Origin of the sequence: Pseudonocardia sp. CA-107938 (genome assembly GCF_050936315.1) — a bacterium.
GTDB lineage: Bacteria > Actinomycetota > Actinomycetes > Mycobacteriales > Pseudonocardiaceae > Pseudonocardia.
On the sequence record NZ_JBNJNA010000001.1, the window covers coordinates 2497060 to 2553420 of the forward strand.

Below are 56361 nucleotides of genomic sequence, written 5' to 3' on the forward strand. Positions count from 1 at the left end.
ACGTCCACGACGAGCGCGACGCCGGGCCCCGAGCGGGCGGTCGGTGCCGGCTCAGGGCCGCTGCGGGCGTGCAGGAGCGCGAGATCGGGCAGGCGCAGCGCCACGAGCTGCCCGAACCCGCCCGGCAGCGGCTGCAGGTCGGTGACGGCAGCGCCGCCGCGGGTGACGGTGGCGAACACCTGCGACGCCGTGCCGGGCACCAGGTCGCCGTCGAGGCGAACCTGGTAGTCGCCGGCCTGCCAGACCCGGCTGGGGGTGGCAGCGGCCGGCGCCGCCGGTCCGGGCACGAAGAGCTCGGTGTCGAGCCGCAGCGCCGGACCGCCGGCGGGGGTGAGCTCGGCCGTCGCCCGGTAGAGACCGGGGGCGGCCGGGGCGAGCGGCGCCCGCCAGACGGCGTCGCTGCCGAACCTCGGCTGCAGGTGCTGGTAGCCGGTGCCGTCCGAGCGCACGACGACGACCTGCACCGGCCGGTTCGGTGCGACCGTGTACCCGGGCACGACGCGCCCGTCCGGCCCGATGACGGTGAACGCCAGCTCGCCGGGACCCGCCGTGCGGTCGAGGACCATCCGGTACCCGGTCGCGGGGGTCTCGGGCGCGGGTGCTGCGTCGACCGGCGTGTGGGCGTGGGTGTGCGCCGGCGCCGGTGGGGGAACGGCCTCGGTGCCGAGCGCCCAGGACCCCCCGAAGACCAGCGCGAGCACGGCCCCGAACCCCGTCAGTCGTGCCGCCGTGGACATCGGCCCGTCCGCTCCTCCCGTGCCGCGCACACCCCCGCCATCTACAACGGCGAGGTGCGCGGATGGATAGCGTGCACGGTCGGGTGACGGCCGATCGTGCGCGTGGTGTCACCGCCCGTCCGCGCCCAGCGCGCCTTGCGGGTCCCGGCAGGCCGTGGCCGCGTACGACGGGTTCCGGTCCGCGCGTCCCCAGCCCTTGATCAGCCCTATCGTTGCGGTGTGGGCGGGTTCGTCGGACGGGACGCCGAGCTGGCGACCCTGCGCGCGCTGCTCGCCGACGCCCGCGCCGGTCGGGGTCGGCTGGTGCTGGTCGCCGGTGAGCCGGGGATCGGCAAGACCCGGCTGGCCGCGGAGCTGGGCAGGCTCGCCGAGGCCGTCGGGACGCCGATGGGGCACGGACGGGCGAGCGAGGACGCCGGCAGCCCGCCGTACTGGCTGTTCCGGCAGCTCGCCCGCTCGATCGGGTGGGCGGTGCCGGAGCTGTTCACCGGACGCGCGGCGTCGGCCGCGCCGGCCGAGGCCCGGTTCGAGGCGTTCGAGGCGTTCGCCGAGGACCTGCGGACGGCCGCTGCCCCCGTCGGGCTGCTGGCCGTGCTGGACGACCTCCAGTGGGCCGACGCGGCCTCGCTCGCGCTGCTCGTCCACCTGGCGCGGGGAATCGGTCGCTCGCACCTGCTGGTCGTGGCGACGTACCGGGACACCGAACCGGCCGGTCGTGCGGAGCTGTCGGCGGCACTGGCCGCGCTGGCCCACGAGCAGGACGTGACGCGCATCCGGCTCGGCGGCCTGAGCAGCGCCGAGGTGACCGCCCAGCTCGCCGACCTGACGGGACGGGCCGTGCCGGCCGAGCTCAGCGCCGCGATCGGCAGACGCAGCGGCGGCAACCCGTTCTTCGTCGCGGAGCTGGGTCGTGCGCTCGACGTCGGCGATGGCCTGCCGGACGTCGTCGTGGACGCGGTTCGGGCCCGGCTCGCCCGGCTGAGCGGCTCGTGCCGCGCGCTCGTCGCGACGGCTGCCGCCGTCGGCGTCGAGCTGGACCCGGAGCTGCTCGCGCAGCTCACCGAGCGGTCCGTGCCGGACGTGCTCGCCGACCTCGACGAGGCGACCGACGCCGGCATCGTCGTCGGGCGCGGGTTCGTCCACGACCTGGTCCGGGAGGCCGCGCGCTCGGACGTGCCGACAGCGGATCGGCTGGCCGCCCACGCCCGGGCCGGTCAGTGGCTGGCGGGCCGCGCGGACGCGACCGGGCGATCCGCCCGGATCGCGCACCACCTGCTGGAGTCGCTGCCGGTGGGGGACGCCGGACAGGCGAGCGCATGGGCCGAGCGTGCCGCCGACGACGCCCTCGACCAGTTCGCGTGGGAACGGGCCGCGCACCTCTACCGCCGCGCGTACGGCACCGGCGCCCCGATCACCGCGGCGCGCCGCTCCCGGCTGCTGCGCGGCGAGGGGGTCGCGCTGATCGCTGGGGGCGCGATCGACCCCGGCAAGGCCGCGCTGGCGGCCGCTGCCGGCGCCGCCCGCGCGGCAGGTGACGCCGCCGCGCTCGGTGAGGTCGCGCTCGCGGCCGAGGACATCGCCGACGCGTGGCGCTGGGGCCGCGGACGGCTCGCCGCGGAGGCGCTGGCCCGCCTGCCGACCGTCGACGACCCGCTGCGGGCCCGCCTGCTCGCCCTCAACGTCATCGAGGCCGGGCTCGGCGGCGAGGACGCGGACCGGCGCTCTGCCGAGGCCCTCGCCATGGCCGAACGACTCGGGGACCGGCCGGCCCTGCGGTCCGCGCTGCGAGCCCGCCAGATGTTGCGGTCCCGGCCCGACGGGGTGCACGAGCGGCTCGAGCTCGGCGATCGCATGCTGGCCATCGGGGTGGCCGACAGCGACGACGACACCGCGCTGTGGGGGCGGCTGTGGCGGTTCGACGCGCTGGTGATGCTGGGCCGGCTCGACGAGGCGGAGGCCGAGCTGGTGCCGATGGGCGTGCTCGCCGAGCGCGGTCGGCGCTCGATCGCGCGCTGGCACCACCTGCGCAACGTCGCCGTCGTCGCGATGGCCCGCGGGCGCTTCGACGAGGCGGTCGACGCGTTGCGGCAGGCGATCGAGCTGGTCGAGGGCCGCGCCGAGGGGCACTCCTCGCTCGTCGGCGTGCCCCTCTCCGTGTTGATCGTCATCAGTGGCTTGACCGGGCAGCCGGACCTCGTGCCCGCGCCGGCCGTCGAGGCCTACGACCGCTCCGCGCCTGCGTTCGCACGGACGATCCGTGCCGGCGCGTGCCTGCGGCTGGGCGATCGGGACCGCGCCCGCGCCCTCTACGCCGGCGTTGCCCCACCCGAGGAGTGGCCGTTCACGTCGTTGCTGATCTTCTGCTCGCTCCTGGTTGAGGTCGCCGCCGAGCTCGGACCGCCCGAGCACCTCGCGGCCGCCGCAACGGCCCTGCAGCCCTACGCCGATCTCTTCGTCACCGGTGGGGCGGGCGCACAGCTGTTCGGCGGCTCCGTGCGCACCTCCCTCGGCATCGCCGCCGCGGCCACCGGCAGGCTCGACACCGCGGTGCGCGAGCTCCGCCTGGCCGTCGCCGCGAACGAGCGCGTCGGCGCACCGGCCTGCGCAGCACAGGCTCGGTTCGAGCTGGCCAGGGTGCTCGCCCGGCGGCGCCGTACCACCGATCTCGACGAGGCCGCGGCGCTCACCGCCGGCGTGGTGGACTCCGCGGCGGCACTGCACCTCGCGCCGTTGGGTCGGGACGCCGCAGCGCTGGCCGCGACCCTGGACCGCACCCGGACCGGGCCGCTCACCCGACGCGAGAGCGAGGTCGCCGGCCACGTCGCGCAGGGCCTGACCAACCGGCAGATCGCCGCGCTGCTGCACATCTCGGAGCGCACGGCCGAGAAGCACGTCGAGAACGTGCTCGTCAAGCTGGGGCTGCCGAACCGGACGCACGTCGCGTCCTGGGTACGCACGGAAATGCGTACCGGACCTACGTAGTCGCACCTAACCCGTGACGGCCGCGCGGCCGCACCGTTCCCGGCATGCTGATCGTGGCCGGTGCGTACGGATGTCGACGTCGAAGCGCTCTCGGCGGTCCGTGACGGAGCTGGTGGCCCTCGCCAGGAGTTGAGCAGGCCACCGTCGGCGAGTGCCGAGCACCACCATCGAGCCGACGAGCACGACGGCGATGACCAGGCTCCGCACCGCCGTGGAGGCCGGCGGCCACGGGTGATACCGGTCCCGACAGGTGGCGCGCACGGGCGCGCGTCGGCGATCCTCGTGACGTGACCGACGTCGCCACCCTCGCCGAACGGGACCCGTACCGGGGCCCGTGGCCGGGTCGGGAGATCACGGCCGGCGGGGTGACGCTGCACGTGCGCGAGACCCCCGGCCCGGACGGCGTCCCCGCCGTCTACGTGCACGGGCTCGCCGGCTCGGCGACGAACTGGACCGACCTCGCCACCCTGCTCGCCCCGCGCGCCGCCGGCATCGCGGTCGACCTGCCGGGGTTCGGCCGGTCACGGCCCCTCGCCGTGCCGGACTGGACACCGGGCGGGCACGCCGACGCCCTGCTGTGCTTCCTCGCCGGCCGCGGGCAGCGGGTGCACCTGCTCGGCAACTCGCTCGGCGGGCTCGTGGCGCTGACGGTGGCGGCCCGCCGCCCCGAGCTCGTCGCGACGCTCACGCTGATCTCGCCGGCGATGCCCGACCGCCGGCCCGACCCCCGCCGGATCGTCGACCCGCGGATCTTCCTGGCCGCCGTACCGGGCCGGATCGGCCGCCGATCCCGCGCCGAGCTGGGCGCCATGACCGCGCTCGACCACGCCGCGCACGTCGTCGAGCTGTGCTTCGGCGACCCATCGATCGTGCCTGAGCACCGGCTGCGCGAGGTGGCCGCCGAGATCGAGGAACGCGGCGGCCTGCCGTGGGCGCGCGAGGCGCACAACGAGACCGGCCGGCTGCTGCTCGCCAGCTGGGTGCTGGGGCCGTCGTCGTGGCGGCTCGCCGCGCGCGTCCAGGCACCGACGCTGGTGCTGTGGGGCGACCGCGACCGGCTCGTGTGGCCCGGCCTGGCCCGCCGCACCGCAGCGGTGACGGGCGGCCGGTTGCAGATGCTGCCCGGGGTGGGGCACGTCGGGCAGATCGAGGCGCCCGACGCCGTCGCCGCGGCGGTGACGAGGATGTGGGACGACGTGGCGGAGGGCCGGTGGGAAGAAACCCGCGGACGCCGCACGTTGAGACAGGCGAAGACCGCCGGACAGAAGGAGCCCTGAGGACCATGGCGCTACCGCCGCTCGTGGAGCCGGCCGCCGAGCTCAGCAAGGAGGAGGTCGAGCGCTACAGCCGCCACCTCATCATCCCGGACGTCGGGATGACCGGGCAGAAGCGACTCAAGAACGCCAAGGTGCTGGTCGTCGGTGCCGGCGGGCTGGGCAGCCCCGCGCTGCTCTACCTGGCCGCCGCCGGCGTGGGCACGCTCGGCATCGTCGAGTTCGACGAGGTCGACGCGTCGAACCTGCAGCGCCAGATCATCCACGGCGTCTCCGACGTGGGCCGTTCCAAGGCCGACTCGGCGAAGGACTCGATCGCCGAGATCAACCCGCTGGTCGACGTCGTGCTGCACAAGACGCGCCTCGAGTCGTCGAACGTGCTCGACATCTTCCGCGACTACGACCTGATCCTCGACGGCACCGACAACTTCGCCACCCGCTACCTCGTGAACGACGCCGCCGTGCTGCTGGGCAAGCCGTACGTGTGGGGCTCGATCTTCCGGTTCGAGGGCCAAGCGTCGGTGTTCTGGGAGGACGCGCCCAACGGCAAGGGCCTCAACTACCGCGACCTCTACCCCGAGCCGCCGCCGCCCGGGATGGTGCCGTCGTGCGCCGAGGGCGGCGTGCTCGGCGTGCTGTGCGCGTCGATCGGCTCGATCATGGTCAACGAGGCCATCAAGCTGATCACCGGCATCGGTGAGCCGCTGCTCGGCCGCCTGATGGTGTACGACGCGCTGGAGATGTCCTACCGGACCATCAAGATCCGCAAGGACCCGGAGACCAAGCCGATCACCGAGCTCATCGACTACGACGCGTTCTGCGGCGTCGTGTCCGACGAGGCGCAGGCCGCCGCCGCCGGCCACACCATCACCCCGGTGCAGCTCAAGGAGATGATCGACGCGGGCAAGGACTTCGCCCTCATCGACGTCCGCGAGCAGAACGAGTTCGAGATCGTCCGCATCCCGGGCTCCGTGCTCATCCCGAAGGACCGCATCCTCTCCGGCGAGGCCCTCGCCGAGATCCCGCAGGACAAGCCGGTCGTGCTGCACTGCAAGTCCGGCGCCCGCTCCGCCGACGCGCTCGCCGCGCTGCACCGGGCCGGGTTCCGCGACGCCGTCCACGTCGGCGGCGGGGTGCTGGCCTGGGCCAAGCAGATCGACCCGTCGCTGCCGACCTACTGATACAGCTCGGCGACGATCGGTTCGAGGGCTGCTCGGATCTCGTCCGCCCGAGGACACCAGACGGTCCAGCGACTTCTCGTCGGTAGGCCGACGGGAAGTCGCTGGAGCCAGGTGAATCCGCGGGGGGGAGCAGGGACGCCTGCCTCGACCAGGTACTCGGCGATGTCGTCGTCGACGATGTCGTCGTCCTCCGGCGTCCACGGCTCGAGCCGGAACTTCCGGCCCCGGGGTTTCCTCGATCACCTGCACCGGACCACGCCGCGTACCGGCGATGCGCCGGAGGTTCGCGGACCCGGCGAGCGCGGCGACGAGCATGGCCTGACCCATCTCCGGCACGGTGAAATACGCGTGCCCGTCCACCGTCACGAGATCGTTCTCCTGTTCCGGCAGCGGAATGTCGACTATCCGGGCGTCGTCCCAGTTGATCATCCTGCTCAGGATCTTCCTACGGTCCGGCATACGGTGGGAATGTGCAGCGCCCGTACGCCCCGTTCCCTCCTGTCCGGGAGATGAATTGGCCTTCGACCTTGTTGCAGATCCCCGCGTTCGCGCACCAGGTGTCGTCCCAGTCATCCCCGATCTGGGTGGGCAAACCCACCGGCGCGACGTCGATCGTCTCGTCCGGGAACGGCCCGCAGACCCACGCGGGCTCATGAGCGGCGACCGTGGGCGATCCGGACCGCTTCACCTGCACGGAGCAGCAGCAAGGGCGGGTGGGCTGACCTTTCGGTCCGGTCCGAGCGACGGCCAGGTGCCGGGTGCTGCTGGGCCGGTCGGCCGCGGTGGCACCCGCGCGTCGAACCGGCTGTGGACCGAATGAAGGATGCGCCTGCTCCATTCGGGGAGCGAGAGTCGTTCACGGTAGCGGACGGCAAATACTCGCGGCGTCCGTCCGAACTACCGAACGTGACTCTGACCAGCGGGTAAGGCGCTTTTGGCGCATCGACAACGCCTCGCCCGTCCGGGTAACGTCGCCGTCTCGGTTGATCAGGACGGATCCTGGAGGGACCGCCGCACCGGGATTTCTGCGCAGCGCGGCGCCGTGCCCGAGCCGGTGGCCCGCCGCGCTGCGGGGCGCGCGTTCCGTCTCCCGGCAATGGGGGTCGCAACTGATGAACGACGAGGTCAAGTGCTGCGCGCTGCCCGGCTGCGATGTGGCGATCGTCGACGTGCCCGGCCGCCCGGCCCGCCGCTACTGCTCCGCAGCCCATCGGCACGCCGCACGGTCGGCGCGCCGCGCGGCGATGCGCCCGGAGGTGCAGGCGCGGCTCAGCGAGACGCTGCCGTGGCTGCGGGAACCCGTCCCGCGGCGGTCGGTTCCCGTCGCGCCGGCCGCCAGTTGGGTGCCGCCGCGGTCCGTACCCACCCGGGGGCCGCAGCCTGCCCGTACCCCGGCACCGACCCGGCCGCGGCACAGCCGCCGGCGCGCCGCCGCGGTGCTGGGCGCGGTGGGCATCCTCGCCGGTGGCTACGCGGTGTCGGCGACGATGCCGTTCGCGTCGCCCGTGCAACCGGCGCAGGCAGGGCGGGTACCGACGGACGCGGAGTGGGCCGCCGAGGCCGAGGTGGCGCTCGCGTCCGTGACCCAGCAGCTCGACACGATCGCCCGCACGGAAGCGGAGTACAGCCGGCTGCCCGCGCCCGACCGGTCGACGGTCGCGGCGCTCCCGTACGCCGCGCTGCAGCAGCGCAAGTCGCTGCTGGAGCGGCGCAAGGCCGCGCTGCAGTCGCAGCTGGACAGCTTCCGCGCGCTGGGCAAGGCGCGGGCCGATCTCGCGACGTCGCAGGCGCGGCTCGACGCCGTCGAGGCGGCGATCGCGAAGGCCCCGCCGCGGGCCCCCGGATCGTCGGAGGAGGCGACGGCGGTCGCCGTGCTCGACCAGCAGCGGGAGCTGCGCACCCGGCAGCGCGACGCTCGGAAGGCCGAGCTGGCCAGCCTCGAGGACAGTGTCGCGGCGGCCGCACAGGCACCCCTGCCCGCCGACGCCGCGCAGACCGACGCCGTCAGCAGTGAGGTTCTCGAGGCGATGAAGCGTCGCGACGGGGGTCGCCGGCCGGGTCGGCCGAGCGGGATGCCGACGAAGCCGGAGATCGTGGCGGGTCGTGGGGAGCAGCCGAAGGAGCGCGACGACACCGCGTCGAGCGGCCCGCCCGACCCGCGTGGCCCCGCCGACGACCACCCCCGTTCCCGCGCGTCCGCACAGCCCCGCAGCGACCGCTCCCCGGTGGGGCAGGCCCTCGGCACGGTGCTCGGCGGTGTCGCCCACGGGCTGGACGCGGCGACGGGAGCTGGGCAGAAGCCACAGCAGAAGGCCCAGCAGAAGCCGACGCAGAAGGCGGACCGCAAGCCTGCGGGCCCGTCGAAGCCGGCCAAGGTGGTGGACGGGGCGCAGGAGACCGTGCTCGGCAAGCGGGACGAGAAGCCGGCCAAGGCCGGCCTCGGCAAGGTGGTGGACGGGGCCCAGGAGACGCTGGCCGGCAAGCGGGACGAGAAGCCGGCGGGCCCGTCGAAACCGGCCAAGGCCGGGCTCGGCAAGGCGGTCGACGGAGCGCAGGAGACCGTGCTCGGCAAGCGGGAGGAGAAGTCGGCCGAGCCGCGGCGGGCCGGTCGGAGCGGCGGGTCGAAGCAGGACACCTCGTCGCGCGCGCGTTCGGGAACGAGCAGCTCCGGGCGCGGGAACGCGGCGGGCGGTCTCACGTACTGGGGCGGGGGTTCGGGCACGTCCGAGCGCAGCGCCGACCGGACGACGACGGCTCCTCGGCAGCGGTCAGGCGCGTCCACCTTCTCCCGCACCGACGAGTCCGGCACGAGCACTTTCACCCGCGACCGCGACGGGTTCACCGCGACCCGCACCACGCCCGACGGTCGCCGGCAGTCCGTGCGGGTCGGCAACGACGGTTCGATGACCGCGCGGGAGAGCAGCCGGGACGGCGAGTCGTCCGTGTCGCGGCCGAGCACCAAGAGCCAGCGACAGTCACGCTCCAGCTCCGACGACTCGGGCGGCGATCGCCGGTCGGGCAGCGACCGGGCCGAGAGCAGCAGCAGGACGGTCGAGCGCAGCACGAGCAGCAGCCGCGACAGCAGCAGTGCAGACGACTGATCGCCGGTCGCGGATCGCCCCGCGTGGCTTGCCACGATCGGGCGGCATGCGCAGGTAGCGTGCCGGGCGTGACCGCAGCGCCCGTTCGTGCATCCGCCCCGACCGGCCTGCCGCCGCACGTACGCACGGCGTTCGGGGTGAAGGAGAGCGAGCCGCGGCCCGTCGAGTGGGCGGGGCGGCGCGCGTGGCACTGCGGGGACGTCCTGATCCGGGCGGTCGCCGACAACGCGGTCGCCGCGTGGTCGGCCGGGGTGCTCGACACGATCGAGGTGCCGGGCGTGCGGATCGCGAAGCCGGTGCGATCGTCCGACGGGCGCTGGGTGATCGCGGGCTGGGCGGCCAGCCGGTTCGTGCCGGGCACGATCGAGCCGCGCTACGACGACGTCGTCGCGGTCGCGGAGAAGCTGCACGCCGCCACGGCCGGGCTGCCGCGTCCGCGGCTGCTCGAGGGGCGCGACGACCTGCTGGCCCGGTCGGCGGCCGCGGCGTTCGGGGAGCTGCGGCTCAGCGTGGACCGCGACCACGGCGGGGCCTTGTTCGACCAGCTCGCCGCCTACCGCACTCCCGTGGACGTGACGCCGCAGGTGGTGCACCCGGAGCTGTTCGGCGCGGTCCTGTTCGACGGCGACGCCGCACCGGCGATCGTCGATCTCGTGCCGAGCTGGCGCCCGGCGTCGTGGGCGGCCGCTGTCGTCGTGGTCGACGCGCTGGCCTGGGGCGGGGCCGACGAGGGTCTGGTGCAGCGCTGGGCGCACCTGCCGGAGTGGCCGCAGGTGCTGGTCAGGGCGGTGCTGCACCGCATCGTGCTGCACGCCCAGCACCCGGAGGGCGGACCGCGCAGCCTCGCGGGCCTGGAGCGTGCTGCGGGCCTGGTCTCCGCCTTGGTCTGAGCCCGGAGGCTCACATCCCGGGCGCTCCGCCGTGAGCGCGGGTTTGCGTGCGTGTCACGTGATGAGGACAGGACGGTAACGGCGCCTGCCTACCGTCCCCGTCGACCTGAACCCCGACGGACACCCGGGAGCACCCCGTGACACTGACCGCACCGGACCCGGCTCCGGCCGCACCCGCAGGACGGCTGGGCGGGCGCTGGCTCACCGACTGGCGACCCGACGACCCCGACTTCTGGACCTCCACCGGCCGCAGCGTGGCCCGCCGCAACCTGTGGGCATCGATCGCCGTGGAGCACGTCGGCTTCTCGGTCTGGTCGCTGTTCTCCGTCTTCGTGCTGTTCATGGGCCCGGAGTACGGGGTCGACGCAGCCGGCAAGTTCCTGCTCACCTCCACCGCGACGCTGGTGGGTGCGGTGCTGCGGGTGCCGTACACGTTCGCGGTGGCCCGGTTCGGCGGCCGCAACTGGACGATCCTCTCCGGGGTGCTGCTGCTGATCCCGACGGTGGTGGCCGCGTTCGTGCTGCAGCCGGGCACGCCGTTCGGGGTGATCCTGCTGCTCGCGGCACTGGTCGGCCTGGGTGGCGGCAACTTCGCGTCGTCGATGGCCAACATCAACACCCTCTACCCGGAGGGGAAGAAGGGGCTGGCGCTCGGCCTGAACGCCGGCGGCGGCAACATCGGCGTGGCCGTCGTGCAGCTGGTCGGCCTGCTCATCATCGCGACGGCCGGGGCGACCCAGCCGAAGCTGATGCTGGCGATCTACATCCCGCTGATCGTGATCGTTTCGATCTACGCGGCTGTGGCGATGGACAACATCTCGAGCGTCCGCAACGACACCGGTGCGGCGAAGCTGGCCCTGCGCGACCGCGACAACGCGATCATGTCGTTCCTGTACATCGGCACGTTCGGCTCGTTCATCGGCTACTCGTTCGCGTTCGGGTTGGTGCTGCAGAGCCAGTTCGGCCGCACCCCGCTGCAGGCGGCCGCGGTCACGTTCATCGGCCCGCTGATCGGGTCGCTGATCCGCCCGGTCGGCGGGTGGCTGTCCGACCGGATCGGCGGAGCGGTGGTGACGGCGTGGAACTTCGTCGCGATGGCTCTCTGCACCGTGGTCTGCATCGCGGCGTCCGGCATCGGTTCGCTGCCGCTGTACGTGGCCGGGTTCGTCGGCCTGTTCTTCTTCGCGGGCATCGGCAACGGCTCGACGTACAAGATGATCCCGGCCATCTTCCGGCGGAAGGCCGATCTCGCCATCGCGGCCGGCACTCCCGCCGAGGAGGCGCTGATGAACGCGCGGCGCATCTCCGGCGCCGCGATCGGGCTGATCTCCGCGGTCGGTGCACTGGGCGGGCTGCTGATCAACCTGGCGTTCCGGCAGTCGTTCGCGACCACGAAGTCGGGCACGCCGGCGTTCTGGGCGTTCCTCATCTTCTACGTCGTCTCGGTCGCCGTCACCTACTTCGTGTACGTGCGGGCGAACAAGTCCGACGAGCTCGTCACCGTATGAGCGACCGCACTCCCACCCACTGCCCGTACTGCGCCCTGCAGTGCGGGCAGTGGGTCGACCGGACCGGAACCGTCGACGCCCGCGACTTCCCGACCAGCCGGGGCGGCATGTGCCAGAAGGGCTGGACGTCCGGACGGCTGCTGCGCCACCCCGAGCGGCTCACCACGCCGCTGCTGCACGGCGAGCCCGTCACCTGGGACGACGCCTTGGGGCACGTGGCGCAGCGGCTGCGCGAGATCGCGGCCGAGCACGGCCCGGACGCCGTGGCCGTCTTCGGGGCGGGCGGGCTCACCAACGAGAAGGCCTACCTGCTGGGCAAGTTCGCGCGGGTCGCGCTGGGCACCTCGCAGATCGACTACAACGGCCGGTTCTGCATGTCGTCGGCGGCCGCGGCGGGCAACCGCGCGTTCGGCATCGACCGGGGGATGCCGTTCCCGGTGACCGACCTCGGCGACGCCGAGGTCGTGCTGCTGGCGGGTTCCAACCCTGCGGAGACGATGCCGCCGCTGATGGGGCACCTGGGTTCGGCCGCGCTGGTGGTGGTGGACCCGCGGCTGTCCCCGACGGCCGAACGGGCCGCGGCGTCCGGCGGGCTGCACCTGCAGCCGGTGCCGGGCACCGACCTGGTGCTCGCGCTGGGCATGCTGCACGCCGCCGTCGTCGACGGGCACGCCGACATGGCCTACATCGAGGAACGGACCACGGGCTTCGCCGACGCGTGGCGGATCGCCGCGCAGTGGTGGCCGGAACGGGCCGAGCGGGTGTGCGGGGTGCCGGCAGCGGACATGCGCGCCGCGGTCGCCCTGCTCGCGCACGCGCGCAACCGCTACGTCCTCACCGGCCGCGGCGCCGAGCAGCACGCCCACGGTGTCGACACCGTGACCGCGTGGATCAACCTGGCGCTCGCCCTCGGCCTGCCCGGTCGGCCCGGCTCCGGGTTCGGCACCATCACCGGCCAGGGCAACGGGCAGGGCGGGCGCGAGCACGGCCAGAAGGCCGACCAGCTGCCCGGCTACCGGCACATCACCGACCCCGCCGCCCGTGCGCACGTCGCGTCGGTGTGGGGGGTCGACCCCGAGTCGCTGCCCGGCCCCGGCCGTTCCGCCACCGAGCTGCTCGACGCGCTCGGCCGGCCGGACGGGCCGAAGGCGCTGCTCGTCTTCGGCTCGAACGTGCTGGTCTCCGCCCCCGACACGGCGTCGGTCACGGAGCGGATCGCGGCACTGGACCTGCTCGTCGTCGCGGACGTGGTGCCGGGCGAGACCGTCCAGGCCGCCGACGTGGTGCTGCCCGTCGCCCAGTGGGCGGAGGAGGAGGGCACCATGACCAACCTCGAGGGGCGGGTGCTGCGCCGGCGCCGCGCGCTGCGCCCGCCGCCCGGTGTGCGCACCGATCTCGAGGTGATCGCCGGCCTCGCCGAGCACCTGGGCGTGCCCGGTTTCGCACCCGACCCGGCCGTCGTCTACGACGAGCTGCGCGCCGCGTCGGCGGGCGGGCCTGCCGACTACTCGGGCATCACCTACGAGCGCCTCGACGCCGGGGAGGCGCTGCACTGGCCCTGCCCGACGCCCGAGCACCCGGGTACCCCGCGGCTGTTCCTCGACCGGTTCGCCCACGCCGACGGCCGAGCCCGCTTCGGGCCCGTCGACCACGTGGCGGCCGCCGAGCTGCCCAGCGCCGACTACCCGCTGCGCGCGACCACCGGCCGCGTCCTCACGCACTACCAGTCCGGTGCGCAGACCCGGCGGATCGCCGAGCTCGCCGCCGTCGTGCCCGACGCGTTCGTGGAGGTCCACCCGGACACCGCGGCCCGCGCCGGCCTCGCCGAGGGCGACTGGGCCCGCGTGGCGTCCCGGCGGGGGATCGTCCGGGCGAAGGTGCGGTGCGTGCCGAGCCTGCGCACGGACACCGTCTTCCTGCCGTTCCACTTCGGCGCCGACCAGGCCGCCAACCTCGTGACGAACCCGGTGCTCGACCCGGTCAGCCGGATGCCGGAGTTCAAGGTGAGCGCCGTCCACATCGGACCGGATTAGGAATTCTGGAACAAACTGCACATAACGTTCTTCAGCGTATGCGGTGACTCCCGCCACTTCGTATGTTCCCCCTACCGACCGCCGACGGGGCCGGACGGAGGGGAGGGGCGCGATGACGTCAGTGGAGAGAACGCCGAGTGCGATCCGGAGTCTGATCCCTGCACGGATCGACCGGTTGCCGTGGTCGCCGTTCCACTCGCGACTGGTGGCCGCACTGGGTGTGGCGTGGATCCTCGACGGGCTCGAGATCACGATCGCCAGCTCGATCACGGACATCCTGAAGGAACCGACGACGCTGAACCTGTCGCCGGCCGCGGCGGGCCTGGTCGCCACCGTGTACCTGCTCGGCGAGGTCGTCGGTGCGCTGTACTTCGGGCACCTCTCCGACAAGCTGGGACGCCGCAACCTCTTCATCCTCACGCTGGCGATCTACTTGATCGGCAGCGGGCTCACGGCGCTGACCCTGGGCAACGGTCCCGGCTGGGTGGTCTTCCTCTACCTCACCCGGTTCATCGCCGGCATGGGTATCGGCGGCGAGTACGCCGCGATCAACTCCGCGATCGACGAGCTCATCCCGGCGCGCTACCGCGGCCGGGTCGACATCGCCGTCAACGGCACGTACTGGTTCGGCGCCATCCTCGGCACGCTGGGCAGCTTCATCCTGCTCAACACGTTCGAACTGTCGCTCGCCTGGCGGCTCGGGTTCCTGCTCGGGCCGGTGCTCGGCGTCGTCATCATCTTCGTCCGGCGCAACCTCCCGGAGAGCCCGCGCTGGCAGATCATGAACGGGCGTGAGCAGGCCGCCGAGGAGTCGATCACCTACATCGAGGACGAGGTGCGCCACGGTGGCCGGGAACTGCCGGACGTCGACCCGAGCAAGGCCATCGAACTGGTGCCGGCTTCGGACATCGGCTACGTGACGCTCCTGCGGGTGCTGTTCCGCGAGATGCCGCGGCGCGCGATCCTCGGCGCCACCCTGATGATCACGCAGTCGTTCCTCTACAACGCCATCTTCTTCACCTACACCGGCGTGCTCATCGTGTTCTTCGGCGTCGAGAAGACCGACGCGCCGCTGTACTTCTTCGCCTTCGCCGCGGGCAACTTCATCGGCCCGCTGGTGCTCGGGCCGCTGTTCGACACGATCGGGCGACGCCGCATGATCGGCGGAACGTATCTGCTGTCGGGGGCACTGCTGATCATCACGGCGATCCTGTTCAACGTCGGGGCGCTCAACGCGATCACGCAGGTCATCGCCTGGTCGATCATCTTCTTCTTCGCCTCGGCCGGTGCCAGCTCCGCGTACCTGACGGTCAGTGAGATCTTCCCGCTGGAGGTGCGGGCGAAGGCCATCGCCGTGTTCTTCGCGATCGCCCAGTGCTTCGGCGCGATCGCGCCCGTGGTGTACCAGGTGCTGATCGGCAGCACCGAGCACCCGAACCCGGGCGGGCTGTTCTTCGGCTACATCCTCGGCGCCGTCGTCATGATCATCGGCGGGGTCGTCGCCTGGTACCTCGGCGTCGACGCGGAGGGCAAGGCGTTGGAGGACGTCGTCTCCCCGCTGGCGGCCCGCCGGGCCGGTACCACCCGGGCACCGGGTGGCGGCTCGCCGGCAGGCGGCGCGACCATCAACGTCCGGGAGCCCGAGCAGTAGTCACAGCCGGGGCTGCCGAAGGAGAGCCCGGGTTGTCGGTGATCAAGGGCAGAAGGTTGCCAGTCGATCTTGAATGGCGACCATCTGCCCTTGATCACCGCAGCTAGGCCGCGCTGCGCGGAAGCTGCGCGTGACCCCCGCCACGTCCTTCCGCCCCTCACGTCCGGCCCCACCGCATGTGCAGCCTGTGTTACTTCCCTGTCACCACACGTCGCACGGGGGTAACGACGGCTACCTACCGTCGGGGCCGTGAAGCGGCGGATCGTGGTGGTCGGGCACGGGATGGTCGGTGCCCGTCTGGTGGAGGAGATCCGGCGACGGGATCCGCGCGGCGAGACGCTGGCGCTGACCGTCGTCGGGGCCGAGGCACGGCCGGCCTACAACCGGGTGCTGCTGTCGACGGTGCTGGCCGGCGGGTTGGCCTCGGCCGTCGATCTCCTGCCGGACGGGTGGGCGCACGAGTGGGGGGTGGACGCCCGGTTGGGCGCGACCGCCACCGCGATCGGCGACGGCGTCCTGCACACCACGGACGGTGACCTGCCGTTCGACGTCCTCGTGCTGGCCACGGGCAGCCGGGCATGGCTGCCTCCGATGCCCGGGGTGGAGCAGGGCATCCCGTTCCGCGACCTCGACGACTGCGACCGCATCATCGAGCGGGCCCGTCCCGGCGTGCGGTTCGCGGTGCTCGGCGGCGGCCTGCTGGGTTGCGAGGCCGCGCGTGGGCTTGCCGAGCGGGGTGTGCAGGTCACGCTCGTCCACCCGAAGCCGCACCTGCTGGAGCGCCAGCTCGACCCGTCCGGCGGGACGGTGCTGGGCGCAGCCCTGGAGCGGCTCGGGGTGGAGCTGCGGCTGGGCGTCGGCGCCACGGCGTGGGACCGCGGCCTGCACCTCTCCGACGGCAGCATCGTGGAGGCCGAGGAGCTGGTGGTCGCCACCGGGGTCCGACCCGAGACCGCGCTCGCCCAGGCGGCCGGCATCGCCGTCGATCACGGCATCGTCGTCGACGACCGGCTCACCACGTCCGATCCGCGGGTGCACGCCATCGGCGACTGCGCGCAGCACCCCGGCACCGGCGCCGGGCTCGTCCAGCCGGGCTGGGAGCAGGCTGCGGTCCTCGCCGACCTGCTCACCGGCGCCGACCCGGACGCCCGCTACACCGGCACGCGGCCCGTCACCCGGCTGAAGGCGCGCGGGGTCGACCTGGCGACCGTCGGGGCGCCGGCCACGCTCGGCGGTGCCGACGTGCTGCGCTTCGCCGACCCCGCGGGCGGCCGCTACGCCGCGCTCGCGCTGGACGGCGACCGCGTCGTCGGCGGCGCCATGATCGGCATGCCCGAGGCGGCCGCGACGATGGTCCAGTACTTCGACACCGGCGCGCCCGCGCCGAGCGACCGGCTCGGGCTGCTGCTCGGCCGGATGCCGGCCACCACATCCGATCCGGGGCGGCTGCCGGCAAGCGCCGTCGTCTGCCGGTGCAACACGGTCACGAAGGCGGCGCTTGTCACGGCCTGGCGCGCGGGCGCGACCGACGCCGCAGCACTCGGTCGGGCCACCCGCGCCGGCACGGGCTGCGGGAGCTGCACCGACACCGTCTGCGGGCTCGTGGACTGGCTCGCTGCCGCTGATCCGGCACCGATCGAGGAGGGCGCGGCGTGACAGTGCCGTACGGAGACCCACGACTCACCGCCTTGGGAGGAGACCGATGAAGGACCTCGTCGTCGTCGGCAACGGGATGGTGGGGCACCGGCTCGTCTCCGCGGTGCGCGATCGCGACACCGCGGGCGAGTGGCGCGTCACCGTGATCGGCGAGGAGACCAGGGCCGCGTACGACCGGGTCGCGCTCTCGTCGTACGTCGACGGGGTGTCGGCGGAGGAGCTGACGCTGCCGGAGCTGGGCGTCGATGCACACCTCGGCGACCCGGTGGCCAGCATCGACCGGGCCGCGCGCACCGTGCGCACCGCCGCGGGTCGCGAGTTCCGCTACGACGCGCTGGTACTGGCGACGGGCTCGGTGCCGTTCGTGCCGCCCGTGCCCGGCAAGGACCTGCCCAACTGCTTCGTCTACCGCACCCTGGACGACCTGGACGCGATCACCGCTGCGGCCGCGGCTGCGATGGCGGCCGAGCGCCCCGGCCGCCGCTCGGCGGTCGTGGTCGGCGGCGGGCTGCTCGGCCTGGAGGCGGCCCGCGCCCTGCGCCTGCTGGGGCTGTCGCCGCAGGTCGTGGAGATCGCGCCGCGGCTCATGCCCGTCCAGGTCGACGAGGGCGGCGGGGCGGTGCTGCGCCGGCTCGTGGAGTCGGAGGACCTGCAGGTGCGCTGCGGGGTCTCGGTCACCGGCATCTCCGAGGACCGGGGCCGGCTCGTCGCCACCCTGTCCGACGGCGTCGAGCTGGACGCCGATGTGGTCGTGTTCTCCGCAGGCATCCGCCCGGCCGACGCGCTGGCCCGCGCTGCCGGCCTGCCCGTCGGCGAGCGCGGCGGCGTGCTGGTGGACGAGCGCTGCCGCACTCGTGACGAGGCGATCTGGGCGGTCGGCGAGGTGGCCGCGCTGGAGGGCCGCACGTACGGGCTGGTGGCGCCCGGCTACGCGATGGCCGAGGTCGTCGCCGACCGGCTGCTCGGCGGCCAGGCCACGATGGTGCCGGACGACATCGACATGTCGACGCAGCTGAAGATGCTCGGCGTCGACGTGGCCAGCTTCGGCGACGCGCACGCCACCACGCCGGACGCGCTGGAGGTCGTGGTCAACGACCCGGTCGCCGGCACGTACGCCAAGCTCGTGGTCTCCGACGACGCGAAGACGCTGCTCGGCGGCGTGCTCGTCGGCGACGCGTCGAAGTACGGCACGCTGCGCGCGCTGGTCGGGCAGCCGCTGCCCGCCGACCCGGTGGCGATGATCGCGCCGGGCGGCGTCGAGCTGGGCACGGATGCGCTGCCCGACTCCGCGCAGATCTGCACCTGCAACGCCGTCACGAAGGGCGCGATCTGCTCGGCGATCGACGACGGCGCCCACGATGTGCCGGCGCTGAAGGCCTGCACCCGGGCCGGCACGAGCTGCGGCTCGTGCGTGCCGACGCTGAAGAAGCTGCTGGCCCAGCAGGGTGTCGAGGTCTCGAAGGCCCTGTGCGAGCACTTCGACCAGTCCCGCGCCGAGCTGTTCGAGATCGTCGCCGGCACGGGCATCCGCACGTTCTCCGAGCTGATCGCGCGGCACGGTCGCGGCCGCGGGTGCGACCTGTGCAAGCCCGCGGTGGCGTCGATCCTGGCGTCGCTCGGGAGCGGGCACGTCCACGACGGCGAGCAGGCCACGCTGCAGGACACCAACGACCACTTCCTCGCGAACATGCAGCGCAATGGCACGTACTCGGTGGTGCCGCGCATCCCCGGCGGTGAGATCACGCCGGAGGGGCTGATCGCGATCGGCGAGGTCGCGCGCGACTTCGACCTCTACACCAAGATCACCGGCGGGCAGCGGATCGACCTGTTCGGTGCCCGCGTGGAGCAGCTGCCGGCGATCTGGCGGCGGCTGGTGGACGCCGGTTTCGAGAGCGGGCACGCCTACGGCAAGGCGCTGCGCACGGTGAAGTCCTGCGTCGGCACCACGTGGTGCCGCTACGGCGTGCAGGACTCGGTGGGGTTGGCCGTCGCGCTGGAGCTGCGCTACCGGGGGCTGCGGTCCCCGCACAAGCTGAAGTCGGGGGTCTCGGGCTGCGCGCGGGAGTGCGCGGAGGCCCGCTCCAAGGACTTCGGGATCATCGCCACGGAGAACGGTTGGAACCTCTACGTCGGCGGCAACGGCGGCTTCACCCCGCGGCACGCCGACCTGCTGGCCTCCGACCTCGACACCGAGACGCTGGTCAAGATCATCGACCGGTTCCTCATGTTCTACATCCGCACCGCCGACCGGCTGCAGCGCACTGCGGCCTGGATCGAGGGCATGGAGGGCGGTCTCGACCACCTCCGCGCCGTGATCGTGGACGACTCGCTCGGCATCTGCGCCGACCTGGAGGCCGCCATGGACGCCCACGTGGGCAACTACGCCGACGAATGGCGCGGCGTGCTGGAGGACGAGGAGAAGCTCGCCCGCTTCGTCTCGTTCGTCAACGCGCCCGACACACCGGATCCGCTGGTGCGGACCCGCCGCGAGCGCGGGCAGCCGGTGCCCGTGGGGATGCCCGAGGTGCGGCGATGACCGTCGAGATCCAGGTGACGTGGACGCCGGTGTGCCCGGTCGACCGCCTGCAGCCCGACCGCGGGGTCGCCGCCCTCCTCGGTGATGTGCAGGTGGCGATCGTGCGCACGCAGGACGACCTCTACGCGATCGGCAACATCGACCCGTTCTCGGGTGCGGCGGTGCTCTCCCGGGGCATCGTCGGCGACCGCGGAGGCGTGCCGACGATCGCCTCGCCCGTCTACAAGCAGGCGTTCGACCTGCGCACCGGGCGATGCCTCGACGACGACGGCGTGACCGTGCCCACGTACCCGGTCCGCGTGACCGACGGGTGCGTGGAGATCGGGCTACCGTGACGCTCACGATGACCGACACCCGCGTCGAGGTTCCCCCGCTCGCCGGCTTCACGGTCGGCGTCACCGCAGCGCGCCGGGCCGACGACCTCGCCGCGATGCTGGAGCGTCGCGGCGCCACCGTGCAGCACGGTGCGGCGCTGCGGATCGTGCCCCTCGCCGATGATGCCGAGCTCCTCGCCGCCACGAAGCGCCTGGTCAAGGAGCCGCCGGACATCACGGTCGCCACCACCGGCATCGGGTTCCGCGGCTGGGTGGAGGCAGCCGAGGGGTGGGGGATCGGCGACGAGCTGCTGGCAGCGCTCGGGTCCGGCCGTCTGCTCGCCCGCGGGCCCAAGGTCCGCGGCCAGATCCGCACCTGCGGGCTGGTGGAGGCGTGGTCGCCGCCGTCGGAGTCGTCGGCCGAGGTGCTCGACCACCTGCTCGCCGGCGGCGTCGACGGTGCCCGCATCGCCGTCCAGCTGCACGGCGAGCCGCTGCCCGACGTCGTGGACGCGTTGACGCTGGCCGGTGCCGAGGTGATCGAGGTGCCGGTGTACCGGTGGGAGCCGCCCGTCGACCTCGCCCCGCTCGACCGGCTCACCGACGCGATCCTCGCCTGCGGGGTCGACGTGCTGACCTTCACCAGCGCCCCGGCCGCGGTGAGCATGCTCGCCAGGGCCGCCGAGCGCGGGCTCCGCGAACAGCTGCTCGACGCGCTGCGCGGGCAGGTGCTCGTGCTGTGCGTGGGGCCGGTCACCGCCGCCCCGCTGGAGGCGCTGGACGTGCCCACCGTTCAGCCGCAGCGCTCCCGGCTCGGCGCGATGGTGCGGCACCTGGAGGCCGAGCTGCCCGCGCGGACGCGCCGCCTGCCCGTCGCCGGGCATCGGCTGGAGCTGCGCGGCCAGGCCGTCCTCGTCGACGGGGAGCTGCGGTACGTGCCGCCGGCCGCGATGGGCCTCCTGCGTGCGCTCGCGCGCAGGCCGGGCCGCGTCGTCACCCGCGCGGAACTGCTGCCCGCGCTGCCCGGCAGTTCGGCCGACGAGCACGCCGTCGAGACGGCGATGACCCGGCTGCGGGCCGCGCTCGGCGAACCCCGGCTGATCCAGACCGTGGTGAAGCGCGGCTACCGATTGGCGCTGGACCCCGCTGCCGAGCCTGCCGGGGGGCACTGCGGATGAACCTCCTGCTGGTCGCGCACGGCACGCGCGATCCGGCGGGCGCGCACGTCACCGAGGCCGTCGCGGCCCAGGTGCGGGAGCTGCTGCCGGACGTCGAGGTCGCCGTTGCCTACGCCGACGTGCGCGGACCGACGATCGCCTCGGCGCTCGCCGCGCTGCCCGACGGGCCCTGCGTCGCGGTGCCGATGTTCCTCGCCGCCGGCTATCACGTGCGCGTCGACGTGCCGGAACAGCTGCGCGGCAGCGCCGCGCACCTCGCGGAGACCTTCGGCCCCGACCCGATGCTCGTCGCGGCGGCCGCCGAACGACTGGTCGCCGCCGGGTACCGTTCCGGCGACGCCGTCGTCCTCGCGGTGGCGGGATCGAGCGACCCCGCAGCCGCCGCCGACTCCGCCACCGCGGCGCGGCGGCTCGGCCGGATCCTCGGCGGACCCGTGTCGCTGGCGACGATCGCCGCAGGCGGACCGCGGGTGCCCGACGTCGTCGCGCGGTTGCGGGACGGTGGGGCTGCCCGCGTCGCCGTCGCGTCGTGGTTGCTGGCGCCGGGGTTGTTCCAGGGGCGGCTGGACTCGTGCGGCGCCTCCGTCGTGGCCGCGCCGATCGGGACGCATCCTGCCGTCGCCGCGCTCGTCGCGGCCCGGTATCGGGCCGTGCTGCAGGTGGCTGCCTGATCTCTCGCGAGCGTCTGCTCGCCAGTTGGGAGCGGTGTGGTCACGCTGCTCGGGTCGCCTGTGTCGGTGATGCCGACGGTTGCTTCGGGTTGTTGCCCGTTCTCTTGCGGGTGCTTTCGACTCGGGGTGCGGGTTGCAGCCGCGCCGGCTTCGATCCTCCGCGTGTCTGGGGCCGACGGTGGTGGTCCGGTCGCGGCCTCGGGTGGTTGTCGCTTCCGTTGGCGGTGTCGGGTGGGCTTCGGGTCGCTGCCGGTTCTCTTGCGGGAGATTCCGCGCGGGGTACGGATCGCTGCCGCGCTGCTTCCGCTCCTCGGCCCTGGCGGGCCTGCGGTGCGGGTCAGCTTGCCCACGAACCTCTGGGTCACCCTGCTCGGGTGGTCACCCCACGTGGTGCCGCTGATCCTGTTCTCTTCCTGTTTTCGCTGGTCACGGGCATCATCGTGCGATAGAATCAAACACATGTTCGACGTCGAGGAGTGGGTCGGGGTGCCCGACTCGCTGCTGCTCGACGGCTCCCCGTCCCCCGCGGCGGTGCAGCCGTCGGGATGGCTGGCGCTCGAACTCGACCAGTACTTCTCCTCGCCGGCCGAACTGTCCGACCCGGCCCTGATCGACGCGCTCGTCGGCTACGAACGGGTGGTGGCGTGGGCGCAGGCCCGGCAAGCCCGGCTGATCGCGGAACTGGCCGAGCGGCGGGCCGACCCGGGCGGGGTGACCGACTGGGCCGCTGATGAGGTCGGCACCGCTCTGCACCTGTCCGGTGGCACGGCGGCGTTCCGCACCCGCCAAGCCGAAACGCTCGTGTCGCGGCTGCCGGACACGCTTGCCGCGTGGGAAGCCGGCCTGGTGGATCAGCGTCGGGTCACGGTGATCACCGAAGGCACCGCGAATCTGTCCGATGAGCATGCCGTCCTGGTGGAGGCTCGGGTGTTGCCGCGTGCGCCGCAGCAGACCGCGGCGCAGCTGCGGGCCGCCGTCAAGCGGACGATCATCGCCGTCGACCCCGCCGGCGCCCAGGAACGCCACGACAAGGCGCGCCGGGATCGGCGGGTTGCGGTCAACCCCGAACCCGACGGCATGGCGTCGCTGTGGGCGCTGCTCCCGGCGCCGGACGCGGTCGCCGCATTCGAATGGCTGACCCGGCTGGCCCGCGGCTGCGGCGCCGAGGATCCCCGGTCGATGGACGAGCGGCGTGCTGACCTGTTGGCGGACCTGCTGTCCGGGCGGCTCACCAACCCCGACCTGGCGCTGCCGACCCCGGTGAACCCGGGCAAACCGCTGGTGCAGCTGCTGATGCCGATGACGTCGCTGTTCGGGCTGACCGACGACCCGTGCGAGCTGCTCGGCTACGGACCGATCACCGCCGAGATGGCCCGCGAGATCGCCGCCTCCGCGACCTGGCGGCGGCTGTTGTTCGACCCGGCCACCGGGGCGCTGCTGGATCACGGCCGCAGCACCTACACCCCGCCCACCGCGCTGGCTGATTTTGTGCGGGCGCGGGATGTGTTCTGCCGCTTCCCCGGCTGCCGCCGCAAGGTCGTCAACGGCGAACTCGACCACATCACCGCTTTCGCCGCCGGTGGGGCGACGAGCGCTGTCAACCTGGCCGGGTACTGCGTGCGGCATCACCACCTGAAACATGCCGGCGGTGGTTGGCAGGTCCGAGCCCTGCCCGACGGTGGGCTGGAGTGGATCACCCCGACCGGGCACAGCCACGTCACCCGGCCCTACGACTACCGGAGCGACCCCGACCCGCCGTGACGCCACATGGTGGTGGCCCGGCGGACATGCACCCGTTGACCGGGCCCCGACTGATCCGACCTCACCCCGCGTGCGGGCCGGTTCATGCACAATCGGCCGGGTGCCGCGGCAACGGCGCCCGAAGTGCCGGTGAGCTGGGCTTTCGCGCCCGAGAGCCGCGCTCGACCCGGATTCGGCCGAGCGCCGCGGTGAGCTGCGGCCGCGCCGGCCCGCGGTCACGACCATCGACGACGGTTTTCCGCCCACGGGTTCTCGCAGTGCACCACGGCCGCGGCGGGCCGAGCAGCATGCTCACCCTGTCCTCGATGCTGTGCGGCTTGGCGTGGTCCGACGCTGCGTTGATCGCCGCCCGGGCTCTGCATGAAGATCAAGCGCGTTCCGAACGCATCGGTCACCGCGCCGCCGACCAGCAAGCCCGCCGTGGCACGGACTCCGCCGGTCATCGAGCGGGTCCCGAGCGCCGTGAGGATGGTCGTCACCAGGGCGAGGGCGTGATCGTCCCGGGCCTGCGCCCGGTCCTGATCGGCGGGAACCATTGGGCGTGCGCGAGCGGCTGCGTTCCTGCTCCCGTTGCGGTCCCCACTTGGTCACCCCGGCCGGGTTCCGGCGCGCTTCCGTCCGGGGGGCCGCCGTTCCGGCGGTCACGGTGCTCGCACTGGCCGGATTGCCGGCTCGCCGCCGGCGACTGACGCAGCCGTTCGTGGCGGACCTCGTCCGGTGTCGGGCGTGGCGCTACACCCCGCCGAGGAGCGGCCGTGCCCACGTCGCGAAGCGGGCGACCGCGTCGTCGGCCTCCGGTACGCGGTCGGCCGCCAGCTGGAACGTCGTCGGCGCGGAGCTGAACGTCGCCGTCGCCGCCACGGCGAGATCAACATCGCGGCGTCGGGCAGAGGCAGGCCCCTTCGTCGAGGAGCGCACCACAGGCAGCCGCGGCGTCGTCGAGCTGCGCGGGGAACACAGGGGCGAGCCGGTAGCTCACCAGCCGGCGAGTCGAACTGTGTGCTCGTCATGCAGGTGCGGGCTCAGAGGATCTTCTCCAGCAGATCGAGCCAAACGCCGAAGCCGTCCTGGATGGCCTGGTAGTACGACGGGTCGGTGGCGGGGCCGGTCCACGCGTTCACGAGGACCAGCTCGGTGTGGCCGGGGTCGCCGGGAGTGAAGGTGACGGTGACGGTCTCGTCGCTGATCCGGTCGGCCTCCGTCTGCGCGATGTGGGTGAAGGTGAAGGCGACCGTGTGCGGCGGGTCGAGCGTGAGGTACTCGCCGACGAACCCGTTGACCGTGCCGTCGGACTCGTGGATCTCGACGCGGTAGCGCCCGCCCACGCGCACGTCGGCGGACACGACGGTGCCGAACCAGCGGGCGAGCAGGTCGGGCTCGGTCCAGGCGCGGTAGAGCGCGTCGGGTGTGGCGGCGATGGTGCGGCGGACGGTGACCTCGTGCGGGACGACGGGCTCGGTCATGGCGTCTCCTCCGTGGTGACGAGCGCTTCCAGCGCGTCGAGGCGGGTGTTCCAGAACCGCTCGTAGTGGCGCAGGTGGGCGGTGGCGGCGGCCAGCGGGGCGGGCTGCAGCCGGCACACCTGTCGGCGGCCCTCCTTGCGGCGGGTGAGGATCCCGGCCCGTTCCAGCACTGTGACGTGCTTCGACGCGGCTGCCAGCGAGATCGGGTGGGCGGCGGCGAGCTCGCTCACCGAGCGCTCGCCGGCGGCGAGCTCGGCCACCATCGCGCGCCGCGTGCCGTCGGCGAGGGCGTGGAACACGTCGTCCAGAAGCTCAACCACACGGTTAAGCTTAACCGGGTGGTTGAGCGTCGACAAGGAGCAGCGCGCGGGCGGAACGGATCAACCAGGCCTGGTACCGCTCGTGCGACCAGCCGAGGTCGTCGCGGAACTGCACGTAGACCTCGGGCGAGCCGACCGTCCACAGGCTCTCACTCGCTTCGGTGACGTCGAGGTCGGGGTGCAGCGCGCCGGACCGTGCGACGGCCTCGACGACCCGGGTGAAGTCGGCTAGCCGGCGGCGGCCGGCCTCCGCCATGAGCGCGCGCAGCTCCGGTTCACCCGCTCGGGCGGCGATGAAGAGCGCGCCGATCAGCGGGCCGATGCGCTCCAGGATCCGGCAGGACGCCCTGCAGAACTCCGCGAGGATCTCCGCGCCGCTCTCGGCCTGCAGCATCCCGCCGAAGTCGGCGCGCTCGATGAGCGGGACCGGCGCGTCGTCGCCGACCACGGCCTGGTCGAGGATCTGCCCGACGAGCTCGATCTTGCTGCCGAAGCCCTTGTAGACGGTCTCGACCGACACTCCGGCGGCCCGGGCGATCGCGGCCATCGTGGCGCCGCCGTAGCCCTTCTCGACCAGCACCTCCTGGCCGGCGCGCAGTACGGCGGCGCGGTTGGCGGCGGCACGGGCCGCGCGGCCCGCGTTGTCGTACCGCCTCTTGACGGCCTTGTCCGACATTCCTTACAGTCTCCCTGTCTTCGATACAGGCCAACTGTGTCGAAATTTAGCAGAGGAGCACCCGATGACGACGACCCTCTCGTCCACCGAGGTCGCGGTCGCATCGATCAAGGCCATGGAGAGCCTCGACCCGGAGCGCCACCGGTCCGTGACCCACCCCGAGGCCGTCAACCGGGAGGCCGCGAACGAGCCGCTCGACTGCCGCGTCCCGGGCCCGGACGGCTTCCTCGCCACGGCGAAGTGGCTGCACGGGTTCGCCTCCGACATCAACTGGGAGGTCGAGAACGCGATCGCCGAGGGCGATCTCGTCGCCGTGCAGACCACGATGCGGGGGACGCAGAGCGGCCCGTTCACCGTCCACGGCCCCGACGGCTCGGTCGTGGCCGCGATGCCGAGCCAGGGGCGCGGCTTCGTCACGCGCCAGACGCACTGGTTCCGCGTGCGGGACGGGCTGGTCGTCGAGCACTGGGCGGACCGCGACGACCTCGGCATGGGCACGCAGCTGGGCTGGTTCGGACCGCCGGCCTGAGGCTCAGGGCGCGCCGACCACCAGCGGGACCCCGGGCCGGTAGGCCAGGTGCAGGTGACTCGGCGCGTCGAGGACGGTGAAGTCGGCCCGCTTGCCCGGCGCGAGCACGCCGATGTCGGTGCGCCGCAGGGCCTGCGCACCGCCCGCGGTGGCCGCCCAGAGCGCCTCGGCCACCGTCATGCCCATCTCGCGGACCGCCAACGCGATCATGAACGGCATCGACGACGAGTAGCAGGTGCCCGGGTTGCAGTCCGTGGCGAGCGCGACGGTGACGCCGGCGTCGATCAGCCGCCGCGCGTCGGGGTAGGGCGAGCGGGTGGAGAACTCGACGCCCGGCAGCAGCGTGGCGACGGTGTCGCCGCCGGCCAGCGCGTCGACGTCGGACGGGGCCAGGTACGTGCAGTGGTCCACGCTCGCCGCACCCAGCTCGACGGCCAGCGTGACCCCGGGACCGTGGCCGAGCTGGTTGCCGTGCACCCGCAGCTCCAGACCGGCAGCGCGGCCGGCGGTCAGCACGGTGCGGGCCTCGTCGCCGTCGAAGGCGTGCTTGCTGGCGGGCTCGCAGAACACGTCGATCCAGCGGGCGTGCGGCGCGCACGCGGCCAGCATGTCGCCCGTCACCAGCTCGACGTAGTCGGCGCGATCGATGCCCGGCGGCACCACGTGCGCGCCGAGGAACGTAGTCTCCGGCGTGACCTCGACGGCGATGGCCAGCGCGCGGGCCTCGTCGACGACGGACAGCCCGTAGCCGCTCTTGATCTCGACGGTGGTGGTGCCCTGCGCGCGCATCTCGGCCACCCGGGCCGTCACGAGCGCGCGCAGCTCGGCGTCCGTCGCCGCGCGGGTGGCGGCCATCGTCGACGCGATGCCGCCGCCGTCGTAGGGCCGGCCGGCCATCCGCGCCGCGAACTCGGCGCTGCGGTCGCCGGCGAACACGAGGTGCGCGTGCGAGTCGACGAACCCGGGCACGACCGCGCGCTCGCCGAGGAACACCCGTTCGTCCGCGGCCGGAGCCGCCGATGCCGGCCCCACCCAGAGGATCATGTCCTCGGCCGTCACGAACGCGGCGTCGGTGAGCACGCCCAGCTCAGGATCGTGGGTGACGAGCTCGGCGATGCCGGTGTACAGAACTGTCACGGTGTGGTCTTCCGGGAGTAGACGAGGAACCCGGTCTCGGTGGCGACCTTGTCGTAGAGCGCGCGGGCCGTCGCGTTGGTGTGGTGGGTGTGCCAGTAGAGCCGGGTCGCGCCGGCGGTGTGGGCGGCCTCCGCGACGCCCTCGATGAGCGCGCGCCCGACGCCGCGTCCGCGTTCCTGCTCGGAGGTGAGCAGGTCCTGCAGGTAGCAGATCGGCTCGATCGATGTCGTGCTCGCGTGGAACAGGTAGTGCGCGATGCCCAGGATCTGCGCCTCGCGGTCGGCGACCAGCGCGTGGACGGGTTCGGCGGGATCGAGGAACCGCGCCCACGTCGACTCGCTGATCTCGCGGGGCAGCGCGGTGGGCCCGCTGCGGCCGTAGAAGGCGTTGTAGGCGTCCCAGAGCGGCAGCCACTGGTCGAAGTCGCCTGCCGCGACCGGTCGGATGATCACGCGGTCACCGTAGCGATCGCGTCGGCGAGCAGTTGCCCGACCGAACCCAGCCGATGCCGACCGGCCTCGACCACGACGGACCCGTCGACGACCACGGTGTCGACGTCGGCAGCCGTCGCCGCGAAGACGATCTGCGCGGGGTCGGCGCCGGCCGTGCGCGGGGTGTCGGTGCGGACGGCGACCAGATCGGCCGGGGCCCCCGGTTCGAGCCGACCGGCCTCGGGGCGGCCGAGGGCCGCATGCGCGTGCAGCGCGGCGTGCAGCTGTGGCGGGGTGAAGCGCCCGCGCTCGTTGGTCTGCAGGCGTTCGTGCAGCTCCAGCGCGCGGGCCTCTTCGAGGAGGTCGATGACTGCGTGCTGGTCGCTGCCCAGCGACAGCGGCACCCCGGCGTCGTGGAGGGCGCGGGCCGGGCCGATGCCGTCGGCGAGGTCGCGCTCGGTGGTGGGACAGAAGCAGGCCCCGGTGCCGGAGCTGCCCAGCGCAGCGATGTCTCCGCTGGTCAGGTGGGTCGCATGGACGGCGGTGGTGGAGGGGCCGAGCACGCCCTCCGTGGCCAGCAGCGCGGTCGGCGTCATGCCGTACGCGGCGCGGCAGGCGTCGTTCTCGGCCGGCTGTTCGGAGAGGTGGACGTGCAGCGGCCGGCCCGCGGCGGCCGCGGCCACGGTCTTGAGGGCGTGCCGGGGGACCGCGCGCACCGAGTGCACGGCGACACCGTCGGCCGGGCCGTGCGCGACCCGCGCCGCCCACGCGTCCACGTCGCCGTCCGAGAACCGAAGCTGGGGCTCGCCCAGGGGCTGGTCGATGCCGCCGGCCAGGTAGCAGGTGTCGAGGAGGGTCAGCCGGATGCCGGCGTCGGCCGCGGCCTGCCTGAGCGCGTGGTCCATCGCGTACGGGTCGGCGTAGGGCCGCCCGCCGGGCGCGTGGTGCACGTAGTGGAACTCGCCCACGGCCGTGACCCCGGCCAGCGCCATCTCCGCGTACGTGGCGCGGGCGAGTGCCAGGTAGGAGTCCGGGTCGAGGCGCGCGGCAACGGCGTACATGTGCTCGCGCCACGTCCAGAACGTGCCGCCGTCGCCGTGGGTGCGGCCGCGCAGGGCGCGGTGGAAGGCGTGCGAGTGGGCATTGGCGAATCCGGGGAGGGCGACGCCGGGCAGCACGGTGCCGGAGCGGGGCGCGCCGGGCTCGACGGAGGTGAACACGCCGCTGTCGACGGTGAAGGCGACGTCGGACGCGATCCCGGAGGGCAGCAGCGCGTGGGCGGCCCAGTAGCTCTGGCTCACGACGCCAGCTCCTCGACCACCTTGGCCAGCGCCGTCACGCCGGCCAGGCAGTCCTGCTCCTCCGCCCACTCCGCGGGGGAGTGCGAGACGCCGGTCGGGTTGCGCACGAACAGCATCGCCGTGGGCACGCCGGCCGCGGCGAGGATGCCGGCGTCGTGGCCGGCGCCCGTCGCGAGCACGGGGGCGTCGTCGAGCAGCGTGGCGAGCCGACCCGTCAGCGAACCGTCGAACGGGGTCAGCCCGGTCCACGACTCCTCCGTGACCCGCCCGCCGTGCTCCTGCGCGATCGCCCGCAGATCCTCGACGACGGCGCGGACGCGCTCCTCGTCGGCGCCGCGGGCGTCCAGCCAGCCCGTGACCAGCGACGGGATCGCGTTGACCCCGTTGGGCTCGACGCGCACCTTCCCGCACGTCGCGACGGCGTCGTGCTTCGCGGCAGCCGCACGTGCCGCCAGCACGAGCTGCGCGTAGCCGAGCATCGGGTCGCGCCGGTCCTCCAGCCGGGTCGTCCCGGCGTGGTTGGCCTCGCCGGGCAGGTCGAAGCGCCAGCGCCCGTGCGGCCAGATCCCCGAGCCGACGGCGACGGCCCGGTCGAGATCGGCCAGGCCGCGCCCCTGCTCGACGTGCAGTTCCACGAACGCGCCGACCCGGGCGAGCATCTCGGGGTCGGGTCCGATGTCGACCAACTCGCCCATGGCGATCCCGTCGGCGTCGGTGAGCGCCTTCGCGCGCTCGGCAGGAAGAGCCCCGGTCAGCACCCGCGACCCCGCGCAGGCGACGCCGAACCGGGCGCCCTCCTCGTCCCCGAAGTTCGTGACGGCGACGGGTCGCGCCGGCGTGAACCCGGCGGCCCGCAGCGCGTCGACCGCCGCGAACGACGAGACCACCCCGAGGGGTCCGTCGAACGCGCCGCCGTCGGGCACGGAGTCGAGGTGCGAGCCGATCACGATCCCCGGCTCGTCGCCGGCGCCCCACCACGCCCACTGGTTGCCGGCGCGGTCGGTCACGAGATCCAGCCCGCGCGCCGCCGCTTCGCCGGCGAACCACTCGCGCAGCGTGTGGTCCTCCCGGGTCAGCGCGAACCGCCGGTACCCGCCCGACGGCGCCCGCCCGATCGGCGCGAGGTCCGCCCACATCGACGCGAACGTCATACGGGCACCACCGCCCTGCGGCGGGCCAGCGGGTAGTAGATCGCGGCGGTCACCGCCAGGCCGACCAGCCATGACAGGTCCGCTCCGCCGAGAGCGGCGGCGAACGGCCCGGTGTAGAGCGTCTGCGCCATGAACGGGATCTGCACCGCGATCCCGATCCCGTACGTGACCAGCGCGAGCGCGTTCCAGCGCCCGTAGCGGCCGTCCGGGTCGTACAGCGCGGGCACGTCCACCCGCTCCTTCGAGACCAGGTAGTAGTCGATCAGGTTGATCGCGCTCCACGGCGTGAACACCAGCAGCAACGCGAGCACGAAGTTCTTGAACGACGTGAGGAAGTCGCTCGACGCCAGCAGCGCGATCAGCACCGACACCAGCACGAACCCGCCGATGAACACCGCGCGCGTGGCCCGCGACACCGAGTCGCGCCCCGACGCCGACGTGACCGTCGTCAGCAGCGACATGAACCCGCCGTACGCGTTCAGGCAGTTCACGGTGAGCTTGCCGACCACGATCACCAGGTAGATCGCGAACGCCAGCACCCCGCCCCCGGCGAGCGCGCCGAGGAACCCGACCTGGCTCTTCAGGAACGTCGACGCCGGCACGGCCGCCACCAGCGCGCCCAGCGTCATCGACCACTGCGAGCCGATGACGCTGCCGGCGAGCGTCGCGCCGAACGTGGTGCGTTCGGGGGTGTCGCGCGGCAGGTAGCGCGAGTAGTCGGCGACGTACGGGCCGTACGTGAGCTGCCAGCCTGCGCCCAGCGAGATCGCCAGCACGAACGTCGCGGCGTCGAACGGCTTCTGCAGCAGCAGCGACCCCAGCCCGTACTGCGCCAGCAGCTGGATCAGCAGCCAGGTGAACCCGAGGATCCCGACGACGGTCGCGATGCGGCCCATGGCGTGGATCCACCGGTACCCGACCACCGCGACCACCGCGGTGAGCAGCCCGAACACCACGATCCCGACCACCGGCGCGTCGATGCCGAACGCGGCGTTGATCGCCTGCCCGGCCAGCACCGTGCCCGTCGCGGCGAAGCCCAGGTAGAGCAGCACGACGAGCACGAGCGGCACGATCGCGCCGTACACGCCGAACTGGGCGCGGCTGGAGATCATCTGCGGCAGGCCCAGCCGCGGCCCCTGGGCCGCGTGCAGCGCCATGACAATGCCGCCGGCCAGGTTGCCGATCAGCAGGCCGACGATCGCCCACAGCGCGTCCGCCCCGAAGACGACCGCCAGCGCGCCGTCGACGACGGCCGTGATCTGCATGTTCGCCCCGAACCACAGCGTGAACTGGCTGCGTGGGGAGCCGTGCCGCTCCGCGTCGGGGACGACGTCGATGGAGCGCCGTTCGATTGTGAACCGTTCAGCCATCAGCTCTCCTGCATGGGCACGCGGATGCCCTGCTCGCGTGCAGTGTCGGCGGCGATGTCGTACCCGGCGTCCACGTGCCGGATCACGCCCATGCCGGGGTCGTTGGTGAGCACCCGTTCCAGCTTCTGCGCGGCGAGCTCGGTGCCGTCGGCGAGGCTGACCTGGCCGGCGTGCAGCGAGCGGCCGATGCCGACGCCGCCGCCGTGGTGGATCGACACCCACGTCGCACCGGACGCGGTGTTGACCATGGCGTTGAGCAGCGGCCAGTCGGCGATGGCGTCGGAGCCGTCGGCCATGGCCTCGGTCTCGCGGTACGGGGAGGCGACCGAGCCGGTGTCGAGGTGGTCGCGCCCGATCACGATCGGCGCGGACAGCCGCCCGTCGGCGACCATCTCGTTGAACAGCAGGCCGGCCTTGTCGCGCTCGCCCTGGCCCAGCCAGCAGATCCGGGCCGGCAGGCCCTGGTAGGCGACCTTCTCGCCGGCGGCCTTGATCCACCGGTGCAGCCGCTCGTTGTCCGGGAACAGGTCGAGCACGGCGCGGTCGGTGGCCGCGATGTCGGCCGGGTCGCCGGAGAGTGCCGCCCAGCGGAACGGGCCCTTGCCCTCGCAGAACAGCGGCCGGATGTAGGCCGGGACGAAGCCGGGGAACGCGAACGCGCGCTCGTAGCCGCCCTGGCGGGCCTCGTCGCGCAGCGAGTTGCCGTAGTCGAAGACCTCGGCGCCGCCGTCCTGGAACTGCACCATGGCCTCGACGTGCTTGGCCATCGACGCGCGTGCCCTGTCGGTGAACTCCTCGGGCTTCTTCTCCGCGTAGTCGGACCAGTCGTCGAGGTCGATGCCCTCGGGCAGGTAGGAGAGGGGGTCGTGGGCCGAGGTCTGGTCGGTGACGATGTCGACCTCGACGCCGCGGCGCAGCAGCTCCGGCAGCACGGTGGCGCAGTTGCCGACCAGGCCGACCGACAGCGGCCGGCGCTGCTTCTTGGCCTCCTCGCAGCGGACGATCGCGTCGTCCAGGTCGTCGGCCAGCTCGTCGAGGTAGCGGTGGTCGACGCGGCGCTGCAGCCGCGAGCGGTCCACGTCGATCACGAGGCAGACGCCCTCGTTCAACGTGACGGCGAGCGGCTGCGCGCCGCCCATGCCGCCGCACCCGCCCGTCACGGTCAGGGTGCCGGCGAGCGTTCCGTTGAAGCGCTTGTCGGCGACGGCGGCGAACGTCTCGTAGGTGCCCTGCAGGATGCCCTGGGTGCCGATGTAGATCCACGAACCGGCGGTCATCTGGCCGTACATGGTGAGGCCGAGCTTCTCCAGCCGGCGGAACTCCGGCCAGGTGGCCCAGTCGCCGACCAGGTTCGAGTTCGCGATGAGCACGCGCGGCGCCCACTCGTGCGTGCGCATGACGCCGACCGGACGGCCCGACTGGACGAGCATCGTCTCGTCGTCGCGCAGGGTGGTGAGGGTGCGGACCATGGCGTCGAACGAGCGCCAGTCGCGGGCCGCGCGGCCGGTGCCGCCGTAGACGACGAGGTCGTCGGGGCGCTCGGCGACCTCGGGATCGAGGTTGTTCTGCAGCATCCGCAGCGGGGCCTCGGTCTGCCACGAGCCGGCGGTGAGCGTGGTGCCGCGCGGTGCGCGGACGGGTCGGGCGCCTTCCATTACTGCAGTCCTCCTGTGACGGATTCGGCCGCGGTCAGGACCGCGCCGGAAGCGACGGCGGCGACGGCCGCCTCGATGTCGGGGGCCAGGAACCGGTCGGGTCCCGGCCCGGGAACGGTGGCGCGCAGGGCGTCGCGCACCGCTCCGGTGGCGGCGGCCGGCTGGAGCGGCCGCCGCAGGTCGATGCCGCGTGCGGCGGTGAGCAGCTCGATGGCGAGCACGCGACGCAGCCCGTCGACGGCGCGCCGCAGCTTGCGTGCCGCCGACCAGCCCATCGACACGTGGTCCTCCTGCATCGCGCTCGACGGGATCGAGTCGACGGACGCCGGGCTGGCCAGCCGCTTCAGCTCCGAGACGATCCCGGCCTGCGTGTACTGCGCGATCATGTGGCCGGAGTCGACGCCCGGGTCGTCGGCGAGGAACGCCGGCAGGCCGTGGCTGCGCGACTGGTCGAGGAACCGGTCGGTGCGCCGCTCCGAGATCGACGCCAGGTCGGCGACGGCGATCGCGAGGAAGTCCAGCACGTACCCGACGGGCGCGCCGTGGAAGTTGCCGTTCGACTGCACCCGCCCGTCGATCGTGACGACCGGGTTGTCGACGGCCGCGGCCAGCTCGCGGTCGGCGACGGTCTCGGCGTGCGCGAGCGTGTCGCGCACCGCACCGTGCACCTGCGGGGCGCAGCGCAGCGAGTAGGCGTCCTGCACGCGGGTGCAGTCCGGGGTGCGGTGGCTCGCCATGATCGCCGAGCCGGCCAGCAGTGCGCGCAGGTTGGCCGCGCTCGCCGCCTGGCCGGGGTGCGGGCGCAGGGCCTGCAGGTCGGCCGCGAACACCGCGTCGGTGCCCAGCAGCGCTTCGACGCTCATCGCTGCCGCGACGTCGGCCACCCGGACAAGTCGCTGCAGGTCGGCGCAGGCCAGCACCAGCATGCCGAGCATGCCGTCGGTGCCGTTGATCAGCGCCAGACCCTCCTTCTCGGCCAGCGTCACCGGCGCGATCCCGGCCTCCGACAGCACGTCCGCCGCCGGGCGGATCGCACCCTCCGCGTCACGCACGTCGCCTTCGCCCATCGCGGCCAGCGCCACGTGCGCCAGCGGCGCGAGGTCACCCGAGCAGCCCAGCGAGCCGTACTCGCCGACGATCGGGGTGATCCCCGCCGACAGCATCGCCGCGTACGTCCGCGCGGTCTCCGGGCGGACGCCCGTGCGCCCCGTTGCCAGGGTGGACAAGCGCAGCAGCATCAACGCCCGCACCACCTCGCGCTCCACCTCGGGCCCGGACCCGGCCGCGTGCGAGCGCACCAGGCTGCGCTGCAGCTGCGCCCGCCGCTCGACCGGGATGTGCCGCGTGGCCAGCGCGCCGAACCCCGTCGACACGCCGTAGTGCGGCTCGACGTCGTCGGCGAGCTCCTCGACGACCTTGCGGGTCGCCGCGATCTCCGCCAGCGCGTCGGGCGACAGGATCACCGTCGCACCGTCCCGCGCCACCGCCACGACGTCCGAAGGGGATACCGGACCCAGGCCGACCTCCACAGGATGCATCCGTACAGCCAACTCCCGCGCGCCCCCGGATTCCATGGGTGCCGCAGGATCGGTGTCCGGTATCCCGGACAGTCTCGTCCGCCCGGAGGGGAATCCGCTTCTCCCGAGCAGGAGGTGGAGCCATGATCGCGGCATGCCCACCGTGCTCATCCACGGCGCGCTCGTGACCGCGTTCCGCATCCCCGCCGAGGACAAGCACGTCCGCCTCGTGGTGCACGAACCGCACCGGTTCGCGTGCTCGCCGAAGCGGACGCAGCCCGAGGACTGGGGGATCCGCGGCGGCCAGGCCGCCTCCGACGTCGACCTCGGGTTCGACGTGCGCGTCTGACCGGTCAGTCGGTCGCGGCGCGGGCCACCGACACCAGATCGGTGAGGCCGCGGGCCTCCGCCTGCTCGGCGAGCCGCTCCACCAGCTCCGGACGGGCGGCGGCGATGCGGGCGACGGCGGCGGCGAGCCCGGCGCGGGCGGCGGGCGGGATGGTGGCGGCCAGGTCGATGAGGGGTGGCCACAGCTGCGCGCGTTCCACCTCGTCGGTGAACCGTTCCTGCAGCTCTGCCGGCATCGCGACGGTGACCGCCATGAGCCAGGCACGCTGCTCGGCGTCGAGCCGGGCGGCGATCGCGAGCAGGCGCGGGACGAGGTTCGCCGCCTCGGCTGCCCGGAACAGCCGCACGAGCTTCTCCCCTCCGATCGCGTTCGCGGCGGCGACGACGTCGTCGACGTCGATCGTCGCGATCATCGGCAGGAGCGTGCGGGCGAGGTCGTGCCGCTCGGCGTCCTCGAAGATCCGGGTGAGTACCTCGGGATCGGCGAGCGCGTCGAGGCTCAGGAGCCGCGCCTGCTTGTCCGGGCTCATCCGGATGACGACGGGCAGGATCCCCGGCCACAGGTCCTGGTCCTGGCTGCGGTGCAGCAGCCGGGTCAGCTGCTCGTCGTCCTGGTCGGCGACCATGTCGCCGAGGGTGCGCTGGGTCTGCGCGTCCACCTGCGCCATGAGCGCGACGACGGTCGCCCACAGGTCCTTCGCCTCGTCCTGCGCGAGCTCGACGATGCGGCGCTGCCGCTGCGTGGAGAGCATGCGCACCAAGGTCGGGATCCGCTCCCTGGCCTCGATGAACAGGCCGATGCGCAGGAGGTCCTCCTCGTCGGTGAGGGCCGCGAGCACCTCGCGGATCGCGCGGTCGGAGAGGTAGCCGACGAACAGGCCCATCGCGATGTGCTCGCCCCGGCGCACCAGCTCCAGCGCGACCGCCCTGACCACCGCCACCGGCATGCCGTGCAGGATCGGTCCGACGGCTCGCGGATCGAGCTCCAGCGTGACGTCGGCGAGCAGGCCCGTGTTCATCCGCTGCGCGATCTCGATGGCCCGGTCGGTGGGCATCTCGCCGGCGATGCGGGCCAGGAAGACCGGCGCGAACGCCTTCTCGGCCACCGCGGTCACGACCCGGGTGGGTAGCAGCTTCGTCGCGGCGGCGATCCGGCGGAACCGCGCGCGCTCACCGTTGAACAGGTGCTCGTGCGCGGCCTCGCGCAGCCGGCGGATGTCGGCTGCCGGGACCTCGGTGAGGAACAGCAGGTGCTCGGGGTTGCGGTCGAGCACGCGGGCCAGCTTGAGGATCTCCGCACGGACCTCCAGCGAGGTCATCGCAGGCCGACCGCCGCTTTGACGGTGCTGCGCAGTACGGGTGGCAGGTGCTGCAGCGACTCGTCCACGGCGCGCTGCAGCGCCTCGCGCTGGCGCGCTGCCGTCGCCTCCACCGCGACGACGAGCATGTCGAGCTGCGCAGGGGCGAGGACCGCGAACGCCGCGAACTCCTCGGCCGGTCGGCCCAACATCTCGGCGAGGCGGCGCTGCGGGACGTCTGCGGCCATGCCGGGATCATGCCATGCAGAGCGGTTCTGCAGGCGGAGTCGACAACTCTGCCGGCAGTCGCCCAACCGCCGGATCCGCCCTGGTCGAACGGCTATGCTCAGGCCGTCGTATCAGGCGGGGCCGATGCGACTCTTCCTGTCGGACGCGCGGCACTCATGGTGGAGGGGTGGGTGCCGCGCCGTCCGCGTAGGTTCGGCGCCGTGAAGGCACCCGCTGCGCACGAGGTGCTCGCGATCCTCGCGCACCTGGCCCGGCAGGCCGGCCCCGTCCCCGCCGCGGCGATCGCCCGTGACCTGCAGCTTCCCCGCTCCACCACCTACGAGCTGCTCGCCGCGCTGGAGACGGCAGGGTTCGTCGTCCACCTCGTCGACGAGCGCCGCTACTGCCTCGGCGTCGCCGCGCACGAGCTCGGCACCGGCTACGCCCGGCAGGCGCCGCTGCAGCGGATCGCACGGGTGCCCGTCGCGCGGCTGGCCGACCGCACCGGCGCCACCGCGCACATGGCCGTGCTGCACGGTCGCGAGGTCATCTACGTGATCGAGGAGCGGGCGCCGGGGCGCCCTCCGCTGGTGACCGACGTGGGGGTGCGGCTGCCCGCCCAGCTCACCGCGAGCGGCCGCGCGATGCTCGCCGCGATGCCGCCCGCGCAGGTCGCGGCCCTCTTCCCGGATGCGTCGACGTTCGTGCAGCGCCACGAGGCCGGGCCGCGCTCACTGTCCGCGCTGCGCAGGCTGCTCGTGGAGACGCGGCGGGCCGGCCGGGCCGTCGAGGAGAACGAGGTGACGCCCGGCTACGCGTCCGTCGCCGCGGCGGTGCTCGACCACGCCAAGCACCCGGTGGCGAGCGTCGCCGTCACCTTCCCCGTCGAGGAGATGCCCGAGTGCCCGGCCCGGGCCGAGGAGGTCGAGCGGACGGCGCGGGCGCTGGCGGCGCGGCTGGGCGGGCCGCGCTGAACGTCAGCCGGCGTACGGCGGATCGCCCGCGCGGCGGTACTCCGAGAGCACGATCCGCCCGTCGAGCACCGAGTGCCCGACCAGTTCCAGGCCGGAATCGCCGACGCCGGCGAAGACGGGCTCCACGCCGGTCTCGCCGACGATCAGCGGGAACACCATGAGCCGCAGCCGGTCGACGTGCCCGGCGTCGAGCAGCTGCCGCACCAGCGACAGGCTGCCGATCGTGCGCAGGTCGGCGTCGCTGTCCGCCTTGAGCTTCGGGATCGCGTCGCGGGCGTCGTCGGCGACCAGCGTCGCGCCCGGCCACGTGACGGCGGAGAGGGTGCGCGAGAAGACGACGGTGCGGGCCTGCACCATCCGCCGGTAGCCGTCGTCGCGCGCCTCCTCGGGCAGCGTCTCGAAGGCTTCGTAGGTCCGCCTGCCCATGATCTGGCACTGCGGGCGGGCCGCCTCCTCGTCGATCCAGCGCTGGAGGTCCGGGCCGAGGTAGCCGAAGTAGCCGGGTGAGCGGGTGCCGCGGCCGTGGCCGTCGACGCTGAGGAAGACATCGCAGAGGAGTTGGGTCGTCACTTGCAATAGTGAAGCGTGCTTCTCTCGGTGCAGTCAAGTGCTAGGCTCGAAGTGTGCGATCCCGCGAATACGGCCAGTTCTGCGGCCTGGCCCGGGCCGCCGAGGTGCTCGGGCAGCGGTGGGCCCTGCTGATCCTGCGGGACCTGCTGGTCCGGCCTCGGCGCTACTCCGACCTGCTCGCCGGCCTGCCCGGCATCCCCACGAACATGCTCGCCACCCGGCTCAAGGAGTTCGAGCAGGACGGGCTCGTCGTCCGTGAGGCGCGCAGGGGCGCCGACCGCGCGATCGTCTACCGCGCCACCGAGCGGGCCGAGGCGTTGGCGCCCGCCTTCGCCGCGCTCGCCCGCTGGGGCGCCGCCGACATGCGCGAACCCCGACCCGGCGAGGTGTTCACCGAGGCGGCGCTGGTGTCGGCGCTGCGGTCGGGGGTCGGCGCGGGTCCCACCCCGCCGCGCACGTACCAGGTCGTCGTGGGCGACGCGATCGCGCACGCCGTCGCAGGCGAGCACGGGGTCGACGTGCGGCCCGGCAGCCATCCCGCACCAGACCTGACGATCAACGCCGGGCTCGGTTTCCGCGACGTGCTCGCGCACCGCATCGCGCCCGACGCGGCGGTCGCCGAAGGTGCCGTGGAGCTGACGGGCGACCGCGCGGCGTTCGCCGACTTCGTCGCGACCTTCCACGTGCCGCTCAGCTAACGGCGGCGGTGCTCCCGCGGCAGCCGGCCGTCCACCAGCAGGATGCCTTCGGCGCGCAACCGCGCGCTCTGCTCGACGGCGATGTGCGGGGCGCAGGTGCCGTTGGCGCGCAGCACGCGGTGCCACGGGACGTCGTGGCCGTCCTCGGCGAGGATGCGGCCCACCAGTCGGGACCGGCCGGGGATCCCGGCCCGGTCGGCGACCTCCCCGTAGGTCGAGGTCTCGCCGGGTGGGATGGCCAGCACGACCGCCCGCACCCGTTCGACGGTCTCCTCGTCCATACCCGCCATCAGCGCGCCAGGAACGGCCCGACCGCTGCCGCGACGTCGGCCGTGCGTTCCAGGTAGACCATGTGCCCGGCGTCGACCTCGACGACGGTGAGCGCGTCGCCGATCGCTCCGCGGCAGGCGTCCAGCCAGTCGGGCGAGACGTAGTCGGCCTGCTTCGCCGGCACGATCAGGGTGGGGATGCCGGGCGGCGGCACGACGGCGGGTCGGGCCATCTCGCTCCACGCGGTGACGACGGCCGAGCGGCAGTAGCGGTAGCGCAGCCGCCCGTCCTCCTCGTAGAGGTGGGCGTCGAGCTCGGCGTCGACCAGCTCGTCCGGCACGCCTCCGCCCCAGCGCTCGACGCGGTCGGCGCGCGCGGCCGCCCGGTCGGGGTAGGTCTCGTCGGGACGGGTGGTCTCCGCGGCCTCCAGCATGTCGTCGGGGTTGAGGCCCAGCGCCGGGTCGAGCAGCACCAGCCGGTCGACCCGGTGCGGCGCCGCCCATGCCAGGTGCAGCGCGATCGCGCCGCCGTAGGAGTGCCCGATCACCGGAACCCGCTCCAGGCCGAGCGCGTCGAGCACGGCCAGCGCGTCGGCGACGTGCTGCTCGATGCTCCACGGCGGTGTCCACGGCGAGTAGCCGTGGCCGCGCAGGTCGACGGCGTTCCAGCGGACCCCGGGGACGGCGTCGGCGAGCACCTTCCAGCGCTCCGCGTGCCCGGTGACCCCGTGCAGTGCGAGGACGGGCCTGCCGTCGCCGAAGGAGCGGACGTTCAGTGGTTCCGGCACGCCGCGATGGTGCCACGAACGTTCCTGTCGGTGTCCCGTGGTCGAATCCTCCCGTGCCCCGCACCGATCGCCCCCCACCCGGGCCGGCCGCCCTCGCGCCCGGCCTGGTGCGGCGTGCCCGGCCGGTCGTGGCCGAGCCGGAGTGGGACGCGTCGGCGCTGCGGGTGATCGAGCACGCGCAGGGCCCGCTGCGGGTGCTGGGCGGGCCGGGCACGGGCAAGACCACCGTGCTGCTGGCCGCGGTCGCGCGGCGGCTGCGGGCGGGCGACGACCCGACGCGCACGCTCGTGCTGGTCGGGAGCCGGCGGGCGGCCGCCGAGCTGCGGGAACGGCTCGGCGAGCTGGTGCACGGCGAGTCCAGCCCCGGAATCAGCACAGCCGAGCGCACGTCGCGCGAGCCGCTGGTGCGCACCGTCCACTCGTACGCGTTCGGGGTGCTGCGGCTGCATGCCGCGCGCAACTCCGATCCGCCGCCACGGCTGCTCGCGAGCGCCGAGCAGGACGCCGTGGTGCGCGACCTGCTGGCCGGCGAGGTCGAGGCGGTGGTGCCGCACTCGGGTTGGCCGGAGCGGCTGCTGCCGGCCCTGCCGCTCCCCGGGTTCGCCGCGGAGCTGCGCGAGTTGCTGCTGCGGGCCGGCGAGCGCGGTCTCGGCCCCGAGGAGCTGGCCGAGCTGGGGGAGCGGTTCGACGTCGACTCCTGGCGGGCTGCCGGTCGCTTCTACCGCACGTACGAGCAGGTCACCTTGCTGCGCGGGGCCGCAGGGCGGGGCGCGCCGCAGGCCACCGCGCCCGCGCTCGACGCCGCCGAGCTGGTGGCCGCCGCGCTCGACGCGCTGGCCGCCGACCCCGAGCTGCTCACGGCGGAGCGGCAGCGGGTGCGCCATCTGGTCGTCGACGATGCGCAGGACCTCGACCCGCAGCAGATGGAGCTGGTGCGGGTGCTCGGCGCCACCGCCACCACGGTGCTGCTGGCGGGCGATCCGGACCAGGCCGTGCTGACGTTCCGGGGCGCCGATCCCGAGGGCATGCGCGCGCTGGAGGCGCCCACCGTGGTGCTGGGTGTCGACCACCGGGGTGGGGCGGCCGTGCGCACCGCGTGCGCGCGACTCGCTTCCCGGCTGCCCGGTGCGGGCGAGGGCCGGCTGCGGATGCCGCCACCGCACCTCGACGTGCCCGACGGCGCGGTCTCCGTCCGGGTGTTCACGTCGGCCGCGCAGGAGGCCGGGTGGGTGGCCGACCAGCTGCGTCGCGCGCACCTCGTCGACGGGGTGCCGTGGTCGGAGATGGCGGTGCTCTCGCGGTCGGCGCGCCGCTCGCTGCCGACACTGCGCCGCGCACTGCTGGCCGCGGGGGTGCCCATCGCGGCGCCGCCCGACGAGCTGCCGCTGGCCCGTCAACCCGCGGTCGTGCCGCTGCTGATGGTGCTGCGCTTCGCCACTCGTCCGCAGGAGATCGACGCCGACGCGGCCACCGCCTTGCTCACCTCGCCGCTCGGCTCGGCCGATCCGATGCGGATGCGCCGGCTGCGGCGCGGATTGCTGCGCCTGCACGCGGGGCTCGGGGAAGGCGGCACCGAGCCCTTCCCCGAAACGGAAGGTGCGGAGCGGCTCACCTCCGATCCGCTGCTGGTCCAGGCGCTGCGCGCGGCCGTCGCCGGCCGGCCCGACCCGCTGGCCGCGCTGCCGAAGAGCGACACCGCGCCGCTGCGCCGGGTCGGCACGCTGCTCGCGATCGCGGGCGAGGCCGCGCGCGACGGCGAGAGCCCGGAGGAGGTGTTGTGGCGGGTCTGGCAGGCGTGCGGGCTCGCGCAGCGCTGGAGCGACGCCAGCGCCCGCGGCGGGCCCGTCGGCGCGGCCGCCGACCGCGACCTCGACGCCGTGCTGGCCCTCTTCGACGCCGCCGCCCGGCACACCGACCGGCTGCCCGGCTCCGACCTGGCCGGGTTCACCGAGTACCTCGCCGACCAGGGCCTGCCCAGCACCACGCTGGCGCCGGGCGCCCCGCAGGGGGAAGCCGTCGCGCTGCTCACCGCGCACGCCGCTCGCGGGCGGGAGTGGACGGTCGTCGCGGTGCCCGGTGTGCAGGAGGGCACCTGGCCCGACCTGCGGCTGCGCGGCAGCCTGCTGGGCAACGAGCGGCTCGTCGACGCGGTGGCGGGCGTGGCCGATCCCGACTCGCCCGCCGTGTCCCGGATCGCGCCGGTGCTGGCCGAGGAGCGGCGGCTGTTCTACGTCGCCTGCTCGCGGGCGCGGCACACGTTGCTGGTCAGCGGCGTGCAGGGGGAGGACGAGCAGCCGTCCCGCTTCCTCGACGAGCTCGACCCGCTACCCGCCGGCCAGGGCGAGCGGGTGGCCACGCGGCCGGGTCGCTCGCTGGTGCTGCCGGAGCTGGTAGGAGAGCTGCGGCGGGCGGTGTGCGACCCGTCGGCCCCGCCCGAGCGGCAGGCGCGCGCGGCCGCGGCGCTGGCCCGGCTCGCCGACGCCGGGGTGCCCGGCGCCCACCCCGACGACTGGTACGGGGTCCCCCCGGTGTCGAGCACGGCCCCGCTGCACGAGCCCGGCTCGGTCACGCCCGTGTCACCGTCGGACGTGGAGATGATCCTGCGCTGCCCGCTGCGGTGGGTGCTGCTGCGGCACGGCGGCGGCGACGTGGGCGCGCTGGCCGCGGTCACCGGCTCGCTGGTGCACGCGCTGGTGCAGGCCAGCGCGGCCGGTGCCGCCGATTCAGAGCTGGAGGGGGCGCTGGCTTCGGCGTGGGCGCGGCTCGACGCGGGTGCGCCGTGGTACTCCCGCCGCGAGCTGGCGAGGGTGCGCGGCATGCTGGCGGCGTTCGACGGCTGGGTGCGCAGCAGCCGCGCCGAGGGCTTGCGGCTGGTCGCGGTTGAGCACCCGGTGCAGGTCGAGCTGACCCCGCAGGTGGGGCCGCGGCTGCGGTTGCGCGGGCGGGTCGACCGGCTGGAGGTCGACCCGAGCGGCCGGCCCGTCGTCATCGACGTGAAGACGGGCAAGACGGCGCTGTCGAAGCAGGCCGCGGCCGAGCACCCGCAGCTGGCGGTGTACCAGCTCGCGGCCGCGCTGGGCGCGTTCCGCGAGGTGCTCGACCAGGAGAGCCCGCCGGGTGGCGCCCGGCTGGTCTACGTCGCCGACCAGAAGGCGAGCGGGGAGGCCAAGGAGCCGGTCCAGCCGGCACTGGACGCCGACGAGCTCGCCCGCTGGGAGCAGATCGTGCTGCAGTGCGGCGTGGAGACGTCGGGGGAGCAGTTCATCGCGCGCGTGGGGCCCGACTGCGATCGCTGCCCGGTGCGCACGAGCTGCCCGGTCAACGAGTCGGGCCGGGCCGTCCCGGAGCCGTGAGACGGCGGGAGCCCGCCTCCCTTGCGGGAAGCGGGCTCCTGTCGAGCTGCGGAACTGCGGTCAGATGGCCCGCACGTTCTGCGCCTGGGGGCCCTTCTGGCCCTGACCGATCTCGAACTCGACGCGCTGGCCCTCGTCGAGGCTGCGGAAACCGCTGCTGTCGATCGAGGAGTAGTGGACGAAGACGTCGGCGCCGCCGCCGTCCTGGGCGATGAAGCCGAAGCCCTTCTCGCCGTTGAACCACTTGACCGTGCCCTGTGCCATGTCTGCTCCTGCAGGCCTTGGGCGGCCGCACTGCGCAGCCGCCCGGCCGAACACGGACGGTGCGACAGCGTTCGACGTCCCTGTGACGCCGTGCCCGCACCCTCCGCTGTTCCCGCGACCCGTGCAGAACACGAACAACCGAAACTCGAACGACCTAGGTCACCACGATACGCGGTCCGGTGGATCTTCGCTGCCCAGCCACTCCCGCAGCGTCGCGTAGACGGCGTCGTGGTGGAGCAGATCGCGGTGCGAGAGACCCCCGACGGCGCGGGAGTCGCCGGGCGTGACGGAGGTCAGGGCACTGGACGGGAGCACGAGCAGGTCGCCGAACGCCCGCCCGAGCAGGCTCGCAGGTGTGCGGCTGAGGGTGGCCGCGAGGTCGTGGTGGCGAACCGTCGGGGGGACGGGAGCGTCGCCGATGCCCGTCCGCAGGTCCTTGATGCCGGCGCTGCGCAGGTCGAGCAGGGCGCCGACCGGCCGGCTGACGTCGAACCGGGTGAACAGCAGGGCCGCACCGTGCGCGGCGCGCTCGACCGGTGAGCCGCGGTGCGGGGTACCCAGGCAGACGAGGTGGCGCACCCTGGACGCCCAGCTTCCGGTGGCCTGCTGGAGCGCGGACCTGGCCACGAGACCGCCCATCGAGTGGCCGACGAGGTCGATCCGCGCGACCGGCACCGGCCAGGCGTCGACGAGCCGACCGAGCAGCTCGGCGAGCTCCGCGCCGCTGCGCGTGATCGGCTGCCCGCTGTTGTAGCGCACGCGCACGCAGGTCGCGCCGGTGTCCGCGGCGAGGCGGGCGCCGAAGTCGTCCGCGTCCGGTGCCGGGCGCCACCATTCCTCCGTCTCGATCAACCCGTGGACCAGCACGACGAGCCGGCCGGTGGCCGCGGGGTGGTGCCGCGCGAGCGTCGCGGCGTCGACGGCGATCCCGGCGCCGTCGAGGCGGACGGCCATGGGTCCGGCCAGCCCGGGGAAGCGCACGGCGTCGAGGTGGCTGCCGAACGCGCCGTCGACCAGGCCGGCGAGGCGGCGCCCGCGCGCCGAGCCCGTCCAGGGTCGGGAGTCGCGGCCGTCCAGCACGGCCGCCGCGCCGGCGCCGACGGCGGCGATGCCCAGCCGGACGCAGCCGTACACGAGCGTCGTCGCGGTGTGCTGGACCCGGCGAACCGGCCGCGGCAGCAGCCGCAGCACGGGATGGTGGCGGGCGATGGCGGCGTGGGTGTCCTGCACGGTGGCGGCCAGCACCCCCGCGGCCCCGGCCACCAGACGGGCGGACGAGCCGGCCTCACTCGCGCTGCGCACACTCCCATGGTGAGGCACGACGGTGCGCCTCCGCCGATGACGCACCGTCACTGGGGTAGAACGGGCCGGTGGAGCTGACCCCCCACGTGCTGGCGCATGCGCTGGGCCTGCCGCCGCCGACCGACGAGCAGGCCGCGGTGATCGCTGCGCCCGCCCGTCCGGCGCTGGTCGTCGCGGGGGCGGGGGCCGGCAAGACGGAGACGATGGCCGCGCGTGTGGTCTGGCTGGTGGCGACGGGTGCCGTGCGCCCGGAGCAGGTTCTGGGCCTGACGTTCACCCGCAAGGCGGCGCAGCAGCTCGGTGCGCGGGTGCGGGCGCGGCTGCGCCGCCTGGCCGGCTCGCGCCTGCTCGACGACCTGGACCCCTCGGGTGCCCGCAAGGCCGAGCTGCTCGCCGGCGAGCCCACGATCTCCACCTACCACGCGTACGCCGGCCGCCTCGTCGGCGAGCACGCGCTGCGGCTGCCGGCCGAACCGGCGGCGCGGCTGCTGTCGCAGACGGCGTCGTGGCAGCTCGCGCACCGCGTCGTCACGAGCTGGGGCGACGACCTGGACCTCGACATCGTGCCGGCCACCGTCACCGAGCGCCTGCTCGCGCTGGCGGGCGAGCTGGGCGAGCACCTCGTCGATCCCGAGGCTGTCCACCGCCACGCCGAGCGCATGATCGACCAGCTGGCGAACGCGCCGCGCGCGAAGGGGCAGCGGGCCGAGCCGTCGCAGAAGTACCAGCGCTGGATCGACATGCAGCGCCAGCGCGCGGTGCTGCTGCCGCTGGTGGAGGCGTTCACGGCGCGCAAGCGGGCCGAGCGCGCCGTCGACTTCGCCGACCAGCTCGCGATCGCCGCCCGCGTCGCCGACGCGCATCCCGAGGTGGGCGCGACGGAACGGGCGACGTTCCGCGCCGTGCTGCTCGACGAGTACCAGGACACGGGCTACGCCCAGCGCGTGCTGCTGCGCGCCCTGTTCGGCACCCGTCCCGGCGACGACGTGCGACCGGACGGGCCCGCCGTCACCGCGGTGGGCGACCCCTGCCAGTCGATCTACGGCTGGCGCGGCGCGAGCGCCGGCAACCTGGTGCGCTTCCGCACCGACTTCCCCGTCGCGGACGGGGTGCCGGCCGACGCGTACGGCCTGCTCACGAGCTTCCGCAACCCGGAGGCGGTGCTCGACCTGGCCAACGCGATCTCGGCGCCGCTGCGCGCGGCCCCGGACGCCGCCACCGCCGATCTGGCCGTGGGGGAGCTGCGGGCGGGCCGGGAGCTGCCCGACGCCGACGTGCGCGTGGCCCTGCTGCCCGACGTCGCGAGCGAGATCGCGTGGCTGGCCGACGGCATCGCGGGGCACTGGCACACCGCGGAGGCGACCGGCGCGCCGCCGCCCACGTCGGCGGTGCTGGTGCGCCGGCGCGCCGACATGGACGGGATCGCGACCGCGCTGCGGGCGCGCGGGCTGCCCGTCGAGGTCGTGGGGCTGGGCGGGTTGCTGGACACGCCGGAGGTGCGCGACCTGGTCAGCGCGCTGCGGCTGGTGGCCGACCCGCTGGCCGGGCCGGCCGCGGCTCGGTTGCTCACCGGGGCGCGGTGGCGGCTCGGCGTCGCCGACCTGGCCGCGCTGTGGGCGCGGGCGCGCGACCTCGTGCCGAGCCTGCCCGCCCGTCGCGGCCCGCTCACCCCGGAGGAGCTGGCGCTCGGCGCGCTGCCCGGCGAGCAGGCGGAGCAGGCCGGGCTCGTCGACGCGCTGGACGACCCCGGTCCTGCGGAGGCCTACACCGAGGCCGGGTACGCCCGGATCACCCGGCTGGCCAGGGAGCTGACGTGGCTGCGGTCACGGGCCGCGGCCCCGCTCACCGACATCGTCGCCGACGCCGAGCGGATGCTGCTGCTCGACGCCGAGACCGCGGCCCGTCCGGGGCCGGTGGGGCGGGCGCACCTGGACGCGTTCGCCGACGTCGTCGCCGAGTTCGCGGCCGGCGCGGAGGTGGCGACGCTGCCGGCGCTGCTGGACTACCTCGACACCGCCGAACACGCCGAGGACGGGCTGACCCCGGGCGAGGTGGAGGTCGCCACCGACCGCGTGCAGGTGCTCACCGTGCACGCCGCGAAGGGCCTGGAGTGGGAGGTCGTCGCGGTGCCGCACCTGGTGTCGGGGGTGTTCCCGGGCCGGCGGATCAGCGGCACCTGGCTCACCAACCCCGCCGAGCTGCCGCCCGCCCTGCGCGGCGACCTCGCCGACCTGCCGGCGCTCGACCTGCCCGACGGCGGCGACCGCAAGGAGATGGAGGCGGCCGTCACCGCGCACGACGCGGCGCTGGACGAGCGCCGCAAGACCGAGGAGCGCCGGCTCGCGTACGTGGCCCTGACCAGGGCGGAACGGGTGCTGCTGTGCTCGGGGCACCGGTGGCCGGCGACGGGGGACCGGCCGCGGCAGCCGTCGGAGTTCCTCACCGAGCTGGCGGCCGTGCACACCCCGGAGCAGTGGGCGCCCGAACCCGCTGACGGCGAGGTCAACCCCGCCACCGTCGACCCGCCGACGGGCGTGTGGCCGGCGGACCCCCTGGGTGCGCGCTCCCCGGAGGTGCACGCCGGCGCGGACCGCGTCAGGGCAGCGCTGCGGGCGCTGGACGAGGCCCGCTTCGAGGACGCCGACCCCGGAACGCAGCTGGGCCTGCTCGGTGCCCCCGGGGACGCGACGAGAACGACGTTGTCGCGAAATCGAATCGATTCAGATCACGACAACGTCGTTCTCGACGAAGATGCGGACCCCGAGGGCTGGGCCGCCGACGTCGAGGTGCTGCTCGCCGAGCGCGCCGCTGCGCGGGCCCGGCCCACCGTCGCGCTGCCGTCGCAGCTGTCGGTGAGCCAGCTCGTCGACCTCGCCGCCGACCCGGCCGGCCTCGCCGCGCGACTGCGGCGGCCCGTGCCGCTGCCGCCCAACCCGCACGCTCGCCGCGGCACCGCGTTCCACGCCTGGCTGGAGCAGCGCTTCGGCGCCGCCCAGCTCCTCGACCTCGACGAGCTCCCGGGCGCCGCCGACTCCGGTGCCGCGTCCGACGACGCGCTCGAAGACCTGCAGGACGCCTACCTCGCCTCGGTGTGGGCGGAGCGCCGACCCATCGAGTACGAGGTGCCGTTCGAGACCGTCGTTGCCGGGATCGGCGTGCGCGGGCGGATGGACGCGGTGTTCGCCGATCCGGACGGCGGGTTCACGGTCGTCGACTGGAAGACCGGTGCGCTGCCCGACGAGGCGAGCGTGCCGGCGCTGGCCGTCCAGCTGGCCGCGTACCGCCTGGCCTGGGCGGCGCTCGCCGACTGCCCGCCGGAACGGGTGCGGGCGGCGTTCCACTTCGTCCGCCACAACCTGACGCTGCGCCCTGCCGACCTGCTCGACGCCGACGGCCTGCGCACGCTGCTGGAGTCCGTGCCGGCGGGCTGAAACCGGTTGCCGCGGCGGCCAGGATGCGATCATGGAGATCCGCACGCACAACCCCGACGACGGCGTCTACGCGACGGGCGGCGACTGGGTGCACGCCGTCGAGGTCCGCGAGCCGCAGCGCATCGTCTACCTCAGCGGGACGATGGGGCTCGCCGCCGACAGCACGCCCGGTGCGGATCTCGCGGCTCAGCTGGAGCTGGTCTGGTCGAACATCCGGCGGATCCTCGCCGCGGCCGACCTGACCGTCGACGACATCGTGCGGGTCACCAGCTACCTGCGCGATCCCGCCTACGCCGCCGAGAACGCCGCCGCCCGGGTCAAGGCGCTGGGCGGACGGGCCGTGGCCACGACGGCGATCGTCGCGCAGACCCTCGCCGAGGACTGGCTCGTCGAGATCGAGGTGATCGCGGCGGCCTGATCCACAGCAGTTCAGAGCAGGTCGGCGAGCTTCGCGATCGTGTTCCAGTTGCGCGTGGTGACCTCGACGCCGAGGTGCTTGCTCGCCCACCCGTGCATGTCCGGGCTCTCCAGCAGTCCGTCCGGGCACCACTGGTAGATGACGCGGTCGCCTACCTGCGCGTGACCGGGGTCGAACTCCGCCGGATCGTGCTCGGCCAGCAGCGCCGGGTCGGGGGCGACGAGCAGCAGGTGCGCCATCATCCGCGAGCCGCCCTTCTCCACGGCCGCCATCTCGGCCGCGTACGGGTTCCCGGCGGCCACGGCACGCAGGTGGTCTGCTGTCACGACGAGGACGCGCGCACTGACCCCGGTCCGCGCGACGAGCGCCTCCTCGATCCGTGCGGCCTGCGCGAGGGGGTCGTCCTCCGGGCCGGTCGCGACGGCGTTGCCGCTGTTCAGATGCGTTTTCACGGCGGTGTAGCCGAGCTCCTCGAGCAGCGCGCGCAGGTCGGCCATCGCCACCCGCTTGGCGGTGCCCACGTTGATGCCGCGGATCAGGATCGCGTAGCGCGCCATGGCGCGACGCTACGCGGTGAAGAGCCGGTCGAGCAGGCGGACCGATGAGTTCCGCGGCCCGCCATGGTCAACACGGCATGCAGCTCACCGTGCACACCTTCCTCTCCCTCGACGGCGTCATGCAGGCCCCCGGCGCCCCGGACGAGGACCGCAGCAACGGCTTCGACCAGGGCGGCTGGGTCGGCCCCTACGCCGACGCCGAGTTCGGCGCCATCGTCAGCGGCTGGTTCACCCACGCCGACGAGTTCCTGCTCGGCCGCTCCACACACGACGACATGCAGTCCTACTGGTCGACGGTCACCGATCCCGACGACGCGATCGCCGCTGCCCTCAACGGCCTGCCCAAGCACGTCCCGTCCAGCACGATCACGTCGTCGACCTGGGCGAACACCAGCATCATCACCGGAGACGTCGTCGCCGCCGTCCGCGAGCTCAAGGCGCGGTCCGGGCGGGAGCTGCAGGTGCACGGCAGCTGGCAGCTCGTGCGCACCCTGCACGACGCCGGCCTCGTCGACACCTACCGGTTGGTGACGTTCCCGGTCGTGCTCGGCGCGGGCAAGCGACTGTTCGCCGAGGGCGCGGCACCCGTCGGGTTCCGGGTCGTCGACACCGCCGTCACGTCCGGCGGCCTCATCCACCAGGTGCTGGAGCCGCGGCGCGACTGACCCGCCGCGCCCACAGCACCAGCGGCAGCTGCAGGGGCAGCCGGCCGTACGCGATCGCGCGTTCGGCGGGGGAGCGGTCCGACCAGTCGACCGCCATCTTCACGTTCGCCGGCAGCACCGCCACGAACAGGGCGGCTGCGGCAAGCCCGCCCACCCGTCGGGTGCGCGGCAGCGCCACCGCCGCCGCGACGGCCAGCTCGGCGACGCCCGACAGCTGCGTCCACAGCCGCGGCGTCCCGGGGAGCACCTCGGGCACCAGCCGGTCGTACAACGCCGGCACTGCGAAGTGCGAGGCGCCCGCCGCGGCGAGGAACACGGCGAGCGCGCGTGCCGAACGAGGGGTGCGGGAGCTCACGCGGGTGATCGTTGCACGGGCGTCGCGCTGGGCCGGACCGACCAGCAGCTATCGTCACGCGCCGTGAGGAGAGCTCGGCGCCGCCGACCCATCGCGGATCCGTCCCTCGTCGGACCCATCCGCATGCCGGAGTCCGGCGCCACCCCGGTCGTGGCGCTGCTGCGCAGGCTCGCGATCGCGCTGGGCGCGCTCGTGATCACCGCGCTGATCGTCTACTTCGGCGGCGACGGCTACAAGGACAACAACAACAACGACGGCATCAGCCTGCTCGACGCCTTCTACTACTCGACGGTGTCGGTCTCCACCACCGGCTACGGCGACATCGTGCCGGTCACGGACTTCGCCCGGCTGATGACGACGGTGTTCGTCACGCCGCTGCGGCTGATCTTCCTGATCACCTTCGTCGGCACCACCGTCGAGCTGCTCACCGAACGGTCCCGTCAGGGCTTCCGCATCCAGCGCTGGAGGACACGCGTGCGCAACCACACGGTCGTCGTCGGCTACGGCACCAAGGGCCGCGCCGCCGTCGAGACCCTGCTCGGGGACGGGACCGAGCCCACCGACATCGTGGTCGTCGACACCGACCGGGCCCAGCTCGACGCCGCGTCCGCCCTCGGGCTGGTCACCGTCACGGGCAACGCCACGCGCTCCAGCGTGCTGCGCATCGCGGGCGTGCAGAAGGCCAGCGCCATCGTGATCGCCACCAACCGGGACGACACCGCCGTGCTGGTCACCCTGACCGCGCGCGAGCTGGCCCCGGACATCCGCATCGTCGCGTCCGTGCGGGAGTCGGAGAACGTGCACCTGCTGCGCCAGTCCGGCGCCAACTCCGTCATCGTCTCGGCGGAGACGGCGGGCCGGCTGCTCGGCGCGGCCACCACCACCCCGGCCGTCGTCGAGGTGATCGAGGACCTGCTCACCCCCGAGGCCGGCTTCGCCATCAGCGAGCGCGACGTCGAGGAGAACGAGATCGGCGGCTCTCCGCGCCACCTCGCCGACATCGTCCTGGGCGTGGTGCGCGGCGACGACCTCTACCGTGTGGACGCCAGCGCGGTGGACGCACTGGAACGCGGCGACCGCCTCCTCTACGTACGGAAGGCCACGCTGCCCGACGAGGACTGAGGCAGCGTCAGCACGAACTCCGCGCCTTCGCTCCCCGCCGCCGCCGCACACCTCAGGTCGCCGCCGTGTGCCCGCGCGATACCGCGGGCGATGGCCAGGCCCAGTCCGGCGCCGCCGTCCGTCCGCGCCTCGTCGAGCCGCACGAGCCGGTCGAAGATCCGTTCCCGGTCCGCCTCGGGGACGCCGGGGCCGTGGTCGGTCACGCGCACCCGCCCGTCGCCGACGTGGATCGCGACCGGCGACCCGGGCGGGGTGTGCCGGCGCGCGTTGTCGAGCAGGTTGCCCAGCACCTGGGCCAGCCGGGCCGGGTCGCCGTCGACGACGCTCGCCGTCCCCTCGACGGTGACGGGCCGGTCGGGGTCCAGCAACCGCGCCCGCTCGGCCTCGCCCTGCGCCAGTTCCAGCAGGTCGACGGGTGCGCGCTGCAGCTCGATGCCGGCGTCGATGCGGGCCAGCGCCAGCAGGTCGTCGACGAGTCGGGCGGCGCGGCGGCTCTCGCGCAGGAGCAGGAGGTGCAGCCGTTCGCGCTGCTCGGCGGGCAGCCCGGGGTCCATCACGGTCTCGACGACGGCGTGCACGCCGGCCAGCGGGGTGCGCAGCTCGTGCGCGGCGTCGGCGACGAACCGCCGGGTGCGTGCCTCGGACGCGACGGCCGCGGCTTCGGAGCGCTCCAACGCGTCGAGCATGTCGTCGAACGCGGCGGCGGTGCGGCCCAGCTCGGTGTCGGTGCGCTCGGGGGCGAGCCGGCGGCCGCGGTCGCCGCGGGAGATGGAGCGGGCCAGCGCCGTCATCGCGTCGAGCGGGGCGAGCGCCAGCTTGGTCGTCCACAGCGTGACCGCGCCGGCCACCGCGAGCGCCGCCAGCCCGAGCAGGATGAGGATGCGGCGCAGCCGCTCCTGCGCGTCCGAGACCGGTCCGGCCTCGCCGATCAGCACCAGCTGCGCCCCGTTCCGCAGCGGTTGCTCGACGACCTGGTCGGCGGGCCCGCGGCGGCGCGGCCACGGCGGCCCCTGCGGCCGGGGCACGCCCGGTCGCGCGACGACGGCGCGGATGCCAGGCGCTGACACCTCGCGGGCGATCTCGTCGGCGTCGAGGCCCTGGGTGGCCAGCTGCTGCGCCAGTGCCGCCCGGGCGGCCACGGCGGCGCGCAGGTCGGCGTTGCTCTGTGCCACGAACACGACGTCGGTGAGCAGCGTGATGCCCACCAGCACGATGGCAAGGACGCCCAGCGACGAGGCCGTCACCCGCGCGCGGAGCGACCTCACGGCTGCTCCGCGCGCAGCACGTACCCGAGGCCGCGGACCGTGTGCAGCAGCCGCGGTTCGCCGAGCTTGCGGCGCAGCGCCGACACGTGCACCTCCACCAGGTTGGGGTCGTAGTCCGTGTAGCCCCACACCCCGGTGAGGATCTGCCCCTTGCTGACGACGCGCCCGCGCTGCGCGGCCAGGTAGTCGAGCAGCCGCAGCTCGGTGGCGGTCAGCTCGATCGGCTCGCCGCCGCGGCGCACCTCCCCGGCGGTCGCGTCGACCAGCAGGTCCCCGATCTCGACGGTGGACGGCGTGCGGCCCATCCGCCGCAGCACCGCCGTCACCCGCGCCACCAGCTCGGCCAGCGCGAACGGCTTCACCACGTAGTCGTCGGCGCCGCCGTGCAGGCCGCGCAGCCGGTCGTCGACGGCGTCGCGCGCCGTCAGCATCACGACGCCGGCGTCGCTGCTGCGCCGCACCACGTCGAGCAGCGCGAACCCGTCCCGGCCGGGCAGCATCACGTCGAGCACCACCAGGTCGGGCCGGAACCGGGCCAGGTCGTCCTCGAGCGTGCGGCCGTCGACCCGACCGGCCGCCCCGTACCCGGCCGCGGTCAGTCCGGCGACGACGGCGGTGCGGATCGCCTCCGCGTCCTCCACCACCAGCACCCGCGCGCCCATCCCGCCATTGTCGACGCCGGGACGCGGGCCGAGCTGAAGATCGCCTGAAGGGTGTGTCGGGTTTCAGGTTCCGTTCAGCGAGCGGGTCGAGATTGGCCGTCATGACCACACCGGAGCCGCCCACGCAGCAATCCGCGCCGCCACCACCACCTCAGCCGCAGCCGCGGCGCTTCCGCCCCACCAGGACGGGCGTGGGCCTCGCCCTCGCCGGGCTCGCGCTGCTCGTCGTCGGCGGGGTCGCCGGTGCGCTGCTGTTCTCCCGGCCTGCGCACGTCGAGCGGTTCGGGCCGGGCGGCATCGCCCGCCTCGACGAGCGCGGGCCGGGCCCGTTCGGGCCGCGGTTCGAGCGGGGACCCGGCGGTCGCGGCGACGCCTGGAGTCCTGGTCGTGGGCGCGAGGCGGCGCTGCGCGGGCCGGTGGTCCTCGGCACGGTGGTGTCCACCGGCAACGGCACCCTCGTCGTGGCGCCGGACGGCGCGGCCCAGCGCACACTGCGCACCGACGACCGCACCCGCGTCGCCGGTCCCGGTACGCGGTCGCTGGCGGAGCTGAAGCCGGGTCAGCGGATCGCGGTGGTCGTCTCCGGCAGCGGCGACGCCGCCACGGCCGTCGCCGTCCGGGCGCCGCAGGCGCGCGTCGTCGGCACGGTCACCGCGGTGGCCGGTGACACCGCCACCGTCACCTCGGCCGACGGCCTCGTCGTCACCGTGAACACGGCCGCGGCCAACCCGAAGCCGGCTGTCGGCGACGTCATCGCCGTCACCGGCACCGCGTCGGGCACCACCATCACGGCGACCACGGTCACGGTGCTGCCGAAGGCTTAGGACCTGTCCTAGTCTGCCCCGGTGCGGGACGTGACGACGGTCACCGAGGTGTTCGCGGCGCTGTCGCTCACCACCGACCTGGCCAGCGGCCTGCCGTTCGAGAAGGGGCTGCGCACCTGCCTGGTCGCGACAGCGTTCGCGGGCACGCTCGGGCTGCCCACCGCCGAGCGGGCGGCCGTGCACACCGCCGCGCTGCTGCGCTCGATCGGCTGCACGGCGCACGCGTCCGAGAACGCCGCCCACTTCGGCGACGACACGGCGTTCCAGGCCGTGCTGAAGCGGCTCGATCCGGGCGATCCGTCCGTCTTCCGTGCACAGCTGGGCACGTTCGGTGCCTGGGGCGGTGCGGCGCAGCCCGCGCTGGCGCGGCACTTCGCCGAGATCGCGCCGACCGTGGGTCCGGTGGCGGCGCGCAGCGGCTGCGAGGTCAGCCGGGCCCTCGGCGGCCGGCTCAGCCTGCCGCCCACCGTGCTCGACGCGCTCGACGACGTCTACGAGCGCTGGGACGGCCTCGGCATCCCCGACGGCCGCCGCGGGGCGGAGATCAGCCTCGTCGGGCGGATCGTGCACGTCGCGGAGCAGGCCGTGTTCGCGCACGCCGAGGGCGGCGTGCCCGCCGCGGCCGCCGAGGTGGAGCGGCGCGCGGGCGGGCACCTCGATCCCGACCTGGCTGCCGTGTTCGCGGTGGCCGGGGACGAACTGCTCGCCGGGCTGGCCGCGCCCGACCTGCTGAAGGCGGTCGCCGCCGCCGAACCCGTACCCGCGCCGCCCGTGACAGCCGCGCAGCGGGAGCGGTTCTGTGCCGCGCTGGCGACGCTGGCCGACCTGAAGGGCACCCACCTCGTCGGACACTCGCCGCACGTCGCGCGGATCGCGGACGCAGCAGCGGAGGCTGCCGGCCTGGCCGACCGCGACACCCTGCGCTGCGCCGCACTGCTCCACGACATCGGCCGGGTCGCCGTGCCCAGCTCGGTGTGGGACCGGCCGGGTCCACTCGGCCCGGCGGACCAGGAACGCGTCCGGCTCCACACCTACTGGACCGATCGCGTGTTGCGCCGCTGCCCGGGCCTCGCGCCGCTCGCCGAGCTCGCCGCCGGCCACCACGAGCGGTGTGACGGCAGCGGCTACCACCGCGGGCTGCGGGCCGCCGAGCTGCCGTTCGCGGCGCGGGTGCTGGCCGCGGCCGACGTGTTCGCCGCGCTGACCGAGGACCGCCCGCACCGCCCGGCGCTGAGCCTCGACGCCGCCCGCACGGTGCTGGCCGAGGAGGCGAGCGCCGGCCGGCTCGACCGGGAGGCGTGCGCGGCCGTCCTCGACGGGGCCGGGCTGCCGGTGCTGCCGGCCGCGTGGCCGTGCGACCTCACCGACCGCGAGGTCGACGTGCTGCGCCTGGCCGCCCGAGGACTGTCCAACCGGGCCATCGCCGACCGGCTGCGCATCTCCGAGCGCACCGTCGGCCACCACCTCGCCCACGTCTACGACAAGACCGGGCGGCGCACCCGCGCCGGCGCCGCCGTCTTCGCCGCGGAGCACGGGCTGCTGCCGGCGCCGCCCCGGTAGGTCGAACGACCGATGTGCGTCCCGCGGGACGCCGCCACGCTCTCCCGGCCAGCACCACCGACCCCGGGAGCACCCGATGACCAGCACCGACACCGGCAACGCCACGGCCGTCGCCGACATCTACGCGGCGTTCGGTCGCGGCGACGTGCCCGCGATCCTCGACCGCCTCGCCGACGACGTCGCGTGGGACCAGTGGGAGCTCACCCACGACTCCCAGCGCGCCGGCGTCGAGCACCTCGCGGCGCGCCGCGGCGTCCAGGGTGCCGCCGACTTCTTCGCCTCCGTCGCCGGCTGGACCGTCCGCGAGTTCGACGTGCTCGACGTGATCGGCTCCGGCCGCCAGGTCGTCGTCGAGGTCCGGGTCGCGTTCGACCTGCCCGGTGGCGG

The 56361-nt window shown here is 74.1% G+C and carries 50 protein-coding genes and 1 pseudogene (2 of these 51 cut by a window edge); 26 read left to right on the top strand and 25 right to left on the bottom strand.

The window, feature by feature from the left end; all coding sequences use genetic code 11:
- A protein-coding gene (locus ACQEVB_RS12685; RefSeq protein ID WP_432969427.1) for a hypothetical protein crosses the window boundary here: on the bottom strand, positions 1–737 show its 5' portion. Its footprint begins 97 nt before the window's first position; only the first 737 of its 834 coding nucleotides appear in the window; it begins with the start codon at positions 735–737; its stop codon lies off the left edge, out of view.
- Positions 738–956: 219 nt separating this feature from the next.
- On the opposite strand from ACQEVB_RS12685, the gene ACQEVB_RS12690 reads away from it, so the two are divergent.
- From ACQEVB_RS12690 to moeZ, 3 genes are all read left to right on the top strand, one after another.
- Positions 957–3719, top strand: a complete 2763-nt coding sequence (locus tag ACQEVB_RS12690) for an ATP-binding protein (protein ID WP_432969430.1) — start codon at positions 957–959, stop codon at positions 3717–3719.
- Between the two features lie 287 nt (positions 3720–4006).
- On the top strand, positions 4007–4996 hold the full coding sequence (locus ACQEVB_RS12695; RefSeq protein WP_432969433.1) for an alpha/beta fold hydrolase: 990 nt from the start codon (positions 4007–4009) through the stop codon (positions 4994–4996).
- Positions 4997–5001: 5 nt separating this feature from the next.
- Entirely contained in the window at positions 5002–6174 is a 1173-nt protein-coding gene (gene moeZ / locus ACQEVB_RS12700; RefSeq protein WP_432969436.1) for an adenylyltransferase/sulfurtransferase MoeZ, read from the top strand.
- Here moeZ and ACQEVB_RS12705 read toward each other — a convergent pair.
- A pseudogene (locus ACQEVB_RS12705) lies at positions 6168–6389 on the bottom strand (DUF5956 family protein); the annotation flags it as partial. The gene moeZ and the pseudogene ACQEVB_RS12705 sit on opposite strands and share 7 nt — an antisense overlap.
- Before the next feature lie 897 nt (positions 6390–7286).
- On the opposite strand from ACQEVB_RS12705, the gene ACQEVB_RS12710 reads away from it, so the two are divergent.
- The 11 genes from ACQEVB_RS12710 to ACQEVB_RS12760 all read left to right on the top strand — a co-directional run bounded on the left by ACQEVB_RS12710 (position 7287) and on the right by ACQEVB_RS12760 (position 23473).
- A complete protein-coding gene (locus ACQEVB_RS12710; protein ID WP_432969439.1) occupies positions 7287–9275 on the top strand; it encodes a hypothetical protein in 1989 nt (662 codons plus the stop codon).
- A gap of 68 nt (positions 9276–9343) precedes the next feature.
- Positions 9344–10165: a TIGR02569 family protein gene (locus ACQEVB_RS12715; RefSeq protein WP_432969442.1), complete on the top strand. Its 822-nt coding sequence runs from the start codon at positions 9344–9346 to the stop codon at positions 10163–10165.
- Positions 10166–10302: 137 nt separating this feature from the next.
- On the top strand, positions 10303–11673 hold the full coding sequence (locus tag ACQEVB_RS12720; RefSeq protein ID WP_432969445.1) for an MFS transporter: 1371 nt from the start codon (positions 10303–10305) through the stop codon (positions 11671–11673).
- Entirely contained in the window at positions 11670–13706 is a 2037-nt protein-coding gene (locus tag ACQEVB_RS12725; RefSeq protein WP_432969448.1) for a molybdopterin oxidoreductase family protein, read from the top strand. The genes ACQEVB_RS12720 and ACQEVB_RS12725 overlap by 4 nt, the downstream gene beginning before the upstream one ends.
- 205 nt (positions 13707–13911) lie before the next feature.
- Entirely contained in the window at positions 13912–15357 is a 1446-nt protein-coding gene (locus ACQEVB_RS12730) for an MFS transporter (protein WP_432969451.1), read from the top strand.
- Between the two features lie 249 nt (positions 15358–15606).
- Complete coding sequence (locus tag ACQEVB_RS12735; protein ID WP_432969454.1) at positions 15607–17013, top strand: FAD-dependent oxidoreductase; 1407 nt, start codon at positions 15607–15609, stop codon at positions 17011–17013.
- 46 nt (positions 17014–17059) lie between these two features.
- On the top strand, positions 17060–19549 hold the full coding sequence (nirB, locus tag ACQEVB_RS12740; protein ID WP_432969457.1) for a nitrite reductase large subunit NirB: 2490 nt from the start codon (positions 17060–17062) through the stop codon (positions 19547–19549).
- Positions 19546–19884, top strand: a complete 339-nt coding sequence (gene nirD, locus ACQEVB_RS12745; RefSeq protein ID WP_432969460.1) for a nitrite reductase small subunit NirD — start codon at positions 19546–19548, stop codon at positions 19882–19884. Before nirB ends, nirD begins: the two co-directional genes overlap by 4 nt.
- 8 nt (positions 19885–19892) lie before the next feature.
- Positions 19893–21041 (top strand): uroporphyrinogen-III synthase, encoded by a 1149-nt coding sequence (locus ACQEVB_RS12750; RefSeq protein ID WP_432969463.1) that lies wholly within the window; start codon positions 19893–19895, stop codon positions 21039–21041.
- On the top strand, positions 21038–21712 hold the full coding sequence (locus ACQEVB_RS12755) for a sirohydrochlorin chelatase (RefSeq protein ID WP_432969466.1): 675 nt from the start codon (positions 21038–21040) through the stop codon (positions 21710–21712). The genes ACQEVB_RS12750 and ACQEVB_RS12755 overlap by 4 nt, the downstream gene beginning before the upstream one ends.
- 36 nt (positions 21713–21748) lie before the next feature.
- Complete coding sequence (locus tag ACQEVB_RS12760) at positions 21749–23473, top strand: DUF222 domain-containing protein (RefSeq protein WP_432969469.1); 1725 nt, start codon at positions 21749–21751, stop codon at positions 23471–23473.
- 215 nt (positions 23474–23688) lie between these two features.
- On the opposite strand, the gene ACQEVB_RS12765 is transcribed toward ACQEVB_RS12760, so the two are convergent.
- The 5 genes from ACQEVB_RS12765 to ACQEVB_RS12785 all read right to left on the bottom strand — a co-directional run bounded on the left by ACQEVB_RS12765 (position 23689) and on the right by ACQEVB_RS12785 (position 25932).
- Positions 23689–24009: a hypothetical protein gene (locus ACQEVB_RS12765; protein WP_432969472.1), complete on the bottom strand. Its 321-nt coding sequence runs from the start codon at positions 24007–24009 to the stop codon at positions 23689–23691.
- Positions 24010–24205: 196 nt separating this feature from the next.
- The gene (locus tag ACQEVB_RS12770) at positions 24206–24334 is read right to left on the bottom strand and encodes a hypothetical protein (protein WP_432969475.1); all 129 of its coding nucleotides are present in this window, start codon (positions 24332–24334) and stop codon (positions 24206–24208) included.
- Between the two features lie 161 nt (positions 24335–24495).
- Positions 24496–24936 carry an SRPBCC family protein gene (locus ACQEVB_RS12775; protein WP_432969478.1) on the bottom strand — a complete coding sequence of 147 codons (441 nt, stop codon included), beginning with the start codon at positions 24934–24936 and terminating at the stop codon, positions 24496–24498.
- Positions 24933–25256, bottom strand: a complete 324-nt coding sequence (locus ACQEVB_RS12780) for an ArsR/SmtB family transcription factor (protein ID WP_432969481.1) — start codon at positions 25254–25256, stop codon at positions 24933–24935. Before ACQEVB_RS12780 ends, ACQEVB_RS12775 begins: the two co-directional genes overlap by 4 nt.
- A 10-nt stretch (positions 25257–25266) precedes the next feature.
- Positions 25267–25932 carry a TetR/AcrR family transcriptional regulator gene (locus tag ACQEVB_RS12785; protein WP_432969484.1) on the bottom strand — a complete coding sequence of 222 codons (666 nt, stop codon included), beginning with the start codon at positions 25930–25932 and terminating at the stop codon, positions 25267–25269.
- 64 nt (positions 25933–25996) lie between these two features.
- Between ACQEVB_RS12785 and ACQEVB_RS12790 the strand changes: the two genes are divergently transcribed.
- Entirely contained in the window at positions 25997–26461 is a 465-nt protein-coding gene (locus ACQEVB_RS12790; RefSeq protein ID WP_432969487.1) for an ester cyclase, read from the top strand.
- A gap of 3 nt (positions 26462–26464) precedes the next feature.
- Here ACQEVB_RS12790 and hutI read toward each other — a convergent pair whose 3' ends face one another.
- Genes hutI through hutH form a run of 7 tightly spaced genes read right to left on the bottom strand, consistent with a single transcriptional unit; the run spans position 26465 to position 35044 of the window.
- Complete coding sequence (gene hutI, locus ACQEVB_RS12795; protein ID WP_432969490.1) at positions 26465–27598, bottom strand: imidazolonepropionase; 1134 nt, start codon at positions 27596–27598, stop codon at positions 26465–26467.
- Complete coding sequence (locus ACQEVB_RS12800; protein ID WP_432969493.1) at positions 27595–28050, bottom strand: N-acetyltransferase family protein; 456 nt, start codon at positions 28048–28050, stop codon at positions 27595–27597. The genes hutI and ACQEVB_RS12800 overlap by 4 nt, the downstream gene beginning before the upstream one ends.
- Positions 28047–29330: a formimidoylglutamate deiminase gene (locus tag ACQEVB_RS12805; RefSeq protein WP_432969496.1), complete on the bottom strand. Its 1284-nt coding sequence runs from the start codon at positions 29328–29330 to the stop codon at positions 28047–28049. Before ACQEVB_RS12805 ends, ACQEVB_RS12800 begins: the two co-directional genes overlap by 4 nt.
- Positions 29327–30481 (bottom strand): allantoate amidohydrolase, encoded by a 1155-nt coding sequence (locus ACQEVB_RS12810; RefSeq protein WP_432969499.1) that lies wholly within the window; start codon positions 30479–30481, stop codon positions 29327–29329. The genes ACQEVB_RS12805 and ACQEVB_RS12810 overlap by 4 nt, the downstream gene beginning before the upstream one ends.
- On the bottom strand, positions 30478–31851 hold the full coding sequence (locus ACQEVB_RS12815) for a purine-cytosine permease family protein (protein WP_432969502.1): 1374 nt from the start codon (positions 31849–31851) through the stop codon (positions 30478–30480). Before ACQEVB_RS12815 ends, ACQEVB_RS12810 begins: the two co-directional genes overlap by 4 nt.
- Positions 31851–33506 carry a urocanate hydratase gene (hutU, locus tag ACQEVB_RS12820; protein WP_432969505.1) on the bottom strand — a complete coding sequence of 552 codons (1656 nt, stop codon included), beginning with the start codon at positions 33504–33506 and terminating at the stop codon, positions 31851–31853. The genes ACQEVB_RS12815 and hutU overlap by 1 nt, the downstream gene beginning before the upstream one ends.
- Positions 33506–35044, bottom strand: a complete 1539-nt coding sequence (hutH, locus tag ACQEVB_RS12825) for a histidine ammonia-lyase (protein ID WP_432969508.1) — start codon at positions 35042–35044, stop codon at positions 33506–33508. Before hutH ends, hutU begins: the two co-directional genes overlap by 1 nt.
- A gap of 133 nt (positions 35045–35177) precedes the next feature.
- On the opposite strand from hutH, the gene ACQEVB_RS12830 reads away from it, so the two are divergent.
- Positions 35178–35372 (top strand): hypothetical protein, encoded by a 195-nt coding sequence (locus ACQEVB_RS12830; RefSeq protein WP_432969511.1) that lies wholly within the window; start codon positions 35178–35180, stop codon positions 35370–35372.
- A gap of 4 nt (positions 35373–35376) precedes the next feature.
- Here the strand turns inward: ACQEVB_RS12830 and ACQEVB_RS12835 are convergent, their stop codons facing one another.
- Together ACQEVB_RS12835 and ACQEVB_RS12840 are read right to left on the bottom strand one after the other, a co-directional pair.
- On the bottom strand, positions 35377–36690 hold the full coding sequence (locus ACQEVB_RS12835; protein ID WP_432969514.1) for a hypothetical protein: 1314 nt from the start codon (positions 36688–36690) through the stop codon (positions 35377–35379).
- A complete protein-coding gene (locus tag ACQEVB_RS12840) occupies positions 36687–36917 on the bottom strand; it encodes a hypothetical protein (RefSeq protein ID WP_432969517.1) in 231 nt (76 codons plus the stop codon). The genes ACQEVB_RS12835 and ACQEVB_RS12840 overlap by 4 nt, the downstream gene beginning before the upstream one ends.
- Before the next feature lie 156 nt (positions 36918–37073).
- Here ACQEVB_RS12840 and ACQEVB_RS12845 point away from each other — a divergent pair, with 156 nt between their 5' ends.
- Positions 37074–37871 carry an IclR family transcriptional regulator gene (locus ACQEVB_RS12845; RefSeq protein WP_432969520.1) on the top strand — a complete coding sequence of 266 codons (798 nt, stop codon included), beginning with the start codon at positions 37074–37076 and terminating at the stop codon, positions 37869–37871.
- Positions 37872–37874: 3 nt separating this feature from the next.
- On the opposite strand, the gene ACQEVB_RS12850 is transcribed toward ACQEVB_RS12845, so the two are convergent.
- Positions 37875–38441 carry a dihydrofolate reductase family protein gene (locus ACQEVB_RS12850; RefSeq protein WP_432969523.1) on the bottom strand — a complete coding sequence of 189 codons (567 nt, stop codon included), beginning with the start codon at positions 38439–38441 and terminating at the stop codon, positions 37875–37877.
- A gap of 53 nt (positions 38442–38494) precedes the next feature.
- Between ACQEVB_RS12850 and ACQEVB_RS12855 the strand changes: the two genes are divergently transcribed.
- Entirely contained in the window at positions 38495–39139 is a 645-nt protein-coding gene (locus ACQEVB_RS12855) for a winged helix-turn-helix transcriptional regulator (protein ID WP_432969526.1), read from the top strand.
- Here ACQEVB_RS12855 and ACQEVB_RS12860 read toward each other — a convergent pair.
- Positions 39136–39420: an MGMT family protein gene (locus tag ACQEVB_RS12860; RefSeq protein ID WP_432969529.1), complete on the bottom strand. Its 285-nt coding sequence runs from the start codon at positions 39418–39420 to the stop codon at positions 39136–39138. The two genes, ACQEVB_RS12855 and ACQEVB_RS12860, sit on opposite strands and share 4 nt — an antisense overlap.
- Before the next feature lie 8 nt (positions 39421–39428).
- Positions 39429–40196: an alpha/beta fold hydrolase gene (locus ACQEVB_RS12865; protein WP_432969532.1), complete on the bottom strand. Its 768-nt coding sequence runs from the start codon at positions 40194–40196 to the stop codon at positions 39429–39431.
- Positions 40197–40249: 53 nt separating this feature from the next.
- Between ACQEVB_RS12865 and ACQEVB_RS12870 the strand changes: the two genes are divergently transcribed.
- Positions 40250–43549: an ATP-dependent helicase gene (locus tag ACQEVB_RS12870; RefSeq protein WP_432969535.1), complete on the top strand. Its 3300-nt coding sequence runs from the start codon at positions 40250–40252 to the stop codon at positions 43547–43549.
- Positions 43550–43609: 60 nt separating this feature from the next.
- Here the strand turns inward: ACQEVB_RS12870 and ACQEVB_RS12875 are convergent, their stop codons facing one another.
- Positions 43610–43813: a cold-shock protein gene (locus ACQEVB_RS12875; protein WP_432969538.1), complete on the bottom strand. Its 204-nt coding sequence runs from the start codon at positions 43811–43813 to the stop codon at positions 43610–43612.
- A gap of 159 nt (positions 43814–43972) precedes the next feature.
- On the bottom strand, positions 43973–45115 hold the full coding sequence (locus ACQEVB_RS12880) for an esterase/lipase family protein (protein WP_432969541.1): 1143 nt from the start codon (positions 45113–45115) through the stop codon (positions 43973–43975).
- A 68-nt stretch (positions 45116–45183) separates the two neighbouring features.
- Between ACQEVB_RS12880 and ACQEVB_RS12885 the strand changes: the two genes are divergently transcribed.
- Both ACQEVB_RS12885 and ACQEVB_RS12890 read left to right on the top strand, forming a co-directional pair.
- Positions 45184–48546, top strand: coding sequence for an ATP-dependent helicase (locus ACQEVB_RS12885; RefSeq protein ID WP_432969544.1), 3363 nt, complete (start codon positions 45184–45186; stop codon positions 48544–48546).
- 31 nt (positions 48547–48577) lie between these two features.
- Positions 48578–48964 carry a RidA family protein gene (locus tag ACQEVB_RS12890; protein ID WP_432969547.1) on the top strand — a complete coding sequence of 129 codons (387 nt, stop codon included), beginning with the start codon at positions 48578–48580 and terminating at the stop codon, positions 48962–48964.
- Positions 48965–48975: 11 nt separating this feature from the next.
- Here the strand turns inward: ACQEVB_RS12890 and ACQEVB_RS12895 are convergent, their stop codons facing one another.
- Positions 48976–49521 carry a DUF1697 domain-containing protein gene (locus tag ACQEVB_RS12895; protein ID WP_432969550.1) on the bottom strand — a complete coding sequence of 182 codons (546 nt, stop codon included), beginning with the start codon at positions 49519–49521 and terminating at the stop codon, positions 48976–48978.
- A 77-nt stretch (positions 49522–49598) separates the two neighbouring features.
- Here ACQEVB_RS12895 and ACQEVB_RS12900 point away from each other — a divergent pair, with 77 nt between their 5' ends.
- Positions 49599–50186: a dihydrofolate reductase family protein gene (locus ACQEVB_RS12900; protein WP_432969553.1), complete on the top strand. Its 588-nt coding sequence runs from the start codon at positions 49599–49601 to the stop codon at positions 50184–50186.
- Here ACQEVB_RS12900 and ACQEVB_RS12905 read toward each other — a convergent pair.
- A complete protein-coding gene (locus tag ACQEVB_RS12905; RefSeq protein WP_432969556.1) occupies positions 50152–50541 on the bottom strand; it encodes a DoxX family protein in 390 nt (129 codons plus the stop codon). The genes ACQEVB_RS12900 and ACQEVB_RS12905 overlap by 35 nt on opposite strands.
- Positions 50542–50664: 123 nt before the next feature.
- On the opposite strand from ACQEVB_RS12905, the gene ACQEVB_RS12910 reads away from it, so the two are divergent.
- Positions 50665–51663, top strand: coding sequence for a potassium channel family protein (locus tag ACQEVB_RS12910; RefSeq protein ID WP_432980322.1), 999 nt, complete (start codon positions 50665–50667; stop codon positions 51661–51663).
- Here the strand turns inward: ACQEVB_RS12910 and ACQEVB_RS12915 are convergent.
- Positions 51627–52928 (bottom strand): ATP-binding protein, encoded by a 1302-nt coding sequence (locus tag ACQEVB_RS12915; RefSeq protein WP_432969559.1) that lies wholly within the window; start codon positions 52926–52928, stop codon positions 51627–51629. The genes ACQEVB_RS12910 and ACQEVB_RS12915 overlap by 37 nt on opposite strands.
- Positions 52925–53590: a response regulator transcription factor gene (locus ACQEVB_RS12920; RefSeq protein ID WP_432969562.1), complete on the bottom strand. Its 666-nt coding sequence runs from the start codon at positions 53588–53590 to the stop codon at positions 52925–52927. Before ACQEVB_RS12920 ends, ACQEVB_RS12915 begins: the two co-directional genes overlap by 4 nt.
- Positions 53591–53691: 101 nt before the next feature.
- On the opposite strand from ACQEVB_RS12920, the gene ACQEVB_RS12925 reads away from it, so the two are divergent.
- The 3 genes from ACQEVB_RS12925 to ACQEVB_RS12935 form a co-directional block, all read left to right on the top strand.
- Positions 53692–54414 (top strand): hypothetical protein, encoded by a 723-nt coding sequence (locus tag ACQEVB_RS12925; RefSeq protein WP_432969565.1) that lies wholly within the window; start codon positions 53692–53694, stop codon positions 54412–54414.
- 21 nt (positions 54415–54435) lie between these two features.
- Positions 54436–55974, top strand: coding sequence for an HD domain-containing phosphohydrolase (locus tag ACQEVB_RS12930; RefSeq protein WP_432969568.1), 1539 nt, complete (start codon positions 54436–54438; stop codon positions 55972–55974).
- 76 nt (positions 55975–56050) lie between these two features.
- Positions 56051–56361, top strand: partial view of a nuclear transport factor 2 family protein gene (locus ACQEVB_RS12935; protein WP_432969571.1) — the 5' portion only. The gene runs 133 nt beyond the window's last position; only the first 311 of its 444 coding nucleotides appear in the window; it begins with the start codon at positions 56051–56053; the stop codon falls past the right edge of the window.

What these genes read in the sequence shown, in the direction of transcription:
- moeZ (WP_432969436.1), top strand. Translation starts at nt 5,002, where the DNA reads ATGGCGCTACCGCCGCTCGTGGAGCCGGCCGCCGAGCTCAGCAAGGAG.
- ACQEVB_RS12710 (WP_432969439.1), top strand. Translation starts at nt 7,287, where the DNA reads ATGAACGACGAGGTCAAGTGCTGCGCGCTGCCCGGCTGCGATGTGGCG.
- ACQEVB_RS12725 (WP_432969448.1), top strand. Translation starts at nt 11,670, where the DNA reads ATGAGCGACCGCACTCCCACCCACTGCCCGTACTGCGCCCTGCAGTGC.
- nirB (WP_432969457.1), top strand. Translation starts at nt 17,060, where the DNA reads ATGAAGGACCTCGTCGTCGTCGGCAACGGGATGGTGGGGCACCGGCTC.
- nirD (WP_432969460.1), top strand. Translation starts at nt 19,546, where the DNA reads ATGACCGTCGAGATCCAGGTGACGTGGACGCCGGTGTGCCCGGTCGAC.
- ACQEVB_RS12750 (WP_432969463.1), top strand. Translation starts at nt 19,893, where the DNA reads ATGACCGACACCCGCGTCGAGGTTCCCCCGCTCGCCGGCTTCACGGTC.
- ACQEVB_RS12755 (WP_432969466.1), top strand. Translation starts at nt 21,038, where the DNA reads ATGAACCTCCTGCTGGTCGCGCACGGCACGCGCGATCCGGCGGGCGCG.
- ACQEVB_RS12765 (WP_432969472.1), bottom strand. Translation starts at nt 24,009, where the DNA reads ATGGTTCCCGCCGATCAGGACCGGGCGCAGGCCCGGGACGATCACGCC.
- ACQEVB_RS12775 (WP_432969478.1), bottom strand. Translation starts at nt 24,936, where the DNA reads ATGACCGAGCCCGTCGTCCCGCACGAGGTCACCGTCCGCCGCACCATC.
- ACQEVB_RS12785 (WP_432969484.1), bottom strand. Translation starts at nt 25,932, where the DNA reads ATGTCGGACAAGGCCGTCAAGAGGCGGTACGACAACGCGGGCCGCGCG.
- ACQEVB_RS12790 (WP_432969487.1), top strand. Translation starts at nt 25,997, where the DNA reads ATGACGACGACCCTCTCGTCCACCGAGGTCGCGGTCGCATCGATCAAG.
- ACQEVB_RS12810 (WP_432969499.1), bottom strand. Translation starts at nt 30,481, where the DNA reads ATGACGTTCGCGTCGATGTGGGCGGACCTCGCGCCGATCGGGCGGGCG.
- ACQEVB_RS12815 (WP_432969502.1), bottom strand. Translation starts at nt 31,851, where the DNA reads ATGGCTGAACGGTTCACAATCGAACGGCGCTCCATCGACGTCGTCCCC.
- hutU (WP_432969505.1), bottom strand. Translation starts at nt 33,506, where the DNA reads ATGGAAGGCGCCCGACCCGTCCGCGCACCGCGCGGCACCACGCTCACC.
- hutH (WP_432969508.1), bottom strand. Translation starts at nt 35,044, where the DNA reads ATGCATCCTGTGGAGGTCGGCCTGGGTCCGGTATCCCCTTCGGACGTC.
- ACQEVB_RS12830 (WP_432969511.1), top strand. Translation starts at nt 35,178, where the DNA reads ATGCCCACCGTGCTCATCCACGGCGCGCTCGTGACCGCGTTCCGCATC.
- ACQEVB_RS12835 (WP_432969514.1), bottom strand. Translation starts at nt 36,690, where the DNA reads ATGACCTCGCTGGAGGTCCGTGCGGAGATCCTCAAGCTGGCCCGCGTG.
- ACQEVB_RS12840 (WP_432969517.1), bottom strand. Translation starts at nt 36,917, where the DNA reads ATGGCCGCAGACGTCCCGCAGCGCCGCCTCGCCGAGATGTTGGGCCGA.
- ACQEVB_RS12845 (WP_432969520.1), top strand. Translation starts at nt 37,074, where the DNA reads ATGGTGGAGGGGTGGGTGCCGCGCCGTCCGCGTAGGTTCGGCGCCGTG.
- ACQEVB_RS12860 (WP_432969529.1), bottom strand. Translation starts at nt 39,420, where the DNA reads ATGGACGAGGAGACCGTCGAACGGGTGCGGGCGGTCGTGCTGGCCATC.
- ACQEVB_RS12875 (WP_432969538.1), bottom strand. Translation starts at nt 43,813, where the DNA reads ATGGCACAGGGCACGGTCAAGTGGTTCAACGGCGAGAAGGGCTTCGGC.
- ACQEVB_RS12890 (WP_432969547.1), top strand. Translation starts at nt 48,578, where the DNA reads ATGGAGATCCGCACGCACAACCCCGACGACGGCGTCTACGCGACGGGC.
- ACQEVB_RS12895 (WP_432969550.1), bottom strand. Translation starts at nt 49,521, where the DNA reads ATGGCGCGCTACGCGATCCTGATCCGCGGCATCAACGTGGGCACCGCC.
- ACQEVB_RS12900 (WP_432969553.1), top strand. Translation starts at nt 49,599, where the DNA reads ATGCAGCTCACCGTGCACACCTTCCTCTCCCTCGACGGCGTCATGCAG.
- ACQEVB_RS12910 (WP_432980322.1), top strand. Translation starts at nt 50,665, where the DNA reads ATGCCGGAGTCCGGCGCCACCCCGGTCGTGGCGCTGCTGCGCAGGCTC.
- ACQEVB_RS12920 (WP_432969562.1), bottom strand. Translation starts at nt 53,590, where the DNA reads ATGGGCGCGCGGGTGCTGGTGGTGGAGGACGCGGAGGCGATCCGCACC.
- ACQEVB_RS12925 (WP_432969565.1), top strand. Translation starts at nt 53,692, where the DNA reads ATGACCACACCGGAGCCGCCCACGCAGCAATCCGCGCCGCCACCACCA.